Below are 57671 nucleotides of genomic sequence, written 5' to 3' on the forward strand. Positions count from 1 at the left end.
AACGATGCCGTTGGCGCCCAGGTTGCCCTTGTCCACGTCGGCGATGTGCATCGAGCCGCCTTTGCCTTTGCAGTAGCCCGTGACCCGGCCGAACAGCTCCGCCATCATCCGGTTCACTTCCGCCCCTTTGGCGATGCAGTGACCGTGTCCGCGGTGGGTGCTGGTGATTTTATCCCGCTCTTCCAGGACGGCAATCGCCCCGGCGGCGGACGCTTCCTGTCCGACGGCCAGGTGGGTCGTCCCGTGGATCAAGCCTTTGGCGAAAAATTCATCCACTTTTTCGTCAAAAAAGCGGATGAGCCACATTTGATGCAGCAGCTCCGGTAGTTTTTCCCGCGTAATCATGGGTGGGTAAGATATTTTGGTTAACACTTCCACTCCTCCTCTTCTATTTAAAAGAACTTCAATTCGTTTTTCCGGGCGGCAAACGCGACTGCGCCCACCATGATGATCCCTTTGGCGATATCCTGGACGTAAAACGGGAGTCCGAGCAGGTTTAACCCGTTGTTGATAATCCCGATCAACAGTACGCCGACGACGGTGCCGAGCACATTGGGCTGGCCTACTTTGATGGTCGTCATTCCCAAAAAGACCGCCGCCAAACCGTCCAGCAGAAAGGATGCCCCGGCAGTCGGTTGGCCGCTGCCCAATCTGGCGGCCAGGACAATGCCGGCTATGGCTGCTCCCGAACCGCTTAAAATCAGTCCCAACGTGCGGTATTTCAAAGTATTGATCCCCGACAATTTGGCCGAAACGGCATTCCCGCCGACCGCGTAGATGTATCGGCCGGTCGTCGTCTTATTCAGCAGGATATAGACGGCTACCCCGATGACAAGCATGATAATGATCGGCGTCGGCAGACCGATGACATTTCCCCGGCCAAGTACGGTAAACGCATCCGGAAGCCCGCCGTATACCGCCCTGCCCTCGGTGTACATGAAGATGATTCCCGTCGCTACCGACGAGGTCCCGAGCGTTACTATGATAGAAGGAATACCGACTCTGGTCGTGATGACTCCGTTGAGCAGCCCGAAGACCACGCCAACAGCCAGGCTCGCCACCAAAGCGATGGCCAGCGAGTACCCATTTGTCAGCATTCCGGTGATGATGACTCCGGCAAGTCCGGCAACACTGCCCACCGAGAGGTCGAAGTCGCCTGATGCCATGGCGATCGTCATGCCAAATGCGACGATGGCCAAGGTAGACACCTGGCGGACGACGTTGAGTAAATTGGTCGTGTCCAGAAACCGGTCCGCTACCGCGGAAAAAATCAGAAAGACCAAGAGCAGCGCCCCGATCGTCGCATACTGTGACAGATAGTACCCGACATCGGCTCGCTTTGTGAGATCATTGGTATGTGTTGCTGCGTTAGACATTGGCTACACCCTCCTTGCCCTTTTTAGACTCCTAGTGAGGACTCGATCAAGCGCTCGTGAGTACGCTCATCCCGGCTTACTTCATCGACGATTTGGCCGCATCGCATGACGTAAATTCGATCAGACAATCCCAGTATCTCGGAAATATCGGAAGAGATCAGCAGAATGCCTGCACCTTGTTCGGCCAGGGAAACCATGATGCTGTACATCTCGGCCCGCGCACCGATGTCCACACCCTCCGTCGGCTCGTCGAAGATAAACACGCGGGGTTTATGCTGGTCAGACATGGTTCGCTTTCCGAATGACACCTTTTGCTTGTTGCCGCCGCTAAGCGTGCTGATTTTCGTGGACAGCTCCGGCGTTTTGATGTTAAGGCGCCGAACGGCTTGTTCTGCCTTGTCCCTTTCCTTTTTATTAAGCAGCCAGCCAAACACCGACATTTCTTTCAGTACGGATAAGGTTAAATTGTTTTTGACCGAATCGTTTAAAATGAGCGCCTTTCGCAACCGGTCATCTGGAATTAACGCCAAACCGTTCTTCATCGCCTGTGCCACGCTGTTGATTTTGACTTCTTTTCCGTCGATGGAGATCGTGCCGCTTTTTTTGCGGGACGCCCCGAAAATCAGTTCTGCCAGTTCGGTTCTTCCGGCACCCACCGTTCCAAAGATGCCTACGATTTCCCCACGCCTGATTGTCAAATCGGCGGAAATCACCTTTTCCCCGTCGGACAGGCCCTTTACTTCCAACAGCGTCTCGCCGGGTTGGTGATGCTTCACCGGATATTCCTCATGGTGATCCTTATCGATCATTAATTTGATGATTTCGTCTTGTGTTGACTCATGCGTCACTCGCGTCCCCACATTCATGCCATTGCGAAATACCGTGATGCGATCAGACATGGAAAAGACTTCGTCGAGGTAATGGGTGATAAAAATAATCCCGATTCCGTCAACCTTCAGCTTGTTCATGACCATGAACAACAGCTTTCTTTCTTTATCGGACAAAGCTGCGGTCGGCTCGTCCAAGATGAGCACTTTGGGTTGAAGCTGCAGGACCTTCATGATCTCCACCAGCTTTCGCTGAGCCGGATTCAACGCTTTTACCTGTTTATGCAGGTCGAGCGACACGCCAAGCTCGTTCATCAATTCCTTGGCCTTTTCCTCCAGAACCCTCGTCTGGATCAGCCCCATCCGCTTTTGTTCATTACCCAGAAAAATATTTTCGATTGCATTGAAGTTTGGGATCAGGCTCCCCTCTTGCGTGACAATCCCGATGCCTCGTGTGATCGCATCCCGTTCACTTCTCAGCGTGATTTGTTCCTGTTCCAAAAAAATCCGCCCTGATTCCGGTATATACGTCCCTGTGATGACTTTCACAAAGGTGGACTTTCCTGCCCCATTATGTCCGACCAAGGCGTGAATCTCTCCGCGCCGCAGCTGAAACCAGACGTTTTGCAGGGCCAATACGCCGGGAAAACTCTTCTCTACTTCCTGAACTTCCAAAAGCCAATCCATTTCCTGCAACCTCCTTCGGAGATAGAAGGGTGTTGCCCCATTTGCACAACACCCTTCCTGGTTCCGATTAGTTACTGCTGTAAAAGTCAGAAGCCTTGTAAGCCGGAGTGCCTTCGGCGGGCAGGTTCTTTTCGGTGATCAGCGGCGTATCAACGTACACGGTGGTGGAAGGAATCACTTCATCCTTCGGTTTTCCATTGAAGATGATGTCGTTGATGTACTTGGCGATGTTTTCGCCCATGACTTCAAACCCCTGGGCCACCGTTGCCACCAGCGGCGAACCTTTTTGCATTTCCTCAACGGCAGGCGGATGGCCGTCGATCCCTACGACAAAAATGTCATCCTTGCTAAACCCTGCTGCCTGGATCGCGGCGGCTGCAGCCATCGCCGGTTCGTCCCAGCCGGCCCATACCGCTTTGATCTCCTTGCCGTAGCGCTGCAAATAGTCTTCCATCGTCTGCAAGGTATCCTGATAAAAATTGGTGTAGTCGATGTTATGGGACTCCAATATTTGGATGCCCGGGTTTTCCTTGACGATCAAATCCAGCACTTCGCCTCTCTTGCGCACCCCGTGGTGCTCCGCCATCTTAAACGCGACGATTTTCCCTTCCCCGCCCAGGCGGTCGACCAGATAGCTGGAGACTTTGGAAGACATGACGAAGTTGTTGCTGGTGATGTCGACGACGATGCCCGGCGTCCAGCCGGAATCGATCGAGTAGACGGGGATTCCCGCCTTGTTGGCGTCTTCCAAGGCAGCCTTCGCAGCCCGCAGGTCGGCCATGGAAACGATGATGGCGTCCACTTTGCGCTGGACCGCATCTTCCAAATTGGAAGCCAGAGCTTGTCCGGAGCCTTTGCTGTCAAAGACGCTCAATTCCCACGGATACCCTTGTGCCTTGATGAAGTCCTCAAAGCCTTTTTTCGCCCGCTGCTCGGAATTGGTAGCGGCATTCATGTGCACCCAGGCAATTTTCAGATCCTTTTTGCCGACGGCAGCACCTGCGGCTTGTTGGGCGCCAGCGTCGGAACCGGAGCCGTTTGATTGTGGCTCGGCTGAATTTGTGTTAGAATTGGAAGTATCTGTACCCCCGGCGGAAGAGGTTGACGGACTTTCCTGGTTGGAGCATCCGACAGCGAGAGCAAAGATGATGCACAGGAAAAAATAGAGCCATTTCCTTGCCATTCAAATCATCTCCTTTGTCGTTTTGGTCATGCAGAATAACCCTTTGGTTTTCTCAACGTTTTCCTTGATGTTGTCGTTTACGAAAAGCATGGTGCCGATGATCAGGTTGTGCCCTCCATTTCGCAGGATGTCTGGAATATTCTGGATGTTAACTCCGCCATCCACGGCGACGATGGTATGTAACTTCTCGCTTGCGATTATTTCACTGGCTAACTTGATCTTGGGCAGGACATCTTTGCGAAACGGCTGACCGCCAAACCCCGGCTCAACGGTCATGATATTGACCTGGTCGACATCGCGGATCAGGGATCCGATTTGATCAAAACTGGTTGTCGGGGCAAAAGCCATGGAAACTTGGCAGTTCCGCGCTTTTACCTGCTCGATGGTGCGAATCGGGTGTGTACAGCTCTCGAACTGGATGGTTATCATGTCGGCGCCTGCACTGATAAAACTGTCGATGACGAGTTCGGGCCGATACATTTCCAGGTGAACGTCAATGGGCAATGACGTTACCTTGCGAAGGTCTTCGACGGTTTTTGGGCCAAAGGTCAGGTTATTGACATAATGACCATCCATAATATCTACGTGAATCCAGTCAGCCCCGCCTTGCTCAAGTTCGATGACATCTGCTGCGAGATTTGCATGGTTACCTGCTAAGATGGATGCTGAAATCGTGGGCAATTTACTCACCTCCTTTCAAGGGAACCCCGGCACCTGGACGAATACCGGGCAGCCCTACGAAATTTTGGTCGTCTCCCGCATCCAGTCGCCAAATTGCGGGTATGCCTTGCGATACTGCTGGGCGTAATACTGATATTTTTCGTGATGATCCGGATTGGGTTCGATGCGGGTTTGATAGCGAACCATATTCTCCGCTGCTTCCTGGATGTTGTTGTAGACACCGGCTGCCACGCTGGCCAGGATCGCCGAACCCAGGCAAGGGGCCTGTGCGACTGCCGGGATGTTGATGGCGATGTTGCTGACGTCGGCATGAATCTGCATGTACAATTTGCTGTTGGAAGCGCCGCCTGCCAGGTACAGTTCGTCGGCTTGGAAGCCGTTCGACTTGAACGTCTGCAAAATGTGGTCGGTTCCGTAAGCGATGCCCTCCATGATCGCCCGGAAGATGTGTTCCCGGCTGTGCTTGAGCGTAAGCCCGTAGATCATGCCTCTCACGACCGGATCAACGTAGGGCGTGCGATTTCCCTGCCAGTAGTCAAGCACCAGCAGTCCGTCCGAGCCGGGAGGAACCTCTGCCGCTCCTGGAGTCAGCAAATCGTAAACGCTTACACCTCGGGCCTTTGCAATCTCTTCTAAATCTTTACAAAAATTCGAACGGAACCACTTGATGATCGAGCCTGTCGAAACCTGTCCGCCTTCGACCAATTGCAATCCTGGAACGACGGCGTCCGGAAACGAACCAAATACGCCTTTTGCATGCAATCCCACATCTGTCAGACCCAGCAGCAGGTGGGAAGAGCCTGTAATCAGGCCAAGCCGGCCGGGTTTTACGACACCCAAACCGATTAACCCGACAAACGCATCCACTCCCCCCTGTCCGATCGGTGTTCCTTCAGCCAAGCCCAGCTCTTCTGCTGCCTGCCTGGTGAGGCCGCCGACAGGCACGCCCAGGTCGAAGACATCCTGCGGAAATTTGGCGATCAAATCTTCCAGCCCGATTTTTTCATAGAATCGGTGCGGCCATCCCCCCTCTTCCCTGTTGTAGTACCACCGCGTCGTCGTGTTGCAGATATTGGCTGTCCACCTTCCAGTCAGCTTGAACATGTACCAGTCGGCGAATTCCGCTACTTTTTCCGCCCGATGGTAATGCTCCGGCTCATGCTTCTTCAGCCAGAGCGCTTTGCACGGCATCCATTCCGGCGATACGTTGCCATGCCCGTTGTACTTGAGCGCAGCTTCGTTGCTCCCGGCGATCAACGCGGCCTCCTCCCCCGCTCTTACATCCATCCAGATGAGCGAGTTGCGAAGCGGCGTCCCGTCTTCCAGGCACAAGACGACGCTGCAAGCGGTTGCATCCAGGCTGATGCCAACGACCTGGTCTTTCGTTGCCTGCGCCAGGCTCATCGCTTGTTTGGTGCTGGCGACCAGCGCAGACCACCACTCCTCAGGATTCTGCTCCGCCCAGCCCGGCTTTGGGTGATACGTCCTGTACTCGGTAACGCCAAAAGCCACTTCCCTGCCAAGCAGATCAAACAGACCTACGCGCACGCTCTCTGTCCCGGCATCAATGCCCATCACCAATTCCTGTCTCATACAAGTCCTCCTTCAATGGCTTCTTTCTATGGCAGCTCAAGCAAGTACTTGGCAACGCCTTCATCCGTAATGAGGGTATCGGCCAGCTTGCCTCGCAATGCCGCCGCGATTACATCCCGCTTAAAATCAGTCCCGGCGATCAGCACCACTTTTGACTTGCTGCGAATCTCGTGAAAATCGGGACCCACTACCCGCTTGTGAATCTCCAAATCGAGAATCTCGCCGTTTGCGTTAAAAAACCAGGAGGCGATGTCCCCGACGACGCCGTGATTTTGCAGTTGAACCGCTTCCTGCTCAGAAATGCTCCCGATCTCAATAAAGGTAGAGGTCGCGACATGCCCAACGCTGACGACGATAATGTCGGCACTAACTGCCTCGTCGAACACTTTTTGAATCATCGGGTCCTGGATGATGGCTTCCTTCAACTGCGCGTTGGACACGATCGCCGGCGCATACAGCGGAAAAGCGGTGCCGCCAAAGCCTTCCGCCACCCGGCGGCAAATGTCGTTGGCATGCAGCTCTGGATTGACTTGACCCAGTCCTCCCGTTATGGGGATGACGTTGCAGGGAACTTTCTCTTTCACGCTGACCGAATGGGCGACCTCGCTCAGGGTGCGTCCCATGGAAAATCCCAGCGTCATCCCCTCTTTTAGATTGCGGGCCAAAAATTCCGCACCCGCTTTCCCCAGCGATTTTAAAATATTGTGATCGTTGGCGGAAAATCGCGGAATGACGATCACTTCAGCCAACCCGTACTTCTCTTTTAGCAATCGTTCCAATTCAAAACACCTGGTGTTGGTCGGATTGATTTTGATCTCCACGATTCCCCGGTCCTTCGCTTCCTGAATCATCCGGGATACTTTGGCTCTGGACAACCCCAGCGCGGTTGCGATCTCCTGTTGCGAAAGGTTATCTATGTAGTACATGTACGAAATCTTTGTCAGATAATGATCGCGGTCTTGCAATTATGTTCACCTCAATGTTTCTCTGCTGAGAATTTGTTCACTTTTGTGATCATTTGCGCAACATCATGGTCTTATAGTAAATCCTCCGCTCGAATTTGTCTATACTATTTTTACTATTTCAAATGGATGCTCATTTCAAAATTGACTATTGACAAAAAAGCGAAGAATTATTATAAATAGTTTCAGTTGTTGCCATTTTCGCACCAATCAGTATTTTATCCGGATGTACAATTCATGCAAAGGTGGGTTCCACATGAGGACATGCATTATAACAGGGGCCGGGACGGGGATCGGACGGGAGACGGCTATACGGTTGAGCCAAAGAGAGGATATCGAAAACCTGGTCTTGATGTCCTTGGGAGAAGAGGAATTGGCTGAAACGAAACGGCGGATGAACCAGGAGAAAAACATTGCGCTGTACGATCTGGACCTTACCAGGTATGACGAGGTTGAACGGGCGATTGACGAAATCCATGCCAAATACGGGCGGATTGACATCCTGCTGAACTTCGCCGGATACGCAAAAGCGGCCAGCCTGGTGGAATGCGACCTGCACACATGGCAAAAGACCTTTGACATCAACGTTACCTCCATGTTCTGGATCTGCAAGCAAAGCGTACGCTACATGCAAAAACAGGGTGGAATCATCCTCAACGTCTCCTCTACCTCGGGAAATACGCCGCGTCCAGGCTGGCTCGCCTACGCTTCCTCCAAGTCGGCCGTGATCGGATTTTCCAGGTCGCTCAGCGAAGAACTGCGGCCGTACAAGATCAGAGTCTACTCTTTGCTCCCGGGCAGATGTGCGACCAACATGCGTAAGGGCCTCGTCCCGGATGAGGACCAATCTGTCCTGATGCAGCCCGAAGATGTTGCCCATGTGGTCAATTTTCTTGTGTCTCCGGAAGACAATTGTCTTGACGGGCACGATATCGTCATCCGAAAACAAGCCTGGTAAAAACGAAAAAAAACGGGAATCCGCCGCCCGAAGCCCGCGGGATTCCCGTGTCGCATTTTCCTTGCTTGCAGGTAAATTGCTGCTTACTTCACGTATTCCAATGTCGTCGCCAGCAGCACTTCCGTCCCGGCTGTAATGTCTTCCTGGCTGGCGTATTCCTTCGGGTTATGGCTGATCCCGTCCAGGCAGCGGACAAAGATCATCCCCATGTCGGCGATCTCGGCCAAGCACATGGCGTCATGTCCCGCCCCGCTGACCAGTTTCGGCGGGGTAAGGCCCAGCGCCCCGGCGGCCCGTTCCATCGCTGCCATCACTTGTTCAGAGCAAAGCGTAGGCTTGGCTCGCTCGTTTACCTTCACTTCGGCGGTCAGCCCCCGGCGCTTGCACACCTCGTCGACAGCAGCCTGGATTTGGGAAATCGCAGCGTCGCGCCGGCCCTCGTCGGTATCGCGAATATCCACGCTGAATTCGACCGTTCCGGGGATGACATTTTGTCCGCCCGGATAGGCCGCAATCTTTCCGACTGTCCCGACCGTGGGCGCGGACGGGTCGCTGCCGCAGATCTTTTCGATCGCCAGGATCACTTCGGCCGCCCCTGACATCGGGTCTCGGCGCATGTTCATCGGAACGGTTCCGGCGTGTCCGGCCATGCCGTGCAGCTTGATATTCAGCCAGGCAGGTCCGGCAATCCCCGTGACAATGCCCACGGGAGCATTCATCGCCTGCAGGTACGGGCCCTGTTCGATGTGCATCTCCAGGTAGACTTTGATCTCTCCCGGCTTGCGCACCGAATCCTGCTGGTTGTCCGGATCGAGGCCCATCGAACGCAATTCGTCATAGCGGCTGATCCCCTCGTCATCGGGCATGTGCAGCTTTTCCTGCGTCATCTTGCCGATCATGCCGGTGCTGCCGAACAGACCGCTGTAGAACCGCGGCCCCTCCTCGTCGCAAAAAGCAACGACCTCGATCGGATGGGTATGGGTGATATTCGCTTCGCAAATGGTCTGCACGACCTCGATGCCGCCGATCACGCCGATCGTGCCGTCATAGCGGCCGCCATTTGGCACGGAATCGATATGGGAGCCGAGCATGACGACGGGCGCCTGGGGATCGGTCCCTTCTTTGCGGCCGATCAGGTTGCCGAAGTGATCTTGCCGGACCATCATCCCGGCTTCCTTCATCCAGCCGGCGACGAGTTTCTGGGCCTGTTTGTCTTCTGCTGACAGGGCGAGCCGATGGACGCCGTTTTCCGGTGTTTTCCCGATCTCCCCCAACTCGGCAAGGCGTGCTTCCATTCGCTTACCGTTCACTTTGCAAACTTGGTTCATGGTGACCCTCCATTGTCTGTCTGTTATGGCTTGTTCCACTTTACAGTCAAGTTAAAGCCAAGCGGCTGGATTTGTCAAATAGAAAATCCCCGATTTCGATGATCGCCGCTCACTTTGAATGATACCATGTGGTTTCGTAAAGGCTGCCGACTTTATCGACAGCCTGATAACAAAGAAGCGGACATGAGCTTCCCCACGAATGTCCGCTGCTTTCTATTCGCCCGGCATATATCCGTATTTCCTGTTTGCTGCCCGCTCCGATCAGCTTGCGCATTACATCCAGAAACAGGATTTTTACAAAAGGCTAATATAAGTGGCAAGCAACCAGATGATTGGGTGCCAGCTCTTTTAATGGAGGCCGTTCCGATTTGCAAATCTCCATGCATGATGCACAGCGGGTGTGGAACGCACAGCCTTGCGGCGGATTTTTCGGATTAGGGACGTCGCCTGATAAAATGATCCTCTCTTTCTTGTAATCGGGGTCCAATACGGGAACGGCTGAAAGAAGCGATTCGGTATAAGGATGTTTCGGGGAATTGTACAAGCTCTTTTTGTCCGCCAATTCCACGATTCTTCCCAGATACATCACACCAACCCTTGTGCTGAAATGCTTTACCACGCTTAAATCATGGGCAATAAAGAGATACGTCAGTCCAAATTTTTCCTGCAGATCCTGCATCAAATTTAGCACCTGGGCCTGGATCGATACATCCAACGCGGAAACCGGTTCGTCGGCGATGATCAGTTTGGGCTGTAGGGTAAGCGCCCTTGCAATGCCAATCCGCTGTCTCTGCCCTCCGCTAAATTCGTGCGGATACCGGTCGGCATGTTCACGTCTCAAACCGACCATCTCGAGCAAATCCTTCACTCTCTCTTCGCGTTCCTTGGGGGTGTATAATCCATGGATGCGCATTGGCTCCAACAAAATATTGCGGATCGTCATGCGTACATTAAGCGAAGAATAAGGGTCTTGAAAAATCATTTGCAAATCCCGGCGAACTTCCCGCATTTCGCGGAAGTTCTTTTTCATCAGATCCTGTCCTTGATAGATGATTTCTCCGGCAGTAGGTTTGACCAGTTGGAGGATACTGCGCCCTGTGGTTGATTTTCCGCATCCGCTTTCCCCGACAAGACCAAGAGTTTCCCCTTCTTTCAGGTAAAAGCTGACATCATCGACTGCTTTTACATACTCCTCTTTTTTGCCGAGTACCCCTTTTTTTATTGGAAAGTATGTTTTTAATCCCTTTACTTCTAACAGCTTTTCCATTTGATATTTCCTCCCTTTTTAGGCATGGAGCCAGCAACTGGTGTAATGCCCGGCTGACACTTCCTTGGAGGGCGGCGCTTTATGAAAACAGTCCTTCCGTGCTTCGCAGCATCGGGGAGCAAAACGACAGCCAATGGGCATTTCCTCAGGCATGGGAACAGAACCTGGAATAGCGTAGAGCCGTTCCGCATCCTCCGTCAAAGTCGGGACAGCCTTCATCAGCCCGATCGTGTACGGATGCTTGGGATTTTTAAACACCTCCCGTACTGTCCCTTCTTCCACCACTTTTCCTGCGTACATCACTAAAACCCTGTCACAAACTTCGGCGACTACGCCCAAGTCATGCGTGATCATGATGATGGAAGTTTGAAATTCTTCTTTCAGTTGTCTCATCAGGTCCAAAATTTGCGCTTGAATGGTAACATCCAAAGCGGTGGTCGGTTCATCAGCAATCAGCAATTTCGGATTGCAGGACATCGCCATCGCAATCATAACCCGCTGCCTCATTCCCCCTGACAATTGGTGCGGATACTCTCCCATGATATCTTCCGCCCGGGGAATGCCCACCTTCTTCAGCATCTCTACGGCATGGGCGAAGGCCTCTTTCTTGGTGATTTTTTGATGCTCCAGAATCGCCTCCATCATCTGATTCCCGATGGTAAACACAGGATTTAACGAGGTCATCGGCTCCTGAAAAATCATCGCCAGTTCTTTTCCGCGAATTTCCGCGTATTCCAGCGGTGTCAATTCGGTCAGCTCTCTGTCTTGAAAGGTAATCGATCCTTCAATCATGCTGTCCCCGGCTGGCAGAAGTCCCATAATGGATAGGGAAGTAACGCTTTTGCCGCAGCCGGATTCGCCAACCAGACCTAGGGTCTCTCCCTTTTTTACGGAAAAGGAGACGCCGTCCACCGTTTTTACGTAGCGCTTATCCTTGCGAAAAGAAATCCCCAGATTTTCTACCTGCAAAACAGATAACATGCCGCCTCACACCCTTTTTGCCGCCAACTGATCCATAAAGGCAACGACGTGTTTGTCCACTTTCCCTGCTTCTTGAATTCTCTCGTCAAAGTTTTCTATCAGCTGGAATTCTTTCAACTTTTCATAAAAAACGGCATCGTCCGTTGCGTTTTCTATGGTTAGATAACCTAAAGCGATCAGGTTGGATGCAAGTTTCGCCCGCAACGCTTCGTCCACTTCCAGGATATCTTCCGCTTTCGGTTTCAGAAAGTACAGCTGGTGCAAGCCGAACAGTCGGAAGAGTTCGCGCACTGGCTCCTGATGATCGTCTACCCGCAAATCAATATATTTGTCGATTTTTCCTCCGTAGCCGCCGCCTTCCTTGACAATCAGCAAAGCGGCAGACTGTTTGCCCCTGCTGTCGCCGCCGGCTTCTTCCCCGGCCAACAGCGCTTTCAGCAGCCGTTCCGCCAGCGAGCCTTTGGTAGATTGAAAGGTTTCGGCCATGGCTTTCACCGTATTTTCATCCACCAAGATATTTCCTTGCGCCGAAAAGTTGGGACCTGCAATCCCGCCTGCCCAAGCATGGCACTCCTCCCCGGTATGCGTAGCGCTGTTACCTCGGGCATCGACAATCCCGACCTGACGAACCGAACGGCCCTCATCCTCAGCCACCAGTTGATCCAATACTTCCTGCGCGGATTTCCCCTGGGCAAGCAGTTCCAAACCCTTTGTCCCATAATCCGTATTGGCCCAAGATTGCGTAGCGACGGCACCCACTCCCGCTTTTGCCCATGGTACGATCGAGCCTACCGATAAAAACTTGGAAGCAACGGCAACTCCTAATTCTTTCGTTTCCGGATCAAACCCGACAATGGAAAACGTGTTGATCGCATCTCTGTTCTTCATAAAACAGTCTCCCCTCTATACTTTCGTTTTTGGATCCAGCGCGTCACGCAACCCGTCACCAATTAAGTTCATGGCCAAAACGACACAAAATAAGGCCAGTCCCGGAAGCAAGCTGACGTGTGGTGCCATGCGGATAAACTTTCTTCCTTCGCTTAGCATCACGCCCCATTCCGCCAGCGGCGGTTGAGCTCCCAACCCGAGAAAACTCATCCCTGAAGCGGCCAAAATCATCCATCCTACGTCCAAACTGACGGCAACGATCAACGGCGGCAGACAGTTTGGCAAAATGTGCCAAAAAATAATGTGAAAATGACTAGCGCCGATCGCCCGCTCCGCCATGACAAATTCCATCTCTCGAAACGTCAGTGTGCTTCCGCGTACAATCCGTGCATAGTACGGTATCCCCACAACGCTGACCGCAATCATCGTATTGATAAGCCCCGGCCCCAGAGCTGCGATAATGGAAATGGCAAGCAGGACGTAAGGAAAAGCCATCAAAATATCCATAAACCGCATGATTACGGTATCAAAAAACTTTTGGAAATAGCCTGCGATCAATCCGAGAATGGTACCGAATACCACTGCGATTCCCACCGCGAAAAAACCGATGGAAACCGAGATCCGTCCGCCCCAGATAAGACGGCTCAGCATGTCTCGTCCCAATTCGTCGGTACCGAGAAGATGACCGTCCGTTCCCGGCGGTTGCAAACGTTTGGCCAGATTTACGGCGTTTGGATCATCCAGCGGCAGGAAGGGAGCCAGAACCGCCAGCAAGATGACAATTCCCAGCAGAACGGCGCCGACAAGCGCTGCCTTATCTCTGCTAAATCGCCGCCAAGTCTGCGCCCATGGCCCAGCTTTTTTCTTAGGCACTGTATGTTGGGTTACTTGTATATTCATATCGGCCATGAAGTCCCCTCCTACTTATACTTGATGCGCGGATCGAGATAGGCATAAATCAGATCCACCAGCAAGTTGATTACCACGTAAGAAGTGGCTACGAACAGGATGATCCCCTGCACCAACGGAAAGTCCCGGGCTTGAATCCCTTTCACCATCAGTGTGCCAATTCCCGGCCAGGAAAAGACCATTTCAACAAGCACCGCACCCGCCAATAGAAAGCCAACCTGCATGCCAATTACCGTCAAAATGGGGATAAAGGCATTTTTCAAAGCGTGCTTGTAAATTACTTTTTGTTCCTTCATCCCCTTTGCTCTGGCCGTGCGGATATAATCCTGCCCCAGGACTTCGAGCATGCTGGATCGCGTCATCCGGGCGATCACCGCTCCCGTTCCCGCAGAAAGACTGACGGCAGGGAGGATCAAATAGGGAAGCATGTCAACAAATCCCGTTTTCCCCGGCGAATGCATCCCCGAAATGGGCAGCCAGTCCAACTTGAGTCCAAACTGGATCTGCAGCAAAATGCCAAACCAGAAAACCGGCATACAAAAGCCAACCAGTACCAGAAACATCAAAAATCGATCCCAAAAGCTGTACTTTTTCGCAGCTGCGATGATCCCGAAAAGAACACCGCCAACAATGGAGATCAACGCGCTGGCCAATGTGAGTATGAAAGTGGCGCCAAATCTGTCTAATACCAGAGGAAGCACTTCCATTTTCATTTGAATCGAACGGCCCCAATCCCCCGCCAGAACGTTTGTGATCCAGCGAAAGTATTGTTGGTAAACCGGTAAATCCAAGCCCAGCTCGTGCCTCAGCTGTTTCACGGATTCCGCCGTTGCTTTTGGTCCGAGAATAATCTGGGCAGGGTCACCCGGAGAGAGATGCATGATCGAAAAGACAAGAATTGTCACGCCGATCAGGACCGGAATTAAGGCAAGCAAACGTTTGCCTACATAGGAAACCACCTTATTCCCCCCTTGTACTTATTTGGGCAGAGTGAAAATAACCCAGCCGACTTAAGCTTACGCTGGTGTCGGCTGGGGTCCCAAGCGGGGCTCCCCCCCTCTTACTCCACATCTACATTGGCAAACCGGAATACGCCAGTGGGATGCAGTTTAAAATTCTTGATCTTTTGGTTTGCCGCCACAATTTGTTTTTCGTGGTCAAGCACGATCCAAGGCGCTTCCTCCATGATGATTTGTTGTGCTTCTTCGTACATCTGCGTGCGTTTTTGCTTGTCTAACGTCGTTCTTGCCTCTTTTAGCAATTTATCCACTGTTTCGTTTTTGTAGAACGAGTCGTTAAATCCGGCCGTCGGCCATTGTTCGCTGGAGAACATGGCATATAGGAAGTTGTCAGGGTCTCCGTTATCCCCTACCCATGACATCTGGTGCATATCCATATCCATCTTCTCTTTCGGCTGGAACACCTTGTCCAGATAAGTACCCCACTCCAGTGTCTGAATGTTTACTTTTATACCAACCGCGGCCAAATCGGCTTGAATCGCTGCGGCCATTGTTGCCGGTTGCTGCATACCCGAACCGGACTCCGGAACCCAGTAAGTCACCTCAAAACCATTGGGATATCCGGCTTCAGCCAGCAGTTGTTTCGCTTTTTCCGGATTGTATTCATAATTTTTCAAAGTGGCGTTATGTCCCCATACCGTCGGCGGCACCGGTGAATTGGCAAGCTCCCCTGTTCCGTGGAGGATATTATTCACAATCGATTCTTTATTGATCGCATAGTTGATTGCCTGACGGACTTTTACATCGTTAAACGGTTTCTTCTGCGTGTTGAAAGCTGTCCACCATACATGCATACCCGGCTGTTCCAACACCTGCAGATTGGCATCCGCTCTCAGCCGTTCCAGATCGTCCGGTGGAATATTCACAATCATATCAATGGAGCCGGATTCCAACTCCGTCAGTCTCGTTTGATCTTCGGTAATCGGCTTGAAGATCAGTTTGTCCACCTTAGGAGCTCCTTTGAAGTAATCCGGATTTTTTACCAGAACCGCTTCAACACCTGGCGTCCAGCTTTCGAATTTGAACGGACCTGTTCCAACTGGATGCTTGCTGAAGTCTTTTCCGTATTTCTTCACCGCTTCCGGGCTGACAATGCTGGCCGCATGCATTGCCAGATTGCTTAAGAAAGGAGCAAACGGCTCTTTCAACACAATTTTCACCGTATACGGGTCTACCACTTCCACATGGTCAACCATGCCGAAAGTAAAATCCGCATAAGCAAACGTTCCGGTTTCATGGTATGGATGCTTGGGATCAATTTGACGGTCGATGCTAAATTTCACCGCTTCAGCGTTTAGTGGTGTTCCATCGTGGAACTTCACATCTTTTTTCAAATAAAAGGTGTACTCCAGACCGTTGTCGGACACATCCCATTTTTCCGCCAGGTCAGGTTCCAATTCCGTGCTTTCATCCTTAAACTGCACCAACTGGTCGTAAATTTCCATGGCCGCACGGCTGGTGTTGTAGTCGGAAATTTGGTGAGCGTCAAAAGAAGTAGGCTCCGCCTGCAGCCCCACGACAATCACTTTTTCGCCGGATGACGTCTGTTCAGTTTGAGCAGGTTGTTTTTCTGGTTCTGCAGGCTCGTTTGAACAGCCCGCCATAAAGGCTGCTACGGTTAAGCTGACCGCAAGCAGAGCTTTTGGAATACGCTTCATGTTTCATAAACCCCCTTTTTTTCTGTAAATTGAAAGAACTCTATTACGCTTTATTGTAATAGAGTGTCGGAAATATTTTGTGCACTTTTATCCTCTCTTTTACCACAATCTTTACTATTTCTCCATTTCTCCGTTAATTGGAAACATCCCAGAAACGCACATGTAACGGCACTGGAGAAAACGACCCCGACTTGATTGCCAAAAAAATAAGCCACGGGTAAAGCACCCAGTCCCCCCAGAAGCGGAAAAAACCATGCGTTTGAACGAAACATGACCATGACGCTGTACGGCCCGAGAATCATCCCAAACCAGAGAATGATATCAAGTAGATTCTGATTCGTTCGAACAAAGCTGAAGCATAAAACACCCTGCCACCCCAAAAGGAGTATCCAGAGAAAGCCACGTTGCCAGGTGCGTTGACACACACGCAAGGAACCGGTTGATTTTACCAGCATTCGCAAAGATTGTTGATACCCGATTGCCAGTACCAACAGCAGTACCAAGCTAAACAACAGATAAATCGGCAATGACGATAATGCCTTAATAACCTGGAGGAGCGATCCCTCCAAATATTGCTGAGGCAGCCGCTCCGCTTTTGCCACAACAGCCATCGTGGAAAACGCCATAATCGTGGTTGCCCAGCAGATCGCTGCCCACACCGTTTCGGAGCGACTCGTGTGGTTCTGCACCATTTTTCCCAACAGGGCGAGCGAACAGGCCAAGAGAAACAAGAAGATTCCGCTCTGATCCAAATGAAGGACCGACGGTTTATAATGAAGAAGATTGTGATAAACCGTTTCCAGTCCCTTTTGTAAATAGATATAGATCGGCATGAAAATCGCCATGATGAACAACAAGGCGACTTTGAAGATCGCCAGCCATTGCGGTGAGTCTTGCCCCAGAAACCAGGCGTACAACATATGAATTGCGATAAACCAAAAGAGGGCTGTAAGAACAGAGACTCCCAAAAAGGAGGAGAGCACGTATCCCGCCGCTACCGCTTGCAGAATCAGCGGTTCACTCATCGCCGCAGCGGAAAAAACAATGGCTGCCGGCGAGGATGGCATCTCCGGCTTTCGGTGCGGAGAGACAGTAGTCAGGACGACGGCGGCTAGCAGAATGGCCGAAGCGAGTACCATTCCGCCAAACGCCCCGTAGCGAAAAATGCTCTCCCCGGAAGCGATCACGTAGCCTCCCGACACCCAGCAGGCGACCAAGCTGACGAAACTAATTGACTTTTGATCCATATGCCCTGCGAAACTCCTTCGGTGTTAAATGGGTTATTTTTTTGAACATCTTGCTGAAATAATGGGAAGTATTAAACCCAGCTTCTGCAGATACGCGCGAAATACTCCAGTCACGCTTGACCAACATGAAATGTTTCGCCATTTGAATACGGTATTGAATGAGATAATCGGAGAAAGACATTCCCACCTCTTCGCTGAACCTTCTGCTCAGATAGGAGGCATTGATATGAAACTCCTGCGCCAGATCCGACAAATTTAACTTCTCCGTGTAATGTTCGTGAATGTGATTTAACACTTTTTGAATTAAATCAGTTTTCGCAAAAAATTCGGGATGATTCTCAATGTAGCGAGCCAGCAATTTATTCAGTTCATCTTCCAGAACAGGTTTGACCAGATATTCCATTACCCCCAGGTGGATGGACTCCTTGGCATATTGGAAATCCTGATAGGCGGAAACAATCACGATATCGATGCTTTCCTTCTTCTCCCGAATCTCTCGGGCAAGATCCAAGCCTGAGCTTCCACGCAGTTTGATATCAAGAAAAGCCAATTGAAAATGAATCTCTTCCATTAAAGCAAGGGCTTTTTTCAAACTCTCAGCGGTATGGATTTGCCAGTTGGGAAACTGCTTTCCGATTAAATATTCAAGCTGTTCCAATTCCAGCGGTTCGTCATCCAGTAACAGCACGTTCATAGAACTTCCTCCTCCGGCATGATCTTAATCTTCGGCCAAACGGCAATCACTTGCCCCCCTTGATCCCTGACGACTTTCAACTGCCCATTCTCGCCGAACAACAATTGCAACCTTCTTTTCATATTTTGCAGACCAATTCCGGCAGCGTTTCCTGCAAAAGGATCAACCAAAAAACCTGGCCCATTGTCGCTGACCTGCAGCCAGACTCGACTCTCCCCACTTCTCAACCGGATAGACAAAACAGGGTCTTCCTCCGTTTGTTCCAATCCGTGTTTAAACGCGTTTTCCACCAGCGTTTGCAGCAAATAAGGCGGAATCAACACCTGGGTCAAATCGGGATCGATCTCCCACCGTACCTGCAAGCGATTGCCGAACCGGAGCTTTTGAATCTCCAAATACTGCCGGGTATGATCCAATTCCGCCGCCAATGGGGAGAGCTGTTCTTTTATGGAATACTTGTACCGCAAAAACTGGACGAGACTCTCAAAGGCAGGCTGTACTTGCTCCATCTTTCGCAGCCGCACCAAACCGAGCAGGGAATTGAGCGCATTAAACAAAAAATGAGGCTCTATCTGTTGTGTCAGCTGCAGGTATTCGCTTTCTCGCAGTTCTTTTTCCAAATGGATTTGACGATTCTTCATCTCCAGAAAGTGTATCTTTTTCTCCAAATGACTTTGAAAGATCATCACAAAGACACCAACAACGGGACCTAATATGCTTACCAGAATGATCAGGAAGAAACCTTCATAGGATAGCATCCGCACCCCTCGCCCAAAGTTTTACATTTTCGTAAAGGACAAATAATAGCAGCAAGTTCTGCTTCAATGAATCTGTCACACTATTCTGGTCATACAGATAGCAAAAAAGCAGGGTATCCTCGGAATTGATGAGATTCCATACAAGAGGAGAAACCCTATCTATGTTTATCTAGTATAACGAATACCAAATTCGCTGATCAACTGGATAATATGTTATGTCACTTTGTGAAAGAGCAGCTTGAGTTTCTCTTACAAGAAGTGATCAAACTCCATCGAAGTCGAAACCGAGATGCCCAACTCCACTCCAAAAAGGGATCTTGCCATCTTTCTCTTGACACTCATCACGGACGGTTTGAGTCATTTATTATGGTTTTCTGATAGAAAAAAGCTGGCCCTTTTTCAGAGCCAACTTGTCCAAGACCGATCGGCCTTTTACCTTGTCCCTTCCCCTTTATCGGGTGACGGGGATGCCGCTACGCGTCTGACGAACAAGGCGAGAACCAACGCGATCAACGAGAGTGCAAAGCCAAATGTTAACGAATGCTCCACGCCTGCAGCCAAGGCGGCTGTCTGGTCAGCTTGACTTGGTTGAGCGATCCCTGCCAAATACTTTTGTTCGCCCATCGTCATGATGGTGATAAACAGCGCAGTTCCAATCGCTCCAGACACTTGCATCAGCGTATTGGCAATCGCTGCGCCGTGCGGGTACAAATGCGGCGGCAGCTGATTGAGGCCGTTCGTTTGCGCCGGCATCATCACCATCGCGACAGAGACCATAAGCAGCGAATGCAAGATGATGATCGTCACCGGTGTCGCCCCCGAGTCGAGCGAGCGGAACAAGAAAACAGTCAGCGTCATCATGACGATTCCGGGAAGCAGCAGCCAGCGGGGGCCGAATTTGTCAAACAAATACCCCATGACCGGCGAGATCGCTCCGTTGATCAGCCCGCCCGGCAGCATCACCAACCCGACGGTAACCGCGCTAAAGGCGAGAACATTCAACAGGTATATCGGCATGACGATCATCGTGGCAAACATCGTCATCATCACGATCATCATCAAGACGATGGCCAAGCGAAACATCGGAAAAGCGAAGACACGCATATCAAGCATTGGCGTTTCCAAATTGCGCTGGCGAATGACAAACCACACGAGCGCGACAAATCCGACGGCGATCGTCGTGAATACCATCGGGTCGGTCCAGCCTCCCGGGCCTTCGCCCGCCGAACTGAATCCGAAAACGATTCCGCCAAATCCCAAGGTGGACAGCACCATCGAGAGCAGATCGATTTTGGGATTCGTCACTTCTGTGACATTTTTTAGCGAGACAATTCCATACCAAATAGAGATGATCGCAATCGGAATCACAAATATGAACAGCCACCGCCACGATAGATAGTCAATAATCAGACCGGAGACGGTCGGCCCGATCGCCGGCGCGAACATGATGACCAGGCCTAGCACTCCCATTACCCGTCCTCTGCGCTCAGGCGGGATGACCGCTAATATCACGTTCATCAGCAGCGGGATCAGGATCCCGGTGCCTGCTGCCTGGATAAAACAACTGTCGGGTCGTAAAGCGCTGAATGAGAAAGGCGCTCACTGGCACCAGCACCGCGACGACAAGTAAATAACCTGTCGTAAGCCACTGTGCCGTGCTTGCCTCTACTCCAAAAGCGTCCATAATGGGTGAAATCGCAACGTTCAGCAGCGTCTCGTTTAAGATCGCCATAAAGGCTCCAGAAAGCAGGACAGCAAGCAGCGGCACGACTCTTATCTTTTGTATTTGGTCTTTCGCTATCGTCTGATCCTGTTCTTGCCGCATATGGTATCCTCCTCTCTATCGTCTCCTGCAAAATAGATGCCGTTCTACGAAAACTCTCCCAATGTAAAAACTCCTGGCCGAAGGGACAGGAGTAGCGTCTCTATCACAAAAAACAGGATACATCTCGTCGAGACGACATATCGATTTTTTGGGAATGGAAAATGTCACACTAATCCTGTCCCGAGACAAACATTCGGTTTCGTAGTATACAGGAGTAGAGGATCATCTTATCTACACCCTTCCCTTAATCGATAGTTAATAAGGTAACAAAAGAAGATATCCGTGTCAACGGCAAAGGAAAGAAACATCCTTCAGCCATGCCGTTTCCAGTCGAATGCCATTTTATCCAAAAATAGAAAAATTCCTTCCCTCGCCTGGCGATCCTCAAGGTGGGCCAAGTCCTGCGTCTGGATGGCCAACTTCGTCCCTTCTTCCGTCAAAAAGATCTGTTTGGACCGTACGTCAGCGGGGGGGGGGGGGCCGGCGAATAGCCTGTCGGTGCTCGTCACGCTGGGACGTTCATGAAAGTGTGATCCCGGGAAAATAGCGGATGATCCACAGGGGCACTCCACTGTGTATGGTAATTCCCATCGGTCTGCATTGGGCCTCAACCTCGCGGCGCAGCGTAACATAGGCCGCCTTCACGATCCGGCCGATGTACCAAGGGACGTCTGCACCCTGTCGAGGAAACAGAAAGTGCACCCCTGAAGTGCAGCGGATGAGCCGAAAGTCCGCAAACCCGATGCACTGATTTCAGGAGTGCACCCCATCACAGCCAGAATCGGCGCTTATTCTCCGACTGAATATTCAAATGCCGCTAGCGCCAGCTTGTATTCGCGGTCGGCTGCCAGTTCGTCTGCCTTGGCTTTGAACCACGCTTCTTCTGCCTGCTCTCGTTCAAGAGGCGTCACGATCCCTTCTTTATCCTGTTCCATTGCGGCTTGATAGCTTTCCTCAGCCCTCTTCAGTCCTTCGTTCCTTTGCGTTCGATTCTCGATAGCCGCTTTCAGTGTATTGTATTTTAGCGTCATGTCCTTTTTCGCTGCCGCTTTTAATTTTAACAGATCCAGTTCCGCTTTTCTTGCCTCGCTCCTGGCCACCTGCCCCTTGTACGTCAGGAGGGAAGAATACTGGTACACCAGGTTCACTTTTACTTCCGCCCATTTCAATTCCGCCTGCTTCTTGAGAATTTCGGTCCGCTGTCGGTACCCTTTTTCAATCACATCCTCCAGAGGAGGGAGTTCATACGGTTTCCCTGTACGATCCTCGATCAGACGCCACCCTCTGATCTCACCCTCGCCCTCCCCCATCACTTCATGTAATTTTTGCAGCGCTTTCTGCAGATTGCCCCGGGCTTCCGCCAATGCCTTCAGCCCTTCCTCCGTTTGCTTTTTGCCGGCTTGACTCTGCTTCAGTTCCACATCTTTCTGCAGGTATAGCGCTTCGTAAAAAGCCGCTCTCGCCTCCAGCTTCAGCTTATTTTCCTGCTCGCGAACAGAAAAGCGCTTCAACTCTTTATCTTTCTCCGCTTTGGCTACCGTTTCATATTTTTTATTTGCCTGGTCCAAAGAAGTTACCGTCTCAAATTTGATCTTGCCGGCATCCGCCCGCGCTGACATCCAGTTCGCCTCTTCTTTGTCCAGATCAACGCGCATAATTTCCAAATCAAGGTTATTTTGCAGCGCCTTGCTGACGACCCCCTCCACTGTTAATTCTGCATGCTGCGCCGACTCATTGGACACAGCCGCGGCATTCATCGTCGTTGGCGACGCGGTCAGCACCACCGGCGTTATGGCTGCTGCCATCAGGAAATTTCCGAATCTCACCCAACTCACACCTCTTGTCTGATTCATGTCAAATACAATCAATCTGAATGATAGCCAGATCTTTCAATAGCTCTCGTCAATATGCCGCTCCTCATCCGACGAACTGCCTGTTCCACCCAATTTGCCGCAAAATTCCGATTGCAGCAGAACCATCCGTGAAGTTTCCCCCTTCCTCTCGTATTATCAAGTTGAAAATCGTGCTCACCTATACGGATAGCAGCCCCTTCGCCTTCGCTGGCCGCTGCAATGTGACTGATAATGATTCTCAACAACATAAATGATAAAGATTATCATTATCAATGTCAACTGTTTACGGGAAAATACCTTCCTCTGATTCGTTCCTTGCCTCAAAATTCAAAAAGTGAATGTAATAATCAAGCCTGAGCGACTGATTGTCCGCCCGCGCACGATCGCCGATCTGGAAGCGTGCCTCTGGCCTGCGGGATAAGGGGATCCAGCAGCACGGCGGAAAGCGTGTTCGCAGCTGCTTCCTGACCAGGCTTGCGTACACAGCGGCGAACCAAACATGAGAGGACAACACGGAATAAGTTCATGGCAGCTTGCTGCGGCGGACTTCAAAGAAAAAGAGCGCAGCGACGTCATACATGCAATAATCGCTCCTCTATGACTGACGAAAAAGGCCCTTAAAAATCGATCAGATCTTTAAGGGCCCAGCTATTTGGTGATATATTCCCGTACTGCTAGCGACTCAATCGATACTGTTCCAAAACCATTTCGGCAATCCCTGCCCGCTCCAGCCGGTCGATGGGCGCCAGGAAGGTGACGGTGACCACACCCGGATGGCGGCCGATCTGGATGGCACCCGTAATCGTCGCCCGGTTCATCACTTCCGGAACGGTCATGCCCAACAGTTTTGCCGCCCGCTCCATCCCGTTGGTCGTGGCCTCATTCAGATTGGCACCTGTTCCGACGAAGGAGACCGGCGCGGTGTCTTCCAGTTGTTCAAGGCCCCACTTGCGGGCGATTTGCAGGGCTCTGGCCTTTTCTTCTTGCGAATAGGGACGAGCCAGATACGGCAGATCCTCTTCTACCGGTAACAGAATCGGCCCTTCCAGATGCAGCCCTTTGATTACGTGGACCTGAAGCGTCACGATCCCGGAGACATCCGTGGTATGTCCGGCAATCTCGCCGTCGCCCTGCATCGCGTGCATATCGCCCAGGTAGACTCCCCCTCCGGGCACTTTCACGGGACAGATCAGCACGGCATTTTCGCGGACGCGGTTAATATCCATGTGCCCGTCTGTCCGCTCTTCCAGTTGTTCTGCTGTAAGGGCGTACTCGTGCGGGGCGCCGAGCAAAAAGGAACCAAAATCGCCGGCGTTGTGGGAATCGGGGATCGGGCGGGACGGAGTCGTACCCAACTGTCCCAGGAAAGGTCTGATCCTGGCGATGGCGCCGACGATATCGTGGGGCGCGAAGGTAACGATCGGATTTTGGCAGGATCCGGCCGGCGTTGCCATATACCGCCGGCCGTCGCGGGCGATCCGCTCAGCCGCCTCCTGATGCAGGGTAACGCCAAAGTCATGCTGCTCGTCAAACCCCATCGTATAGGCATTGGTGAAGACAAAGGGAGTCACGTCAGCCCCGCATGTTGTGCAGCGGATGGCCTCTGGCCCGATCCCTTCAATCCGGGTCTCGGGATGCATCGTACCGCAGTTCGGACATTTCGCCGCGACGAACGGATCACCCAGGAACCGCCCTTCGATCGTCCGGTCATTACCGGAGGCCGTAGCCATCGAGGTGACGCGAATTGACTTGATCCGGATGGCGATCGCATCGCCCACTTCGGCGCCTTCAACGTAAACAGGCTGGGTGACTTCATGACCGCCGCGAAGGCGTGGCGTGATCATCGGCCCCCAGCAGCCGGGGGTCGTATTGGCCACGATGTGCCCCCCATTCCGCACCGGCCCCAGCATCGGCTGGGACGGATCCAATACGCCATTGGTAAAGGTGTTGACGTAGACTGTTTCCTGTGCTGCTTGCTGTTCCATTGTACTTCCCTCCTGCCTGTATTTTCATGACTCTTCCCTGTCAGTATAGCGTTTGGCATAGCTTTCCGCCAACCCGTCCGCCACTTGTTTTTCCGGACTCCGGGCAGTTTGACGTGATCGGCCGGGAATCAGGAAGATCAACCTATCGACATTCCCTATACTAATTCTGTCATGACAGAATTTTACCTTCTTGTCATCGGAACATGGTAAAAAATCCGAAAGGAAAATTTCCTTCCGGGACATGAAAGATCAAACTGCAGTTAACATTTTCTTCCATTCCTCCGTCAACAGGGGAATGACTTCAAACAGATCTCCGACGATGCCGTAGTCGGCGATTTGGAAAATCGGCGCTTCCGGGTCCTTGTTGATCGCTACGATGATGCGGGAGTTGGACATTCCGGCGACGTGCTGGATGGCTCCCGAAATGCCCGCAGCGATGTACAGTTCGGGGGTGACGACTTTGCCGGTTTGGCCGATCTGCAGCGAGTAATCACAATAGCCGGCATCACAGGCACCGCGGGACGCTCCGACGGCACCCCCGAGCAAATCGGCCAATTCCTTTAGAGGAGCAAAGCCTTCCGCCGACTTTACGCCGCGTCCGCCGGAGACAATCACTTTTGCTTCCGTCAAGTCGACGCGACCCGCCATTTTTTGGACGACGTCTTTCACGACGGTGCGCAGGTCTTTGCATTCCGCAGTAAACGGCACGACCTCGACAGACGTGGAGCCGCCCACTTCTACCGGCAGGTTATTGGGGCGAATCGTGGCAAATATCATGCCTGCGGTTACCGTCCTTTGTTCAAATGCCTTCCCGGCGTAGATCGGACGCGTGAAGACGACCTGACCGTCCTGAACCTCCACATCGACAACATCGGAGATCAGACCCACCCCCAGGCGAGCGGCAATTCGCGGTGCCAGATCCTTCCCGATCGCGGTATGCGGCATGAACACCGCATCGGGATTTACTTCCAAAATCACTTGATAGAGTGCCTGAAAATAGACATCCGTGGTGTACGTGTCCAACTCTGGATTGGTAACGGTGTACACCCGGGCTGCTCCGTGTGCTCCCAGGCCTTCCGCGTAACCAGGCGAGTCACTGCCCAGGACGACAGCGGTGATCACGCCGCCGTCCGCCACCCGTTTGGCCGCAGTCAGCACTTCATACGAAACATTCCGCAAACTGCCGCCTCTCGATTCTGCAACAACCAGTATATTTCTGCTCATCTTCCCAGCCCCTTACATTCCTTTTACTTCGCTTTCCAGGATGTTCACCAGTTCTTTCACCTGCTCGGCGGCACCGCCTTCGATCATCCGGCAAGCTGCCTTTTTCTGCGGCAAATAGCGGTTGGTCACGGTCGATTTGCTTTGCACTTCATCCTCCTGCAAGGACAGATCAGCGATCGTCAATCGTTCCAGCGGTTTTTTCTTGGCTTTCATAATGTTGGGCAATGACGGATAACGCGGTTCGTTCAACCCCTGCTGCGCGGTGACCAAGAGCGGCAATGGCGCCTCGATCACTTCAATATTCCCTTCGACGTCGCGCTCAGCCACCGCCTTGCCGTTCTGTATATCCAGCTTGGTGATCGTCGTGATCTGCGGAATTTGCAGCAGCTCGGCTACGCGGGGGCCGATCTGGCCGGAGCCGTTGTCGATGGACATGTTGCCGGCGAGGATCAGGTCGTACTCGCGCCCCTGGATCGCGGCCGCGATGATTTTGGCCGTCCCGTACTCGTCGCCGGCCAAGCCCTCGTCGTCGATCAGCACCGCTTTATCGGCCCCCATCGCCAGCGCCGTCCGCAGCGCGCTTTCCGAGCGGTCGGGCCCTACCGTGATGACGGTGACTTCGCCGCCCTGCTCTTCCCGAATCTTCAGGGCTTCTTCGATGGCGTATTCGTCGTACGGATTAATGATGAATTCAACCCCGTCTTCGCGAATGTCATTGTTTTCCAGAGCGATTTTTTCTTCGGTGTCAAAGGTCTGCTTCATGAGCACGATCATATTCATCGGCTTCACCCGTCTCCTTCCCGATTTAACCCAGTTTTTTCTTTAGCGTGTCGCAGATGCAGCTGCCAACCTCTTCAGTAGTTGCCCGGCCGCCCAGGTCAGGAGTGACCACCTGGCCTTCCTCCAGGACATCCTGCATCGCTTCCATAATCGCCGCGGCCGCTTTTTCCTCGCCAAAGTGTTCCAGCATCATGCTGGCGCACCAGATGGCCGCGATCGGATTGGCGATGCCCTTTCCGGCGATGTCCGGTGCCGAACCGTGCACCGGCTCGAACATGGAGGGGAAATTCTTTTCCGGATTGATGTTTGCCGAAGGAGCAATCCCCATGCCGCCGACGATGGCAGCGCCCAGGTCGGTCAAGATGTCGCCGAACAGGTTGGAAGCGACGACGACATCAAAGACATCCGGCTTGGAGACGAAAAAGGCGCAAAGGGCATCGATATGGACGATGTTGGTCTCGATCTCCGGGAATTCCTGATGGATCTTGTGGACGTATTCATCCCAAAACGGCATGGTGTGGTTGATGCCGTTTGATTTGGTCGCCGCCGTCAGCCGCTTCCGCTTTCCCTTCTCCTGGGCCAGCTTGAAGGCGTAACGCAGCACCCTCTCCACCCCGGTGCGGGTAAACACGCTGTTCTGAATGGCCATATCCTGGCTGGTGCCTTCGTAGATGCGGCCGCCCATGTTGGAGTATTCTCCCTCGTTGTTTTCGCGAATGACGATAAAATCGAGGTCGCTGGCATCGCGGTTGGCCAGCGGTGACTTGATCCCTCTCAGCAGTTTGACCGGACGGATGTTGATGTACTGCTGGAAGGAACGGCGGATCGGCAGGAGCAGCCCCCACAGTGACACGTGGTCCGGGACGCCGGGATAGCCGACCGCCCCCAAATAGATGGAATCGAAGCCTTTCAGCAGCTCCAGACCGTTGTCCGGCATCATTTTTCCGTGTTTGGCGTAGTACTCGCAGCTCCAGTCAAAGCTCTCGTAGGTCAGCGAAAAACCGCCGTCCAGCTCGCAGACCGTATCCAGCACTTTTTTGCCTTCCCGAATGACATCGACACCGATCCCGTCTCCGGGAATTAAAGCGATTGAGTAATGTTTCATCTCTTTCTTCTCCTGTCTTTAGAATCAAGCTTCCAGTACTTCGGGATTGGCGATGTGCTGCGGACGTTCGCCGGCCAACACCCGCAGCACATTCGTGGCTACCGTCGTCGCACTGATGTAATTGCACTCCACCGTTGTGCCGCCGACATGCGGAGTCACGATCACATTGGGCAGGGACAAGAGCGGCAGATCGGCTGCAGGCGGCTCCGGATCGAAGACGTCCAGACCGGCGCCGGCGATCGCTCCGGTTTTCAGCGCCTCGTACAGGTCATCCTGGTTGACCACTCCGCCGCGTGCCGTGTTGACGAGGTAGGCCGTCGGCTTCATCAGTGAAAAATGGTGGCGGTTGATGCTCCCCCTGGTCTCTTGATTGAGCGGGATGTGCAGGGAGACGAAGTCTGACTCCGCAAAGAGATGATCCAGGTCGGTAGTGACTTTCAGCCCCAGTTCTTCCGCCAGCCCGTGCTTGGCCTTGTCGTACGATCGAACCCAGACCGTCACCTCCATCTCGAGGCCCAGCTTGAGCCGTTTCGCCACTTCCTTGGCGATGGCCCCAAAACCAACGATCCCGACACGCTTTCCCTTCAGTTCGTATGTTTTCAGAACAGTGCGGGAGGCGTAGTTGCCCTGGCTCATTTCATGGTGAAACCCGATAAGCGATTTGGCGAGCGCCATGATCAGCGTCACTGCGTGTTCTGCCGTGGAAACCCCGTTGACGGACGGAGCGTGCAGCACCGGGATGTTTTTTTCAGTCGCGTACCCAACATCAATATTGTCCAGTCCGACTCCAGCTCCAGAGATCACTTTCAGCGAAGGGGCAGCGTCAATGATTTCTCTGGTGATTTTTGCCGGGGCGCGCAGGACAATCCCGTCCACATCGCGAGCCAGCGCGCAAAGATGGTCCGAATCGTACACGTCGGTGCGGATTACCTCGGCCCCCTCTTGCAGAATCGCCTCACCGGCTTCATGGTACATGGACAAGATTTGCAGGATTTTTGGTTTGTTCATAGCAGACTCCTTTTTTACAAGCGCAGATTTTCTACGATGGTCGTCAGCCCCTGGCCGCCGCCGATGCACAGGGTGACCAATCCGTACCGGCTGCCGCGCCGCTCCATTTCATGCATCAGCTTGGTCATCAGGATCGCTCCCGTACCGCCGAGCGGGTGGCCGAGCGCGATCGCCCCGCCGTTGACATTCAGCTTCTGCTGATCGATGTTCAGCTCTTTCACCACGGCCAGGGTTTGGGCCGCGAACGCTTCATTCAGCTCGATCAGATCGATGTCGGCAAGCGTCAGGCCGGCCTGTTTCAACGCTTTGATCGTCGACGGAACCGGCCCGATTCCCATGATTTCGGGGGATACCCCGGATGCCGCCTGGGCGATGATGCGCAGGCGCGGTTTGATGCCCCGTTTTTCCGCTTCTTCCTCCGCCATCACGATGACGGCAGAGGCCCCGTCGTTGCGGCCGCTGGAATTGCCTGCCGTAACGGTGCCGCCCTGTTTGAACACCGGCTTGAGCGCTGCCAGCTTTTCCAGCGAGGTAGGGCGGGGATGCTCATCCGTGTCGAACAGAATCGTCTCTTTCCGCTTCTTGATTTCATACGGGACGATCTCGCCGGCAAATTTGCCGTCCCTGATCGCGGCTGCGGCCTTCTCCTGGCTGCCGAGAGCAAATTCGTCTTGTTCCTCCCGGCTGATGTTGTACTTTTCCGCCAGGTTCTCCGCTGTCAAGCCCATGGTCAAGTGGCCGTAAACTTCAATCGGCTGGGCCCGCGGCTGGCTTTCCGTGTTGGGGTCGACGAGCTCGGCGTTGCCGGCTTCATACCCGTAGCGGGCCTTGCGCAGATAGTACGGTGCGGTGCTCATGCTCTCCGCTCCCCCCGCAAGTACGATGTCGGCATACCCGCACATGATTTGCTGGGCTGCGTTGTTGATCGCCTGCAGACCGGAGGCGCACTGCCGATGCACCGTGTAGCCGGGAACCTCGATCGGCAGACCGGCGCGTAGGGCGGCGAGCCGGGCCAGGTTGGGCGCGTCGGAGCTCTGCTTGGCATGGCCCCAGATCACTTCGCCCACATCTTTGCCTTCGATCGCGTTTCTCTGCAAAACTTCACTCATGACCCGTGCAGACAGATAATCCACCTCGACGTCTTTGAGCGTCCCGCCCATCCGGCCGATCGCCGTCCTGACTCCATCCACAATCACGACATTTCTCAATGGAACTCACCTCACCGTTTTTTTTACCCGATGCAACGAAGCTTTTTATTTGGAAAACTCCCGTTTCAGTTCAGCGGCGATGATATTTTTCTGGATCTGCGACGTGCCTTCGTAAATCTTGGTAATCCGCGCATCCCGGTAATAGCGTTCGATCGGATAGTCCCGCATGTACCCGATACCGCCGTGAATCTGCACCGCGAGATCGGCGACCCGATTGTACACTTCCGAGCCGTACAGTTTGGCGATCGCCGCCTCTTTTACGACGCGCATGCCTTGGTCGGTCATCCACGCCGTCCGGTACGTCATCGCTCTCAGCACTTCGATCTCCATGGAGATCTCCGCCAGCATGTGCTGGACCGCCTGCTGCTCGAAGATCGGCTTGCCGAACTGGACCCGCTGCAACGCATAATCCATGCAGTGCTCCAGCAGCTTTTCGCAAGAACCCAGGTTTCTCGCGGCAAGTCCGGCCCGCCCGTTGGCGAGGATTTTGAGCGCATTCACATAACCGTTGCCTTCCTCGCCCAAGACGTTCTCGACCGGCACTTCCATGTCGTCGAAGAACAGCTCGGCGGAATGCGAGCCGCGCAGACCCATTTTCCGTTCGACGGCTCCCACTTTAAAGCCGGGGAAGTCCTTTTCGACGATGAAGGAAGTGATGCCTTTCGCCCCTTTGCTCGGGTCGGTGACCGCCATCACCGTGAAGATTTGCCCGCAAACGGCATTGGTGATGTAATGCTTGGAGCCGTTGATGATGTACCGGTCTCCCTTTTTGACCGCCGTCGTTTTCAGATTGGCCGCATTCGAGCCTGCACTCGGCTCCGTCAAGGCAAACGCGCCGATCCATTCGCCCGTCGCCATTTTCGGCAGGTACTTTCGCTTCTGTTCCTCCGTCCCCAGTTCCACGATCCCGACGCTGCCGATGCCGGTATGTGCGCCGATCAATGTGGTAAAGCCGTTGTGCGTCTTGCCCAGTTCCTCATAGATCGCGCATTTTCCCACCATATCCAGGCCCAGCCCGCCGTACTCTTCGGGAATGCTGAGGCCGAACAAGCCCATCTCCTTGGACATCTCGACGATGTGTTCCGGGATTTCGTCGTTCTCTTCGATTTCCATGGCCACCTTTTCCACTTCGGTCTGGACGAATTCCCGCACTGCTTTTCGCAAGATTTCAATGTCTTCTGAAAAACGAAAATCCATGTCAACCACTCCTTCGTCTGAATGTGCGTTTATTTTCCTTTAAATTGCGGTGAGCGTTTCTCCAAAAAGGCCAGCGTCCCTTCCAGTTTGTCCTCCGAACCGATGAGGATGGTTTGGGCCAGCTTTTCCAGGAAGAGCGCCGTCTCCATCTCCGTATCGGCGCCGTGGTTGACCACCGCTTTGGCCAATCTTACTGCCAACGGGCCTTTGGATGCGATCTTCGTGGCGTATTCTTTCGCTGTCGGCAGCAGTTCCGCCAGGGGGACGACTCTGTTTACCAGACCGATTCGCTCCGCCTTCTCGGCCGTGATGATATCGCCGGTCAAGATCATCTCCATCGCCCGGCCCTTCCCGACGATTCTGGAGAGCCGCTGCGTGCCGCCCGCCCCCGGCATGATCCCCAGATTCACTTCCGGCAGCCCTACCTTTGCGTGCTCCGCCGCAATGCGAATGTCGCAGGAGAGCGCCAGCTCCAGTCCGCCCCCGAGGGCATAGCCGTTGATGGCAGCGATGGTCGGTATCTCGTATGCTTCGATCTTGCGGTAGACGGCCGTCATATTCGGCTGCAGCGCTTCGATCATCGTCCTTTTATGCAGCTGCGAGATGTCCGCCCCTGCAGCAAATGATTTTTCCCCTGATCCTGTAAAGATCAGCACCCGTACCTCTTGGTTCTCTCTTATCTCCTCCAAAGCCTGGACGATCTCGCGCAGCGTCTCCGCACTCAAGGCATTTCTCACTTCGGGCCGGTTGATCGTGATGATTCCGATTCCCTCTGCGACTTCGACAAGCAGGTTATTGTACACCGCATCGGCACTCCTTCCCGTAATCATGAATACGTCGGCATCCGCTTCAAATCTTCCGCTACCTCATAGCGGGCCGCGGTCAGTTCCCGCACTTCTTCCAGGCTGGTATCCTCGGCGATCTCGCGCAGCGTCATTCTGCCATTTTCGACTGTAAATACGGCTTTCTCCGTGACGATCATCTCCACCTGGCGGATGCCGCTTGTCGGATAGGTAAGCTCACGGACCAGCTTGGGCTTCCCTTCCTTGGTTACATGGGTAATGGCGACGATGATTTTTTTGGCGCCGGGAACCAGGTCCATCGCCCCGCCAACACCGAGGATGTCTTCTCCGGGCACCGCCCAATTGGCGATCTCCCCTGTTTCGCTCACCTGCAGGGCCCCCAGGACAGCGACGTCAACATGTCCGCCGCGGATCATCACAAAAGAGTCGGCACTGGAGAACAGCGAGGCTCCTCGACCCAGGGTGACCGGATGTTTGCTGGCGCTGATCAGATCCATATCGATCTCGTCTGGCGGCGGGGTAGGTCCCATGCCGAGCAGGCCGTTTTCCGACTGGAGAAAAACCTCCTGATCCGGCTCCAGATAGTCGGGAATCAGGGTGGGAATGCCCACGCCGAGATTGACGACAGACCCTTTTTTCAATTCTTTGGCAATACGCTTGGCGATGCGAATGCGGTACGGGTCACTGTTTTTCAACGTAGACACCTCCTCTCTTTTCGTACCGGTTCAACACCACGACATCGACGTAGATGTGCGGAGTGACGATGCTTTCCGCATCCAGCTCTCCGACTTCGACGATTTCGTCTACTTCGGCGATCACCAGGTCGGCCGCCGTGGCCATCATCGGATTGAAATTGCGGGCGGTACGCGAGTAGACGAGATTCCCCAGAGTGTCTGCTTTCAGCGCTTTGATCAAGGCGACCCTGGCGCGGATTGCTTCCACCAGGATGTAGCGCTCGCCGTTGAACACTCTTTCTTCTTTCCCCTCTGCCAACTTGGTCCCGACAGCTGTCTTGATGTAAAACCCGGCAATTCCCGCACCGCCGGCCCGGACCGCCTCAGCGATCGTTCCCTGCGGAATCAGCTCGATTTCCAACTCGCCGTTTTTCCAGGCTTTGACCGCATCGCGGTTGGTCGTAAAGTAGGATCCCACTGCCTTTTTCAAATGCCCCGTAAGCAGCAGCTTGCCCAAGCCCTTGCCGGGTTCGCCGAGGTTGTTGCTGATCACCGTGAGATTGCGGGCTTCATCTTGCGCGGCGATCGCGTCGATCATCGTAAACGGCGTGCCGCAAAGGCCGAAGCCGCCAACCAGGATCGAATCCCCGTCCTTGATCAGCGAGACCGCTTCTTCCGGCGTGCGCAATTTCGGCATATCCAGTACATGGTCCATCCGTATTCCCCCTTTCACAACCCTACATCATTTCAATTATTGAAATGACATTTCACTAATAGAACTAATTTGTAATCCTATCTGCATGAAATAGGATCATGGTACATAGCCGCAGCGGCGTGAGATTTCTTCTGCAGTTTCTTTCAGCCTGACGATTAACAGCTGGATCCGCTCTTCGGGAAAGTGATCACCCGGCACAGCGATCGTCAGCGAGGCGATCACGCTTCCGGTGTGGTCGCGTATCGGGGTGGATACGCCCAGTGTCCCGGCGACGTGTTCCCCAAAGCTGATCGCGTAACCTCTCTCGCGGATTTCCGCTAAAACGCGCTGCAATTTGTCGATCTCGGTAATCGTGTCATCTGTAAACCTCTCCAGCTTGATCTGCTGCAGCAGCGCCTCTCTCTCCGGCTCCGGAGTGTACGCAAGCAGCAAGCGCGGGGCTGACCCTGCGTGCAGCGGCGTTCTCAGACCGATTCGCGTAAACAGCCGCATCGGCCGGTCCGTTTCCACCCGTTCCACGTAGACGGCTTCGCTGCGTTCGCGAATGACCAGATGAACGACTTCATTCAGTTCGTCGCGCAGCCGCTCCATGTACGGCAAGGCTATTTTTCTTACCTCCAGCTGTTCAGCGACCAGGTTGCCCAGCTCCAGCAATCTCAATCCGAGCTGGTACTGTTTGTCGCCGTGGTCAACTTGGTTGCGGACCAAAAAACCCTCCTCCTCAAGCGCCTTCAGCAAACGGTATGCCGTAGGCTTTGACAAACCGGAACTTCTTGCGATATCTGCCAGGGAAAGCCTGGAGCGTTCCGCCGTGAATAATCCCAATAACTTTAACGCCTTCCCTACGCTTTGATTCATCATATTCTCCTCAATCCCGCTTCTGAACAGCAGCCGATCCGCTCCTATCAGTCCTGTTGATACTCGTAAAATCCACTTCCCGATTTGCGGCCCAGGCGACCTGCTTTCACGTACTTGATCAGCAGCGGACACGGACGATACTTCTCCCCTAGTGTCTGATAGAGGTATTCCATATTTCGCAGCCGAGAGTCCAAACCGACCAGGTCAGCCAGTTCCAACGGGCCCATCGGATGATTCAAGCCGAGCTTCATCGCTTTGTCGATATCGGCGGCAGACGCGACGCCCTCCATCAGCATGTTCATCGCTTCGTTTCCGATCAGACAGTTCATGCGGCTGGTGACGAACCCGGGAAACTCGTTTACTTCCACTGTCTCTTTTCCCAAGCGGGCGCCCACATGTTTTGCGATTTCCACCGTCTCATCGCTGGTGTCCAGGCCGCGCACGATTTCGATCAGCTTCATCTTGTGGACCGGATTGAAAAAGTGCATGGCCAGACATTTGTCGGGGCGGCTCGTTTGCGCTGCGATTTCTGTCGGACTCATCGTCGATGTGTTGGTCGCCAATACGGTATGCGGCGGGCAGATCGCGTCCAGCGATTTGAACACGCTGATCTTCAATTCCATCTGTTCAAACACGGCTTCGATCACGATATCGGCATTCTTTGCCGCCTCCTCGATGTTCGTCGTATAGGTGAGGTTGGCAAGCGCCCGATCTACCGCGCCGGGGTCTACGTACCCTCGTTCCGCACTCCTGCGCATCTCCTTCTCAATATAGTCTTTCGCTTTGTCCAGAGCTGCGGCCTGTACATCTTGCACGCAGACCTGAAAATCGGCCAGGGCTGCCGTATAGGCGATGCCTCTTCCCATCGTTCCCGAACCGATAACCGTTAGAAATTTCACAACTGTCACTCCTTTCTGCATGTATCCTTATCATATTATGCCTTTCAGATAATTTCAAATTACATATGCAAATCTGACAAAAAAATTGTCGATTCACCCGTAAAAATCTGGGCATTTTCCCCATACCTCTTCCACATAAAGAGGCAACCCCCGGTTGTCGGGAACCCGGCCGAGGGCTGCCGTCAAAACAGAAGGGGCTTACAGGTTCTTCTCGATCGGAGAGATCTGCCCTTTTTTCCTGCCGAACTTCACGTAGTAATACAGGTAACACAGCGCCATAAAGCCAAAACCGTAGTAAAGCGAGCTGCGCTGGGTCGGGTCGATGGCGAGGAAGGCGAACATAAAGAGGCAGATCGCCATACACAGAATCGGCACCAGCGGGAAGAGCGGAACGGCATAGGGCAAATCCGCGGCATTGCCGCCATCCCGGACAAACTTCCTGCGGAATCGATACTGAGCCAACGCGATGACAAACCAGGTGATGGTGCCCGACATCCCGCTGACGGAGATGAGGATGACGAACAGCGTGTCGGCGGCGACAATACTGGTCAGCAGCGAGAGCAGCGCAAAAATCAGCGTAATGATCAAGGAGTAAAGCGGAACGCCGCGAGAGCTCAATTTGCTCAGAATTTTGGGAGCCATGCCGGATTCGGACAGCGACCAAAGAATCCGGGTGCTGGCGTAAAGCCCGGAATTTCCTACGGAGAGAATCGCCGTCAAGATGACAAAGTTCATAATATCTGCGGCGTAAGGAATTCCTACCATGTCAAAGACGGTGACAAACGGACTTTCCAGCAAACCTGCTTCCTTGTAGGGAACAATCGCAGATAAAACAATGATGGCAAGCACGTAGAACAGCAGGACGCGAAAGACGATATTGCGAATCGCTCTCGGAATGTTCTTCTGCGGGTTCTCTGTCTCGCCCGCGGCCACTCCCATGATTTCCGAACCTTGAAAAGCGTAAACCACTGTCATCATCGTGACAAAGACGGCGGAAAACCCATTTGGGAACAGGCCGTCTCCGGCAAAATTGGAAAAGAAGGGAGCCGGCTTTCCTCCAAGGCTGACCAGGTCAAAAATCGCCGCTCCTCCGACAAGGATAAACAAGATGACGGCAAATACTTTGATCCCGGCAAACCAGTACTCTGTCTCCGCAAAACCGCGCGCTGAAAGCGCATTCAAAGAAAACAGCAAGACGACGAAGATGCAGCACCAAATCCAGATGGGCGTGTCGGGGAACCACCTTTGCATGAGAATCCCCGATGCGGTAAACTCCAAGCCAACCGTCGAGGCCCAGCTCATCCAGTACACCCAGCCAATCATAAATCCGGTTCCCGGTCCGATGAACTTGGCGGCATGCGCCTGAAATGAACCCGACACCGGCATGATGACGGACAATTCACCGAGACATACCATCACCAGGTACATCAACAGACCTCCGACCAGATAGGCGAGAACTGCCCCGCCCGGACCCGCTTCGCCAATCGTGAAGCCTGCCCCCATAAACAGGCCGGTCCCAATCACTCCGCCCAATGACAACATAAACAAGTGGCGGCTCTTCATCGACCGCTTTAATTCGGTCCCCAATTCCTGCTCTGTAATCATTCTATCCACCTACTTTCCCTGCTTGATGCGTCCCCATTTTCAGTCAATAGAGGGACCGTTTCCCGTTCGCGGCACTACCTTTTTCATGCAGTTGATGCCATTCCCCCCCTCTCCCATCAGATGGATTGATTTTTTGGGACAGATTCCTCATAATTATGAGTACGATTTGATTGTATAGTGGGAATTGCGCGAAAACATATGTCTATATTCAACAAAAATTCGGAATAATCTTTCGGTGATTTTGTTCTGTTTAACCAGTCTGTTTTCACGTACATCATGGACCTGGAGGGAGATCCGTCATGAAAATTCTCGATCACATTGCACAGGAAATAGCCGAAAAAACCACAGCGATCCTGGGATACCCGATCAGCATTACCGACAAGGAAGGGTATATCATCGGCTCCACTGACCGAAGCCGCTTGGGGATTTTTCACAGACCTTCTCTCGAAGTGCTGCATAAAAACAGCATGGTCAATTGCGAAATGGAAGAGGAAAACAAAATTCTGCCCGGTGTATCTGTTCCGCTCATGTTCAACAACAAGGCAATCGGGGTGCTCGGGATCGTCGGCGAGCCGTCCGAAGTGGAAACGTATGTACAGCTGGTCAAAAGCCAGGTAGAGATGATGTGCCAGGAGGCCTTCCGCAAAGAAATGCTGGATCTGGAATCGAAAATGATCGAGGTGTTCGTCCAGCAGATGATTTTGGAGAGCAGCAATAATCCAGAGAGGATCCTGCAGTTCGCCAAGACGCTGGGGTACAACCTCGACCTCTACCGCGCCTGCATTCTGATTGATGTCAACGTTCCTTCGATGGATCTGCTCGACCAGAAATCAAGCGAAGAGCAATACGATAAATTTTCCCTGTCGTTTTTCCAGCGCGAGGTGCTGGACTACCTCTCGCTGATTTTTCGCGAGTCGAAAGATGACATCATCTCCGCTGTCAGCATGGAACGCTTCATCGTGATCAAATCGATGAAGTCCGAGAAAGAAAGCGGCATTCTCATCTCCGGGCTGGAATCAAAATGGAACAAGCTAAACAAATTCCTTCAATCCAAGTATCAAATGTCTGCCTGGATTTCCGTGGGCAACACAAAAAAAGGCGTTGACGGTATCGCCGAATCGTACCGCAACGCCGCAAAAGCGATGGCTGTAGGCAAAGGAACCGTCAGGGACGCCCATATCATCCACTACAACGACTGGCTCATTACCCTGGAGCTGCTTCCCAAGGAATTGTCTCCTGACTTGCAGAAAAAGCTGATGTCCATTATCCAGCCGCTGATCGAGCAAGACAACTATGACATTTTGTCGTCAACCTTTCTGACGTACTGCAAGTACAACATGAACCTGAGTGAAACAGCCCGCAACATGTACATCCACCGCAATACGATCATCTACCGATTGGAAAAAATCAGCGAATGCACCGGTTTGCAGACCAGCAATTTTGAGCACTGCATGCTGCTCTACATGGCCATTCGCCATTACGGAAAAAGGTGATCCTCTCCCTTTAGCTCACGCGCTCATCGACCTGCCGGTTCGAGCGCAGATGCCGGTCGTAGAGGTAGTAACAGATCGCGGAAAACAACGAAAAACCGCACATGCACAGAAACATCAACTGCGGCGACAAATGCTCGAACAAAATGCCGCCAAGCAGCGGCCCGAGCATTTTTCCCGTCGTCGCAGCCCCGGAGATAATCCCCTGAAATTGACCTTCCCGCCCCGCCGGCGACATCTCGGCCACGATCACCGGAATGGCCGGCCAGACGATCATCTCGGCGACAGTCATGATCAGCATCGCCGCAATAAATCCGGCGTAACTGCCGGAAAACGCCACGATCAGGAAACTGAGGAAGAAAATCATGCTGCCGATGATGATCTGCCGTTTAAACGTCGGCGCTACCCTCTGCGTAAACCATTTGACCAGAGGCTGTCCGAGTACGATCATTCCGCCGTTTACCGTCCACAAGATACTGTAAAAAGCAAGCGGGATCCCGAGTGACTGCAGGTGAACGGGGATCGTCGAAGCCCACTGCGAATAGGGCAGCCAATTGATCAGGAAGCCGGCGCTTAAGATCCCGAGCGAAACCACCAGCCTGCCGTCAGGGACGGTCACGCGGGTGTTCGTCCGTCCCGCCGCGGCAGCAGAGCTCCCCTCCTCGTGCGCAACGGGAACGTCCGGCAGATATTCTTGTTCGCGTACGAACGCAATCAGGATGAGAAAGACAACATAGGCGATGGCGTTGCTGAAAAATGCCCATTGAAACGAGATGGCTGCCACGAATCCGACGGCCATGGAGCCAAGTGCGATTCCCAGGTTTTGCGCGACGTAAATGACATTGATCGCCTTTCTTCCCCCCTGCGGCCACAAGACGTAGGCCATGGCATTCATCGCCGGATAGATCAGGCCGTTGCAAAATCCAAGAAAGCCCAAGAGTGAAGCGTAGACGTAAAAATCCTGGAAGCAGCCCATGGCAACCACCGCCGCAAACGAGAGCCAAATCCCTGCCACGATCGTCTTTTTCCCATCCCAACGATCGAAGATCAACCCCCCGACGAAGTTGCCGATCAATGCCGCCGCCTGATGGCAGACCAGGACGAGGCCCGCAACCGTTAGCGTTTGGCCCAGAACCTGGGTAATGTAGATCGTCGTGACCGACCAGACAAAAGTGGTGCCCAGCAGAAACACGATGGCAGACAAGGATAAGATCTTTAGGGGAAACGGAGCCTGCTTCCAATCAGTAATCATATGTTAATACTTCCTTTATTTAGAATACAGCTGCAAAACCCTTCCTCAGCTTCTTCTCCTACCACAAATGTACCTGTTCCATTTACCCCGATTGTATGTGAAATTTCAACAAAAATCGATTCGTAAATTCAGCAATGTTTGTAATGTTTGTACATTTATCGACACCCCTTTTTTCTATATCTTAATGGTGAGGAGCACTTTTTACTCAACCGGCGGGGAAATACTTGCCATCGAGTGGGACAACCCTTCTGCGGGCAAGCGGAATACGTCCGGGCAACAACAACCTGCACAATAAACGCGATATGAGGAGGCGGAACAAATGAGACGTATGGTTAAGCCGTTGTTGGTGAGTCTGGTTGCACTCTTGCTGCTGGCTGGCTGCGGAACAAAACAAGCGGCTAACACAGATCAGCCGGGCAATGGCAGTGCCAGCACCCAGGCGCTGGCGACTGAAGCGCCAAAGGAAGGTGACAAGTCGGAGGCAGGAGAAGTGCTCGCCAGAGTAAAACAAAGCGGGGTCCTGCGGGTCGGCTTTGAAGGGACCTATTCTCCCTTCAATTTTCTGAATGATCAAAATCAATTTGCCGGATTCGATGTCGATATTTCCAATGATCTGGCCAAGCGGCTGGGAGTAAAAACGGAGTTTGTCGCGACGAAGTGGGACGGGTTGATCGGCGGTCTCAATTCGGACAAGTTCGACATCATCATCGCCCAGATGAGCATCACCGAGGAGCGGAAAAAAAGCGTCGATTTCACCGACCCCTACGTCATCACCGGCGGAGTGCTCGCTACCCGGACAGAGACCGAAGGCATCACCAAATTGGAGGACCTGAAAGGCAAGAAGGTCGGCGTCGGTGCCGGGACGACTTTTGAAGAAGTGGTCAGCAAAGTGGAAGGCGCGCAAATTCAGCGGTACAAAGCCATGAACGACTACGTCCAAGACCTGGCGAACAAAAGGCTGGACGCGATCATGAACGACCAACTGGTTCTGGGCTACAACATCAAGGAGAAAAACCTTCCGATCAAAATTGTCAGCGACATCATCAACGAAGACCGGATCGGCATGGAAATCAAGAAAGGAAATCCTGATTTTGTGGAAGCCGTCAACAAGGCCCTGGCCGAAATGAAGCAGGACGGCACGTACGAAACGATCTACAGAAAGTGGTTTGGCGTAAGCCCAAAACTCTGATTTTCAGGGGGGGGATTGAGATGGCACTCGTCTTATCATCATTGCCCGTCCTTTTATGGGCTGCCCTTGTCACACTTGCATTGGCCGTCGGCTCCATGATCATCGGTCTGGTTATCGGCGTATTCACAGCGCTCGCCCGAATCTCGAAAAACCGGGTCTTGCAAAAAACCGCCGCGTTTTACATTTCCGTAATCCGCGGCACTCCCCTGCTCGTCCAAATCTACGTCGTCTACTACGGCCTGCCGCAGGTCGGCATCGCCTTGGACCCGGTGACTTCCGGGATCATCGCGCTGAGCCTCAATGTCGGCGCCTATTTGTCTGAAAGTTTTCGCGCCGCCATCCAATCGGTCGACAAGGGCCAGATGGAAGCGGCCGCATCACTCGGGATGACGTACGGCCAGGCGATGCGCCGGATCATCATTCCGCAAAGCATTCGCACTGCCATCCCCACAATTGGAAACACTTACATCGGTCTGTTGAAAGATACCTCGCTCGTCTCGGTCATCACGGTCACCGAGCTGTTGCAAATGACTTCCTTGCTGATCGCCAAAACGTTCGAGCCGTTGACACTCTATCTGACTGCCGGTGCCATCTACTGGGCGCTAAGCGCGCTTTTTACCGCCCTGCAGGCCCGCGTGGAAGTCAGAGTCGCCCGCCATGTGCGGCAGTAAATGAGGGGAGCAAATGGACATGATCACATTACAGGGAATTGCCAAGCGATTCGGCGACAATCACGTGCTGAAAGGCGTCAATTTGACGGTGAATAAAAGCGAAGTGGTCGTCATCATGGGGCCCAGCGGCTCCGGTAAATCCACGCTGCTGCGCTGCACCACCTACCTCGAAGAGCCAGACGAGGGCATCGTGCGAATCGGCGATTACGAAGTGAAGGCGGGAGCGCCTACCCGCCAGCGCCAAGCCGAGATCAGGCAGCTCCGCCAGCATACCGGCTTTGTCTTTCAGCAGTTCAACCTCTTTCCGCACAAGACCGCCCTGCAGAACGTGATGGAGGGACCGGTCGTCACCAAAAAGATGCCGCTTGATCAGGCGAAGGCAATCGCCACCGAGCTGCTGACAAAGGTCGGCTTGGCCGACAAATGCGACCACTACCCCTCCCGCCTCTCCGGCGGACAGCAGCAGCGGGTCGCGATCGCCCGCGCACTGGCGATGGAACCGATGGTGATGCTCTACGATGAGCCGACTTCCGCACTCGACCCCGAATTGGTCAGGGAGGTCCTGCAGGTCATGAAGAACCTGGCAAAAGAGGGAATGACGATGGTCGTCGTCACCCACGAAATGGGCTTTGCCCGCGATGTGGCTGACCGGGTGATCTTCATGGACGGCGGTGTCATCGTCGAAGAAGGAACAGCCGAGGAGATCTTTCACAACCCGCAGGAAGAGCGGACACGCCGTTTTCTGGCCAATGTCCGTCACTGATCTGCCCCGTGCGAAAATAAGTCAGGAGGAATGAACATGCATGCAGTCGTTTTGGGAACGGGAATGATCGGGAACATGGTCGTCGGGGAACTGGCGAAGAGTCCCGTGATCGATGAAGTCGTAGCCGTAGATGGATTGGCCGCCAGCCTGGACCGCTGCCTGTCCCAGGTGAAAAGCACAAAGGTAACAGGCAAGGCAGCGGCCCTGCATGATCCGAACGTCATGCTTGAAGTCTTGCAGGGGGCGGACATTGCCGTCGCCTGTCTCCCCCACTCCCTTAGTTTGCCGGCGATCGAGGCGGCCATTCAGGCAAAATGCCACCTCGTCGACTTGGTCGGCTCAAAGTACGAAGAAAAAGCCCAGCTGAACGAAGCGGCCAAGGAGGCCGGCGTGCTGATCGTTCCGGGAGCCGGCGTGGCTCCGGGGATAACCAACTTTTTGGCTGCGCGGGGAATCGAACTGCTGGATGAGGCAGATGAAGCCGTGATGATCTGCGGGGGCATCCCCCGTCATCCCCTCCCCCCGCTCTGGTACCAGGTGGTATTCCGTCTGGAGAGTGTGCTCGGACTTTACACGCGTCCGGCATTGGCCGCTGAAGGCGGCCAATTGGTCCAGCTCCCTCCTCTGTCTGGCTTGGAAGAACTTCACTTTCCGGAGCCTGTCGGTGAATGCGAAGCAGTGATCACGGATGCCCACAGCGTTGCGTACACGTTGAAAGATAAGGTGAAGCGCCTGTATGAGAAGACGGTCCGCTATAAAGGGCATTGGGCAAAAATGGGCACATTGGCAGAACTGGGATTTTTGGACGAGACACCGGTCGAGGTAGACGGAACGCCGGTAAGCCCGCGCAAACTGGCCATGGTTCTGCTGGAGTCCAAGATGAAAGGCGGGTCCAATGAAGACGTCACCGTCGTACGGGTAACCGTCACGGGTACCAAAGGCGGAAAACCGACCAAGATGCAGTGGGACATGGTCGACCTCTACGACCGCGACCGCTCGCTTACCTCCATGGCCAAGACAACCGGCACGCCGGCTGCCATTCTCGCGGAATGGCTGGCTTCCGGAAAAGTAGCGGCACGCGGTGTGACTGCAATCGAGCAGATCATCATCGGCGACCTGTTCGATCCTTTTGTCCAGGAACTGGACCGACGGGGCGTCCACATCAGCTTTACAGAAGAATAGTTTGGCCTGTCATGACGAAGCCACACCCTGTCTCACAACGGGTGCGGCTTTGGTTTTTCGTGCAGCCTCGCCGGACTACAAATTTGCGCTTGCCAGGTTTTCCGTTTCCTTGAAAGAAATGTGGATGCCCTCTTTCGCCAGATCGTCGAGAAATCTGTAGAAGCGCTCGCCGGTGACGACTTCTTCCACCGCCAGGATCCCTCGTTCAGGCAGCCTTCCCTGGGCGATCCACTCAGCCAGTATCACGGCGGGAAACCCGGTCGTTCTGGCCATCGAAGTAATGTTTCTCCCGCTGTCGTACATATCGATCATTTCCCATTCCAAACGCTTGTTGTGCCCGTCTTTGACGCCGTTTACGTAGACCCGCACCACTGTGACGTCTTCCTCGGTTGCCCCGACCATTTTCGGCCGTAAGATAGCGGCTGACAGGCTTCTGGGACTGACGCGAACTCCATCCACTTCTACAGGCGTATCGCTGAGGAATCCAAGCTCGGCCAATGTGGCGATTTTAGTCCAGTGTCCCTTGTAGCGGACCGTTTTCTCGTAAATCCGCTTTACTTTGTGCTTTAAGGTGTAGGGAACCGTCGACGCATCGGTGATCACCGCTTCACACTCGCCGATCGGCTCCGGGAAGGTCAGCTCCTCAAAGCCTGAGAACGGAGGAATATGCACCACTTCGCCATTTTCGGCAGCGAGTGAAGATTTTTGGTACATGTCGAGCAGGCCCTCCATGCTGAAAACCAATTGGTACCAGAGCGGCGGCAGCGGATGTCTGGGAATCCCGCCGCAGATCATGACGGCCTCTTCCGCTTCGTCCATCAGGTCGATCCCGCGCGAGGCCAGGATATTGACGATCCCGGGAGCCACCCCGCAGCCTGGCAGCACCAACACTCCCGCCTCCTTCGCCGCTTCGTTCAGCGCCCGTTTTTGCAGGTAATCCGTATGAACGAGGTCCACCAGATGGCAGCCTGCTGCAATCGCCGCTTTGGTCGCCTGCAAGCTCAAGAAGTGCGGCAAACATTGGATGGCGATGTCTGCATCTCGCAGCACCTCGGTCATGGTCTGTTGATCCCCAAGCACGGCCGCCATTGCGGCTACTTTCGGGTGATTCACGTAAGCCAGGCACCTGTCCAACCTCTCCTGAGATGCGTCAACCGCGATCACTTCATCGATCACGTGACTTTTGGCCAGCTGTGCCACCACGGTATTTCCAATCATTCCCGTTCCTAAAACGATCACTTTCATGTTTTATACCTCCTTTTGTCAACCGATTTATTGGAAGTACTTAGGATCCGGTTCGATGCCGAACCACTTTTTGTAGATTTTGGCGTGGGTGCCGTCTTGTCTCATATCCTTCAGCGCTTGATTCATCGCTTCCAGAAAGTCTTGATTCTCTTTCTTGACTGCCATCCCCATCACGTCTATATACAGCACATCGCCAACCATTTTGACCGGGATTTTCTGCGTTGTCTGGTTATAGCCGATCCACAGTTGATCTTGGATGACGGCGTCGAGCCGTTGGTTCACCAGGTCGGTAATGACGGCATCGGTCGTGCTGTACACCTTCACCTTAGCGTTTTCGATCGTATTGGCGAGGTCCAAAAACGTCGTTCCCGCTCCGGCACCGACGGTCTTTCCTTTCAAGTCGTCAAGGGAGCGGATCTCGCTCTCGCTCTCGCGAACGACGATGACAGCTCCGTTCGTGACGTAAGGCTCAGTAAAATCGACACTCTTTTTGCGCTCGTCGGTGATGGACATCTGTGCGATGATCGCGTCAAACTTATCCGCTTTCAACCCGCCGATCAAGCCGTCAAATTTGGTCGCGACGAACTCGGCCTTCACTCCAAGCCGTTTGGCAACTTCATTGGAAATGTCGACGTCAAACCCATCAAATTCGTTCTTGTCGTTGACCATATTGTACGGAGGATACGTACCTTCAAAACCTACTTTGAGCACCCCTGTCTGTTTCACCCGGGCCAATACCTCGCCTGCCTTTGTTCCCGCGTCTTTGCTTGCTGCAGGCTTGTCCCCGCTGGCTGCCTGGGGATGACCCGGGTTCGTCGTTGCCGTCGTCGATACAGTCCCACAGCCTGCCACAGCAAGAGCAGCGAACAGAATGAAAAGAATCGGCTTGTACACAACCTTCATCCGGCCACCACCTTTTATTATTCCTAATTTTGTGAAAATTCATGTAATAAATCGTATCGCTTTCCCCTTTCTTGTGCTATGTGAAGTTTCAACAAAAATCTACCGTCCACAAAGAGAGAAATTTGGTGAATGTGTATAATGCGGCCCTGGCGATGACAAAACAAGGCCCCGCCCGATCGACGGACGGAGCCGAATTTTTCCTATTCCGCTTTGCCTATAAACACCTGCTGGCCGTTTTCGAATTTGTACATGAAGATGCTGGCGTATTTGTTGTCCCCTTTCTCGTCAAACGAGACCTTCGTAAACATCCCTTGGAAATCGGTGGTGTGGTGAACCGCCTCCAGAACCTGTTCACGGCTGGGCTTTTTGCCTCCGTTTTTGTCGATCGCTTCTTTTAAGCCGTGGAGGACGACCAGCATCGCATCGTAGCCGTAAATCGAGAAGCTCTCCGGTTCTTTGCCGAATTTCTCCTTGTATTTGGCAGCCCACTTCTTGCCCTCATCTGACTGTGTGACGTCCCCGGCAACCGAAGAAAAGACGACTCCCTCCGCTGCTGCCCCGGCGATCTTGGGGAGCTCGGATGACGCCAGACCGGCACTGCCCATAAAGTACCCCTTGAAGTTTTTCTCGCGAGCCTGCTTGACGAGGATGCCGCCTTCCGGATACAGCCCGCCAAAGAAAATCATGTCCGGGTTTTTCGACACGACCAGGTTGATCACGGAGCTGTAATCCTTTTCCCCTGGTGTAATTCCCTCGTAGCCGAGAATCTGTACGCCGTCTTTTTCGAACTGGGCTTTTACCTCGTCCGCCACTCCTTGCCCGTACGCCGTTTTATCATGGATGATAAAGGCCGATTTCACGCCGAGTTGATTTTTTGCGTACAGTGCGCCCTTCGGTCCTTCCAGATCGTCCCGGGCGCAGATGCGGTGCACGGTTTTCTTGCCTTCTTCGGTCAGCTGCACACCGGTGTTCGCCGGACCGACAACGACCAGATTGCCCTGTTCGTACTTGACTGAGGCCGGGATGGCCACACCTGTGTTGTAATGGCCCACGACCGCAAGCACGTCCGGGTTGGACACCAGCTGCTCGGCGTTTGCCACTCCTTGTTTCGGATCCCCTTGGTCGTCCTGCGGGAAGAGCTGCAAATCAAAGCCCAATTTGTTGAAATCTTCTTTCTGCTCCATCAATGCCAGCTCCGCGCCCAATTTGATCGCTTCCCCAACATTGGACTGCGGACCGGAGAGAGGTGTCTGGGTCGCGATCAAAATTTTCCCGCCGCCAGCCCCCTGGCCGCCTCCTGCACCAGCCTCCGCACTACCGCCGCTGCCAGCATTGCCGGTTTGCTCCGCAGGCTGCCCGCCGCCTCCTGCCGCCCCTCCCCCGCCGCCGCATCCGGCGGCTATCATGCACACCGCAACGACGGCAGCCAGCAGACTCGTTCGCTTCTTCCTCTTCAAATCGTACTCCCCCTTTTTCTGCTTTCCTATGTCATGTTCATAGAACGGACATGGCATGGATGACGCTACACGATCGCATCCTCGATGACCAAATCATTCTCGGCAAACCGTTCGACACGCAGAGGCGACAAATCAAGCGTCTGGTACTTTCCGGTACGAATCAGCTCGGACAAGCCTTTTCCTACCGCCGGCGCTTGCTGCATGCCGTGGCCGCTGAACCCGAACGCCACGTAATAGCCTTTTTTCCCCGGATGCTTACCCAGAATCGCGTTATGATCCGCGGTGTTGAAGTCGTATAATCCGCTCCAGCCCCGCTCGATTTTTGCCTGCTCAAAATTGCTGATCCGATGGGCCAGCACTGGCCAGATTTGCTCAACGAAGAAGGAGCGTTTCCAATTGAAGTCAAAGCCCGGCTCCCTGTCGTCCGAATAGCCGGCGATCAGCTTTTCGCCTTCGTGGCGGAAGTAGACGCCTGTCGGGTCAATCGTCAGCGGCAGGTATTGTTTCAACGGCTCTTCGATATCAAATTGAAACACCTGCCTGGGCAGCGGGACCACCGGCAGGGCCAGTCCCATTTTTTCGCTGAGGTCAGAGCCCCAGGCCCCCGCGCAGTTCAACACGATCGGGGCGTAGTATTCACTGCCGTCCGACAAGCGAACTCCTTTTACCTCCTCCTGGTCGCAGAGAATCGCCTCAACCTCCTGGTAGATATACTCGGCTCCCAGCCTTTTGGCATTGCGAATATAGCCCTGCATGACCGAATACGGGTCGAGATACCCGTCCTCCGCACAGTAAAGCCCGCCGGCAAGATCGTCGATATTAAGTTCCGGGATGATATCCAGGAGTTCGCGCTTTTGCAGCAGCTGCGATGGCACGCCATGCTTGTGCTGGAGCTCGACATGCCGATCCAATCGCGGCATCATCTCTTCAGTGGCCAGGAACAAGTAACCGCGCTGCTTAAAATCGATCTTGGCGGGTTCCCCGTCCAAAGCCATCGCCTCAGGAAAATGTTTGTACACCTGCAAGCTGAATCTGCTTAGCTGTATGTTGATGTCTGTCGTATACAGTTGACGGATTCCCCCTGCACTTCTCGGAGTAGAAGAGAATTCGTAGATTTTGTCCTTTTCGAATACGAGGATCTTTCCGGTGTATCCGTCATGCAGGAGATTGTATGCTACACTCGAACCGATGACGCCGCCACCGATGATAATGAGGTCTGCTGTGTTGTTCATCTGGATTACCCCTTTTCGCAGGATATAAAGGAATACATCTTAAATGTAACGTCTTGAAACGCTCGCATACTATGGCAAGATTCTACAAAAATAGCCAGCTTATCGCGATCGATATTTGTATATTGTGTATAATCAGAATAATTGATCGGTAAAAAAGATCCGAACCAACTGTCCGGTATGCAGTCGATTCGGATTTTCTCTCTTGGCAGGCGCGGCTAGGCTTACTTGTTGTCGATTTGCGCTCTTTGCAACTTGCCGCTGTAATCCACGTAGATGGATCTCCACTCGGTGAATACGTCAAGCGCCGCAACACCGGAATCGCGATGCCCGTTCCCGGTGCCCTTGGTTCCGCCGAACGGCAGATGGATCTCGGCACCAGTCGTCCCCGCGTTGACGTAGACAATTCCCGTATCCAGATCCCGCATCGCCCGGAATGCGCGGTTGATGTCCTGGGTGAAGATCGAGCTGGAGAGTCCAAACTCGACGCTGTTGTTTACTTCAATCGCTTCCTCGATGCTCTTCACCGGGATGATCGAAGCAACCGGGCCAAAAATCTCTTCCCGGGCGATCCGCATGTCCGGTTTTACGTCCGTAAACAATGTGGGCATGTAGAAGTTGCCCTTGACCAATTCTCCTTCTGTGGCAATCTCGCCGCCGCAAAGCAGCTTCGCTCCTTCTTCTACGCCGATTTTGACGTATTGGTCAATTTTCTCCAGGGAAGCGCGATTGATCACCGGTCCGACGTCAACGGACGGATCCAACCCGTTGCCCAGCCGCAATTTTGCGATTCGCTCCAGCAATTTGCTCTCCAGTTCTTCCTTGACCGCTTCATGGACGATGATCCGGCTGCAGGCCGTGCAGCGCTGGCCGCTTGTACCGTAGGCGCTCCAGATAATCCCGTCCACGGCGAGATCAATATCGGCATCGTCCAGTACGGTAACGGCATTTTTGCCGCCCATTTCCAGGGAGGTGCGTTTTAGCATGCCGCCGGCGCGGGCGTTGATTTCTCTGCCCACTTCGTTGGAGCCGGTGAAGGAGATCAGATCGATCTGGGGATGGTCTACCATCGCATTTCCGACGACGCTGCCCGATCCGTAGACGAGGTTGATCAGGCCTTTGGGCAGCCCTGCTTCCTCGTAGATCTTGACGAATTCCGCCGCGATCATCGGCGTCTCAGAGGCCGGTTTCCAGACGATGGCGTTCCCCGCGACGAGTGCCGGCAGCGACTTCCACGAGATGATGGCGATCGGGAAGTTCCACGGCGTGATCAAACCGGCAATCCCGACCGGGACGCGCACACTCATGGCAAACTTGTCGCGCAGCTCTGACGGGACCGTATCGCCGAACAGTCTGCGCCCTTCGCCGGCCATGTAGAAGGCCATATCGATCGCTTCCTGTACTTCTCCTTTGGCTTCCTCAATCACTTTCCCCATTTCACTGGTAAGAATTTGCGCCAACTGTTCTTTTCTCTCTTTCAGCAGCAGGCCGACCTTGTAGAGCACTTCCGCGCGCTCCGGTGCGGGGACCAATCGCCACGCCTTTTGCGCCTGCCGCGCCGCTTGCACGGCCCGGTCGACATCTTCTGCGGTCGATTGGGTTACTTCTGCCAGGACTTCGCCGGTAGCCGGATTCGTATTCGGCAGGAATTTGCCGGATGCGGATGCGATCCACTCGCCATTAATGTAATTTACATACTGTTTCATCGTTCCCTCTCCTTTAGCGGTTTTCTTGTTCAATTCGCAATTTTGCCTTTATTCTTTCTACAGCTTCGTTCAGGCGGTCGCTCGGCACAGACAGCGAGATGCGGAAATACCCTTCGCCGGATGGGCCAAATGCACTCCCGGGCGTCACGATTACGCCGGTCTGCTCCAATACGCTTGCAGCAAATTCACTGGAAGTATAGCCCACGGGCACAGGTGCCCAAATAAAGAAACTGCCTTTGGGCGGCTCTACCTGTATCCCAATGGAGGCAAGCCCTTCGAGCATGGTCTTCATCCGCTCATAGTAAATCTGGTTGTGCCGTGCGATACAGCTCTGGTCGCTGTTCAACGCAAAAGCGGCCGCTTTCTGAATCGGAGTAAACTGGCCTGTATCCGTATTGCTCTTGTAGACGGAAAGCGCTTTAATCATGTCTCTGTTGCCAACAACGTAGCCAATTCGCCAGCCCGTCATGTTGTACGTCTTGGAGAGTGAGCCGAATTCGACGGCGATCTCCTTCGCTCCTTCCACCTGCAGGATGCTCGGCGCCTGGTAGCCGCCAAACGTAACCATATTGTAGGCGGAGTCGTGGGCGATGGGGATTTGATGAGCCGCTCCAAAAGCGACCGCCCGCTGGAAAAAGCCAAGGTCCACGGTGGCGGTCGTCGGGTTGCCCGGGTAGTTTAAAAACATCAATTTGGCTTGCCGGATGACGCTTTCAGGAATGTCCGAAAAGACGGGCTCAAAGTTGTTCTCCTGCTTGAGCGGCATGTCGTAGTACTTGCCGTTCGCCAGGTAGGTTGCCATCCGATAGACGGGATAGCATGGATCCGGCAGCAGTACGCAATCGTCGGGATCAATCATGGTAGGAATCAAGTGGGCGATCCCTTCTTTTGTTCCAATCAGTGTCAGAACCTCGGTTTCCGGATCGAGTTCGACGTCAAACTGACGCCTGTAAAAATCGGCAACGGCCTGCCGAAATTCCAAACACCCGACAAAGCTGGGGTACTTCATGTTTTCCGGACGTCTGACTTCCTCTATGAGCTTTTCTACGATGTGCTCCGGGGTAGGCAGATCGGGATCTCCGATTCCCAAGTCAATGACATCGATCCCCGCCTTCTGCATCGCCGCTTTCTTTTTATTCAGTTCCGCAAACATATACGGCGGGATTTGCCCGATCCGTCTGGATTGGAAATTCACGTCTGATTTCACCCTCTTTCTGAATGAGTTCCCGTTTGGCGACAGGCAAAGCCGCAAACGGTTCAAGGATGGCACAAATTAAATGTATATCGTTTCAAAAGCAGAAACCATGTCTCTTTTACACAAAAATCGGGCTGCTGTTTCATGAATAATCAGTATAATTTCAACAAAATGACTAAAACCTGGGACAATTGCCCCAGGTTTTTTGCCGCGGTGCCGTGGTTCGATTATCCCCCGATATGGGACATCTCCACCTTTTTCCGCTTTGTCAATTCCGGCGTATGCTTGAGCCGCTCCTCTGAGTACCGGTCGCTTCTGCGGCTCCAGATGCCGCCAATCAACTGCCGCAGACCTTCATCCGTGTAACCGCTTCTCAGCGGTTCGCGAAGGTCTTCCCCGTCAGAGGCAAACAGGCACGTGTAGAGTTTCCCTTCCGCCGATAGTCTCGCCCTTGTACAAGTCGAACAAAAGGCCTGGGTGACAGACGAGATGAAGCCGATTTCCTGCTCTGTACCCCGGTAGCGATAACGCGAGGCGACTTCTCCATAGTAATTGGGCCGAGCCGGCTCCAGGGGCATTTCTGCATGAATCAGTTCGGCAATCTCCCTGCTGGGGACGACCAGGTCAAGCCGCCAGCCGTTGCTGTTTCCGACATCCATGTATTCGATAAAACGCAGGATATGCCCCTTTTCCCGAAAGTACCTGGCCATGGGCAGGATGTCTTCTTCATTCATCCCGCGCTGTACCACCATGTTGATCTTTACCTGCAATCCCGCTTCCGCTGCTGCCTCGATCCCCGAGAGGATCGTCTCTACCCGGCAGCCTCTGCCGTTGATTTGCCCAAACCGGTCGTCATCCAGACTGTCCAAGCTGACAGTAACCCGTTTCAACCCCGCCGCTTTTAACGCTCTGGCATGCTTGGCGAGCAGCGAACCGTTGGTCGTCATGGCGATATCGCGTATACCCTCCACCTCGCTGATCATCTGAATCAGTGCCGGCAGATCCTTGCGCATTAAAGGCTCGCCGCCGGTGATCCGGATCTTCTCCGTCCCCATGGAGGCGAAGATCCGCGTCAGGCGGGTGATTTCCTCGAAGCTCAGGAGCTTGTCTTGAGGGAGAAAAGCGTAGTCAGGACCGAATATCTCCGCCGGCATACAGTAGGTGCAGCGAAAATTGCATTTATCGGTAACGGAAATTCGTAAGTCACGGAGAGGACGCTTTAATGAATCCAAGAAACGTTCTGACATATTAGATCACTCTCCTGTTCGTTCTACTCTCTACCGCGATTTCTCTCATGAATACTCCCACCACTTAACCAACGCTGAGGATCCGGTTGAAGTGGGGGTTTCTGGTGTATCAATCAGGAAAACTACCGAATGCTTAACACCAGTGGAGTTGACACGTTGACGGATTGACTACCGTCCAACCCCTCTATCCCATTAGCGCAAGCTGTTGGGACTACTTTTCGCAGGAATTTGCTGCACCGTTAACACAAACATATGTTCTAATCTAATTTAACAAATTTTGTGTGAAAGTGGTAGACTTTTTTTGTCCTGCCAACCCTAAGGTCTTGGTGAAGCCAGGATTTCAAAAGTATGCACCTTAACTTCTTGGTGCTTGAAGGGGAGAACCTTCTCGATGTGCATGATAAATAATATTACCTGAATCCCGGCAGCTGTATCCACCCAAAGATTCTACCTGCTCTCGGAATCGCGGAGAGCGGATCAGCTCAAGCAGGGTCTGGCCTTGCTCGCTCTGATAAAACTTCCGGCTCATCAAGAGGTCATAGCGCTCTTCCGCGACCGGGATAAAATCGAGGTTCATGGCGGCGGCGGCCGAAGAGATGCCAAGCCCGGCATCAGCCGTACCGCCTGCGACTGCCGCAGCCACGCTCAGGTGGGAGACGGCCTCGCGCGAATACCCGTAAATCTGCTCGCGGCTGATGCCCTCCTGTTTCAACAGGTAGTCAAACAACAGCCTGGTTCCCGCTCCGCGCTGCCTGTTCATGTAGGTCAATCGCTTGTGGGCGATGTCGGCGGCCGACTGCAGCTGGTGGGGATTGCCCTTCTGGACGATCCACCCCTGCTGGCGGTAAACAAGCTGCAAGAGAACGACGTCCTGCCCCGGCAAATACTTCTCGATGAATGGCACGTTATAGGTCCCGCTCGCCTCGTCAAACAGGTGTACGCCCGCGACATGGGCTTCTCCCTTTTGGATCGCCAAAATTCCTCCCATACTCCCTATATGTGAGGAGATGAGGAACTGTTCCGGGTGAATCTCCCGCAGCAGAGAATGCAGGATATCGATCGACAGATCGTGGCTGCCGGAAGCGACAATCGTCTGGCGGATGTGCTCGATTGGCCGGTACAATTCGATCTCTGCCTCTTCCCCATGCTCGTACCCCAGGTGACCGGCTGGAATGCGGAGCAGTCCATCGGCCCGCACCATCGACATGGTCACGCCTGCCGCTCGCGTCAAGGGATTGGCGATATACTGGCCGTCGATGCAGCCGATATTCATCCGCACGAAGTCCTCCGCCCCCATGACCGAGACGACCCGACGGCCCATTTTCGCTGTGATTTTGGGCCGCTGCAATTCGATCTGGCCCAGGTACTGGTGGACGAGCGGGCGGACGAACCACTCCAGCGCCAGATAGGCGGAGACCGGGTACCCTGGGAGGCCGATGACCGGCTTGTCCTCGACCAGTCCGATGACGACGGGTTTGCCCGGTCTGGTTGCCACGCCGTGTGTCAGCACCTCTCCGAGTTCATCGATGACATGAACGGTATAATCCTCGGTGCCGGCTGACGATCCCGCATTCAGGAGAACGATGTCCGCTTCCCGAACGGCCTGCTGCAGCGCTTCCCTGATCAGGTTGTAGTCGTCTTTGACGATCCCCAGATGCAGCGCCTCTGCTCCCCACTCCTGGAGAAAGGCGGAAAAAACCGTTCCGTTAAACTCGATAATCTCCCCTTCCGCCACTTCTTCCGCCGGCGGGATCAACTCCGTGCCGGTGGGAATAATCGCCACCTTGGGCTTGCGCAAGACCGGGACCTGCAGAATTCCTCCCGCCAAGAGTGCTCCCAGATCGACCGCTCGGAGTTTGTGCCGGGCGGGAACGATCATGTCTCCGACCACGACGTCTTCGCCGATCGGCCGGATGTGCTGCCAGGGGGCGACTGCTTCCATGATTTCGACCGTCTGTTCATCGATTTGGTGAATGTGCTCGATCATGATCACTGCGTCGAACCCGCTCGGTATGGGGTCGCCGGTATCGACGACGACGTAATCCTCTCCCAACTTCAGCCGAACCGGACGCAGTTCGTCCGCTCCGTACGTTTTCTCTGCTCTGACCGCGATCCCATCCATCGCCGAAGCGTTGTAATTCGGCATCGATACTTTGGCCAAGACGGCCTCTGCGGTTACCCGGCCGAGTGCGGCTCCTGTCGGGATCAACTCTGTTTCAGCCGTAAACAGAACCCTTTGCAGAAGGTTGTGCTGGGCTTCCTGCAGCGGTGTATCTTCCAAGTAGATTTTGCGCATATCCATCCTCCCAGTGGGTGTCTCCCTTGCGACGAACTTCATCATTTATCGGAAAAGCTGCACCTTGACGATCTCGCCTTCCCGTATCCCTTCTTGGTTGGCGGGAATTTCTACCATCCCGTCGCTGGCCACCAGCGTGGAGATCAATCCCGACTTGCCGAATACGGGCTCCGCCCATAAGCCGTCCGGACGCTGTTCGATTTTGACTCGAATGTAATCCGAACGCCCGACCGCGGAAGCGACATTGCGGGTTATCCGCGCTTCCAGCCGCAAGTCGGTCTTCACAGTGCGTTCGCCGCTCAATTTTTCCAGAATCGGGATGCCAAACAAATGAAAGACGATCAGGGCCGATGCCGGATGTCCGGGAAGCCCCATCACCGGCTTTGCTCCCGCCTTGGCGATGATTGTCGGTTTTCCCGGCTTGATCGAAACGCCGTGAACCAGCACCCCCGGTTCCCCCAAAGCCTCCAGCACCTGGACGGTAAAGTCGCGCGTTCCCACTGAACTGCCGCCCGACAGCAGCAAGAAATCTGCCTCCTGGTACAGCTGGCTGGCTTTCTTGTAGAAGGAGTCGTAGTCATCCTTCACCACCCCGCCGTACATGACTTCTGCGCCAAACTGTCTGGCTGCTGCGGCTATCGTGATGCTGTTGATATCTCTCACTTCGCCCGGGGCCAGCTGCTGCACTTCCGCCGGGACGATCTCATCGCCCGTTGACAATACGGCGACAACCGGTTTTCCATACACGCTGATTTCGGTTTTGCCGACCGAAGCCAGGACACCGAGATCTTGCGGACGCAGCCTGTGACCGGCGGCGATCACCAGTTCTCCTCGGTTGACGTCATCTCCGGCGCGGATGACATTCTCGCCTGGGGCTATCTGGCGGAACACATTCAACAGCTCGCCTACTTCCTCGACGTGCTCGATCATCACGACGCTGTCGGCCCCCGGGGGCATCATCCCGCCAGTCGGAATGTACTGGGCGTGTCCCTCATCCAGGTAGAGCTCCGCGGCCTTGCCCATTTCGATCGTGCCGGTAATCTCCAGAAACGCCGGCAGCGATTCTGTGGCGCCAAATGTATCCGTCGCCCGCACCGCGTAGCCGTCAACGGTAGAGCGTGAGAACGGCGGCACCTGTTCGGCGGAGATGACGTCTTCAGCCAGCACCATGCCGACCGCGTCTGCTGCGGGAATACGGCATGTCTTGCCGACCGGACCAAAATGCTCCTCGATAATTGACAATGTCTCCTGTACTGTTTTTACATTGAAGAACTTCATAATGATCCTCCAGCATGGCGACTTTGAATATTCGTGCTACATGCCCAATTGTCAGGGTAATGGGAATATTGTATTTTATCTCACATGAAATCTTACTATAATAGAAAGAAAAAAGGAGAACGAATAGATGATGAAGGTGAAAGTGTTTGCCAACTTTCGCGAAATATGCCAATCAAAGGAAGTAACCGTACCCTATCAGGAAGAAAACAACCGTGTTATCGATATACTGGAATCGCTGATTCAGATGTTCCCCCCGCTCGAAGACGAGGTCTTCACCCCGGACCGAACCCTGAAGCCGTTCGTTCACGTGTTTATTAACGGGCGCAACATCATCCACGAGGACGGGCTTCACACCAGGGTAAAAGCTGACGATCAATTCGCCCTGTTTCCGCCCGTGGCAGGAGGCTGACATGCACCACAAAAACCTGGAAATTCGCGGCATCCCGCTCTCGCAGCTGATCATCTATTTGCGTGAGTTGGGCGGGGAGCAGCTGACCGACCCGTTTCCCGTGTTGATCAAAGGAGATAAGTGGCAGGCCGAGCTGTTGCGGCAAGAGGAAGCAGCCATCACCTCCCGCTTTCGGGTGAACGCTGTATTCCTTGTGTTCAAGGCACCCTGTGAAGAGGTTCTCGACGATGTTGTCGCCCGGTTTCGCAAAAAAACCATACGTGTCGGTGGATGAACGAAAATGGAAGAAAAAGGTGGAGGTTTCGCTCCACCTTTTTCTCGTCCGCTCAGACGATTTCCAGTTCCTTCAGTTTGCCCTCCGGCACGACTCCGTCTATCCAGCCGCGTACCTGGTAGTACTCGTCGAGCATGATGTCCAGCTGGCTGACATGTCCGGCACTGTTGCCGGTCCCCGCTTCTTCCGTAAAGCGCTTGGGCAAGAAGTCGTCCTCGCGTTTGTTGAAGCCGGCGAGGTTGTTGTAGTGACGTTCCAGATTATAAATTCTTTCGCCAATTTTCAGAACGTCGTCTGCTGTGATCTGCACGCCGGTCATCGCTGAATACTGTTCCGCGTAATTTTCCGCATTCTCGGAGAACGAGGAGAATTTGCAGATGTCCAGCGAGTCGGAGAAGGCAAACAAGTCTTGGAAGATTTTCAGCAGCTCGCCTTTTCCTTCGGGCTTCAAGCGGTCAGTCGGCTCCGGTATCCCGGCGATTTCGCTGGCGACCGTGTACCCGCGCAGATGGCAGGCCCCCCGGTTGCTCGTCGCGTAGCCCAATCCGATGCCCTGTATGCCGCGGGGGTCGTAAGCCGGAATCGCCTGCCCTTTGACCACCATCGCCAGATCGGCGTTGCCAAACTTCTTGGCTGCTCTCGCCGTGCCTTCCGCCAGTACATCTCCAATGCCCCTGCGGAATACCAGCATCTCGGTAAGTTCGATCATGCGGTCGGCATCTCCCCAGGCAAACGGCTCATCGACGAGACCTTGTTCGACCGCTTCCATCATGCAAGACAGCGTGTTTCCGAGTTCGATCGTATCGATGCCGTATTCATTGCACATGTTGATCAGATAGGAGATCGCCGCCGCATCGCTCAGGCCGCAGTTGGCGCCGAGCGCCCAGCCCGACTCGTATTCAAAGCTCTCTACCCGAGTCTTGTACTTGCCATCCTTCACTTCCACTTCTTTCTTGCAAGCGACCGGGCAGGCGTGGCAGGTATTGTCTGCGACCAGCAGCGTGGCGTTGACGGTTTCCCCGCTGTGCCCTTCGGCCCCTTCCCAGTGGGTATACTTGGAGTTCATCGTCGGAAGAGCGCCCACTTCGTTGATGATGCTCGTCAGGACGTTCGTCCCGTAGACGGAGAGG

At 53.7% G+C, this 57671-nt stretch carries 50 protein-coding genes and 1 pseudogene (1 of these 51 running past the window's edge); 8 read left to right on the forward strand and 43 right to left on the reverse strand.

Annotated features, from left to right (window positions below):
• From HGBM_RS16780 to HGBM_RS16810, 7 genes are all read right to left on the reverse strand, one after another.
• A partial coding sequence (locus HGBM_RS16780) for a thiamine pyrophosphate-dependent enzyme (RefSeq protein WP_019122247.1) occupies positions 1–345 on the reverse strand: 345 nt, incomplete at its 3' end.
• A 47-nt stretch (positions 346–392) separates the two neighbouring features.
• Complete coding sequence (locus tag HGBM_RS27765) at positions 393–1376, reverse strand: ABC transporter permease (protein WP_019122248.1); 984 nt, start codon at positions 1374–1376, stop codon at positions 393–395.
• A 23-nt stretch (positions 1377–1399) separates the two neighbouring features.
• A complete protein-coding gene (locus HGBM_RS16790) occupies positions 1400–2890 on the reverse strand; it encodes a sugar ABC transporter ATP-binding protein (RefSeq protein WP_019122249.1) in 1491 nt (496 codons plus the stop codon).
• Between the two features lie 67 nt (positions 2891–2957).
• Positions 2958–4073, reverse strand: a complete 1116-nt coding sequence (locus HGBM_RS27770) for a sugar ABC transporter substrate-binding protein (RefSeq protein ID WP_019122250.1) — start codon at positions 4071–4073, stop codon at positions 2958–2960.
• A complete protein-coding gene (gene rpe, locus HGBM_RS16800) occupies positions 4074–4754 on the reverse strand; it encodes a ribulose-phosphate 3-epimerase (RefSeq protein WP_019122251.1) in 681 nt (226 codons plus the stop codon).
• Between the two features lie 54 nt (positions 4755–4808).
• Positions 4809–6347 carry an FGGY-family carbohydrate kinase gene (locus HGBM_RS16805; protein WP_019122252.1) on the reverse strand — a complete coding sequence of 513 codons (1539 nt, stop codon included), beginning with the start codon at positions 6345–6347 and terminating at the stop codon, positions 4809–4811.
• Between the two features lie 26 nt (positions 6348–6373).
• Positions 6374–7312, reverse strand: a complete 939-nt coding sequence (locus HGBM_RS16810; RefSeq protein ID WP_019122253.1) for a sugar-binding transcriptional regulator — start codon at positions 7310–7312, stop codon at positions 6374–6376.
• A 253-nt stretch (positions 7313–7565) separates the two neighbouring features.
• Here HGBM_RS16810 and HGBM_RS16815 point away from each other — a divergent pair, with 253 nt between their 5' ends.
• Positions 7566–8267 carry an SDR family oxidoreductase gene (locus HGBM_RS16815; protein WP_019122254.1) on the forward strand — a complete coding sequence of 234 codons (702 nt, stop codon included), beginning with the start codon at positions 7566–7568 and terminating at the stop codon, positions 8265–8267.
• A gap of 83 nt (positions 8268–8350) precedes the next feature.
• On the opposite strand, the gene HGBM_RS16820 is transcribed toward HGBM_RS16815, so the two are convergent.
• The 25 genes and pseudogenes from HGBM_RS16820 to HGBM_RS16950 form a co-directional block, all read right to left on the reverse strand.
• Entirely contained in the window at positions 8351–9595 is a 1245-nt protein-coding gene (locus HGBM_RS16820) for a M20 family metallo-hydrolase (RefSeq protein WP_019122255.1), read from the reverse strand.
• A gap of 304 nt (positions 9596–9899) precedes the next feature.
• Positions 9900–10862 (reverse strand): ABC transporter ATP-binding protein, encoded by a 963-nt coding sequence (locus HGBM_RS16825; RefSeq protein WP_019122256.1) that lies wholly within the window; start codon positions 10860–10862, stop codon positions 9900–9902.
• Between the two features lie 18 nt (positions 10863–10880).
• On the reverse strand, positions 10881–11843 hold the full coding sequence (locus tag HGBM_RS16830; RefSeq protein ID WP_019122257.1) for an ABC transporter ATP-binding protein: 963 nt from the start codon (positions 11841–11843) through the stop codon (positions 10881–10883).
• A gap of 6 nt (positions 11844–11849) precedes the next feature.
• A complete protein-coding gene (locus HGBM_RS16835) occupies positions 11850–12731 on the reverse strand; it encodes a DUF1028 domain-containing protein (protein WP_019122258.1) in 882 nt (293 codons plus the stop codon).
• 15 nt (positions 12732–12746) lie between these two features.
• Entirely contained in the window at positions 12747–13640 is an 894-nt protein-coding gene (locus tag HGBM_RS16840) for an ABC transporter permease (protein ID WP_019122259.1), read from the reverse strand.
• 11 nt (positions 13641–13651) lie between these two features.
• Entirely contained in the window at positions 13652–14599 is a 948-nt protein-coding gene (locus tag HGBM_RS16845; protein ID WP_019122260.1) for an ABC transporter permease, read from the reverse strand.
• A gap of 101 nt (positions 14600–14700) precedes the next feature.
• A complete protein-coding gene (locus HGBM_RS16850) occupies positions 14701–16317 on the reverse strand; it encodes an ABC transporter substrate-binding protein (RefSeq protein WP_019122261.1) in 1617 nt (538 codons plus the stop codon).
• 50 nt (positions 16318–16367) lie between these two features.
• The gene (locus HGBM_RS16855) at positions 16368–17456 is read right to left on the reverse strand and encodes a hypothetical protein (RefSeq protein WP_147512912.1); all 1089 of its coding nucleotides are present in this window, start codon (positions 17454–17456) and stop codon (positions 16368–16370) included.
• A gap of 88 nt (positions 17457–17544) precedes the next feature.
• Positions 17545–18258, reverse strand: coding sequence for a response regulator transcription factor (locus HGBM_RS16860; RefSeq protein WP_019122263.1), 714 nt, complete (start codon positions 18256–18258; stop codon positions 17545–17547).
• On the reverse strand, positions 18255–19016 hold the full coding sequence (locus tag HGBM_RS16865; RefSeq protein WP_019122264.1) for a sensor histidine kinase: 762 nt from the start codon (positions 19014–19016) through the stop codon (positions 18255–18257). The genes HGBM_RS16860 and HGBM_RS16865 overlap by 4 nt, the downstream gene beginning before the upstream one ends.
• A 432-nt stretch (positions 19017–19448) precedes the next feature.
• Positions 19449–20841, reverse strand: a pseudogene (locus HGBM_RS27775) (DHA2 family efflux MFS transporter permease subunit).
• Between the two features lie 788 nt (positions 20842–21629).
• The gene (locus HGBM_RS16880) at positions 21630–22667 is read right to left on the reverse strand and encodes a TolC family protein (protein ID WP_019122267.1); all 1038 of its coding nucleotides are present in this window, start codon (positions 22665–22667) and stop codon (positions 21630–21632) included.
• Positions 22668–23368: 701 nt separating this feature from the next.
• Positions 23369–24679, reverse strand: coding sequence for an acetamidase/formamidase family protein (locus HGBM_RS16890; RefSeq protein WP_019122269.1), 1311 nt, complete (start codon positions 24677–24679; stop codon positions 23369–23371).
• A 249-nt stretch (positions 24680–24928) separates the two neighbouring features.
• On the reverse strand, positions 24929–25903 hold the full coding sequence (locus HGBM_RS16895) for an electron transfer flavoprotein subunit alpha/FixB family protein (RefSeq protein WP_019122270.1): 975 nt from the start codon (positions 25901–25903) through the stop codon (positions 24929–24931).
• Between the two features lie 12 nt (positions 25904–25915).
• A complete protein-coding gene (locus HGBM_RS16900) occupies positions 25916–26683 on the reverse strand; it encodes an electron transfer flavoprotein subunit beta/FixA family protein (protein WP_019122271.1) in 768 nt (255 codons plus the stop codon).
• A gap of 25 nt (positions 26684–26708) precedes the next feature.
• The gene (locus HGBM_RS16905; RefSeq protein WP_019122272.1) at positions 26709–27788 is read right to left on the reverse strand and encodes a tartrate dehydrogenase; all 1080 of its coding nucleotides are present in this window, start codon (positions 27786–27788) and stop codon (positions 26709–26711) included.
• Between the two features lie 24 nt (positions 27789–27812).
• Positions 27813–28796 carry an NAD(P)-dependent oxidoreductase gene (locus tag HGBM_RS16910; RefSeq protein ID WP_019122273.1) on the reverse strand — a complete coding sequence of 328 codons (984 nt, stop codon included), beginning with the start codon at positions 28794–28796 and terminating at the stop codon, positions 27813–27815.
• A gap of 14 nt (positions 28797–28810) precedes the next feature.
• A complete protein-coding gene (locus tag HGBM_RS16915; protein ID WP_019122274.1) occupies positions 28811–30004 on the reverse strand; it encodes a thiolase family protein in 1194 nt (397 codons plus the stop codon).
• A gap of 45 nt (positions 30005–30049) precedes the next feature.
• Positions 30050–31201: an acyl-CoA dehydrogenase family protein gene (locus HGBM_RS16920; protein ID WP_019122275.1), complete on the reverse strand. Its 1152-nt coding sequence runs from the start codon at positions 31199–31201 to the stop codon at positions 30050–30052.
• Positions 31202–31230: 29 nt separating this feature from the next.
• Positions 31231–32004 carry an enoyl-CoA hydratase/isomerase family protein gene (locus HGBM_RS16925; RefSeq protein ID WP_019122276.1) on the reverse strand — a complete coding sequence of 258 codons (774 nt, stop codon included), beginning with the start codon at positions 32002–32004 and terminating at the stop codon, positions 31231–31233.
• Between the two features lie 23 nt (positions 32005–32027).
• A complete protein-coding gene (locus HGBM_RS16930) occupies positions 32028–32699 on the reverse strand; it encodes a 3-oxoacid CoA-transferase subunit B (protein ID WP_019122277.1) in 672 nt (223 codons plus the stop codon).
• Positions 32686–33375 (reverse strand): CoA transferase subunit A, encoded by a 690-nt coding sequence (locus HGBM_RS16935; RefSeq protein ID WP_035287404.1) that lies wholly within the window; start codon positions 33373–33375, stop codon positions 32686–32688. The genes HGBM_RS16930 and HGBM_RS16935 overlap by 14 nt, the downstream gene beginning before the upstream one ends.
• A 114-nt stretch (positions 33376–33489) precedes the next feature.
• The gene (locus HGBM_RS16940; RefSeq protein ID WP_019122279.1) at positions 33490–34251 is read right to left on the reverse strand and encodes an IclR family transcriptional regulator; all 762 of its coding nucleotides are present in this window, start codon (positions 34249–34251) and stop codon (positions 33490–33492) included.
• A gap of 47 nt (positions 34252–34298) precedes the next feature.
• Entirely contained in the window at positions 34299–35150 is an 852-nt protein-coding gene (locus HGBM_RS16945) for a 3-hydroxyacyl-CoA dehydrogenase family protein (RefSeq protein ID WP_019122280.1), read from the reverse strand.
• A 198-nt stretch (positions 35151–35348) separates the two neighbouring features.
• A complete protein-coding gene (locus HGBM_RS16950) occupies positions 35349–36755 on the reverse strand; it encodes an amino acid permease (protein WP_019122281.1) in 1407 nt (468 codons plus the stop codon).
• 299 nt (positions 36756–37054) lie between these two features.
• Between HGBM_RS16950 and HGBM_RS16955 the strand changes: the two genes are divergently transcribed.
• A complete protein-coding gene (locus HGBM_RS16955; RefSeq protein WP_019122282.1) occupies positions 37055–38248 on the forward strand; it encodes a CdaR family transcriptional regulator in 1194 nt (397 codons plus the stop codon).
• Positions 38249–38258: 10 nt separating this feature from the next.
• On the opposite strand, the gene HGBM_RS16960 is transcribed toward HGBM_RS16955, so the two are convergent.
• Positions 38259–39497 carry an MDR family MFS transporter gene (locus HGBM_RS16960; RefSeq protein ID WP_019122283.1) on the reverse strand — a complete coding sequence of 413 codons (1239 nt, stop codon included), beginning with the start codon at positions 39495–39497 and terminating at the stop codon, positions 38259–38261.
• 319 nt (positions 39498–39816) lie between these two features.
• On the opposite strand from HGBM_RS16960, the gene HGBM_RS16965 reads away from it, so the two are divergent.
• The 4 genes from HGBM_RS16965 to HGBM_RS16980 are packed head-to-tail and all read left to right on the forward strand — an operon-like array spanning position 39817 to position 43302.
• The gene (locus HGBM_RS16965) at positions 39817–40686 is read left to right on the forward strand and encodes an ABC transporter substrate-binding protein (RefSeq protein WP_019122284.1); all 870 of its coding nucleotides are present in this window, start codon (positions 39817–39819) and stop codon (positions 40684–40686) included.
• Between the two features lie 20 nt (positions 40687–40706).
• Positions 40707–41357 carry an amino acid ABC transporter permease gene (locus HGBM_RS16970; RefSeq protein ID WP_019122285.1) on the forward strand — a complete coding sequence of 217 codons (651 nt, stop codon included), beginning with the start codon at positions 40707–40709 and terminating at the stop codon, positions 41355–41357.
• 19 nt (positions 41358–41376) lie between these two features.
• On the forward strand, positions 41377–42120 hold the full coding sequence (locus HGBM_RS16975; RefSeq protein ID WP_035287407.1) for an amino acid ABC transporter ATP-binding protein: 744 nt from the start codon (positions 41377–41379) through the stop codon (positions 42118–42120).
• Between the two features lie 36 nt (positions 42121–42156).
• Positions 42157–43302, forward strand: a complete 1146-nt coding sequence (locus HGBM_RS16980) for a saccharopine dehydrogenase family protein (protein WP_019122287.1) — start codon at positions 42157–42159, stop codon at positions 43300–43302.
• Positions 43303–43377: 75 nt separating this feature from the next.
• Here HGBM_RS16980 and HGBM_RS16985 read toward each other — a convergent pair whose 3' ends face one another.
• The 9 genes from HGBM_RS16985 to HGBM_RS17025 form a co-directional block, all read right to left on the reverse strand.
• Positions 43378–44547, reverse strand: coding sequence for a saccharopine dehydrogenase family protein (locus tag HGBM_RS16985; RefSeq protein WP_019122288.1), 1170 nt, complete (start codon positions 44545–44547; stop codon positions 43378–43380).
• A gap of 27 nt (positions 44548–44574) precedes the next feature.
• The gene (locus HGBM_RS16990; RefSeq protein WP_019122289.1) at positions 44575–45450 is read right to left on the reverse strand and encodes a transporter substrate-binding domain-containing protein; all 876 of its coding nucleotides are present in this window, start codon (positions 45448–45450) and stop codon (positions 44575–44577) included.
• 200 nt (positions 45451–45650) lie between these two features.
• Positions 45651–46907: a branched-chain amino acid ABC transporter substrate-binding protein gene (locus tag HGBM_RS16995; RefSeq protein ID WP_019122290.1), complete on the reverse strand. Its 1257-nt coding sequence runs from the start codon at positions 46905–46907 to the stop codon at positions 45651–45653.
• Positions 46908–46972: 65 nt separating this feature from the next.
• Positions 46973–48139, reverse strand: coding sequence for an NAD(P)/FAD-dependent oxidoreductase (locus tag HGBM_RS17000; RefSeq protein ID WP_019122291.1), 1167 nt, complete (start codon positions 48137–48139; stop codon positions 46973–46975).
• Positions 48140–48360: 221 nt separating this feature from the next.
• Positions 48361–49842: an aldehyde dehydrogenase family protein gene (locus tag HGBM_RS17005; RefSeq protein ID WP_019122292.1), complete on the reverse strand. Its 1482-nt coding sequence runs from the start codon at positions 49840–49842 to the stop codon at positions 48361–48363.
• A 13-nt stretch (positions 49843–49855) separates the two neighbouring features.
• Positions 49856–51037: an LL-diaminopimelate aminotransferase gene (locus HGBM_RS17010; RefSeq protein WP_019122293.1), complete on the reverse strand. Its 1182-nt coding sequence runs from the start codon at positions 51035–51037 to the stop codon at positions 49856–49858.
• A gap of 227 nt (positions 51038–51264) precedes the next feature.
• Complete coding sequence (gene moaA, locus HGBM_RS17015; protein WP_019122294.1) at positions 51265–52284, reverse strand: GTP 3',8-cyclase MoaA; 1020 nt, start codon at positions 52282–52284, stop codon at positions 51265–51267.
• 355 nt (positions 52285–52639) lie between these two features.
• On the reverse strand, positions 52640–54580 hold the full coding sequence (locus tag HGBM_RS17020) for a molybdopterin biosynthesis protein (RefSeq protein ID WP_019122295.1): 1941 nt from the start codon (positions 54578–54580) through the stop codon (positions 52640–52642).
• A gap of 45 nt (positions 54581–54625) precedes the next feature.
• A complete protein-coding gene (locus HGBM_RS17025) occupies positions 54626–55858 on the reverse strand; it encodes a molybdopterin molybdotransferase MoeA (protein WP_019122296.1) in 1233 nt (410 codons plus the stop codon).
• A gap of 130 nt (positions 55859–55988) precedes the next feature.
• Between HGBM_RS17025 and HGBM_RS17030 the strand changes: the two genes are divergently transcribed.
• Together HGBM_RS17030 and HGBM_RS17035 are read left to right on the forward strand one after the other, a co-directional pair.
• Entirely contained in the window at positions 55989–56267 is a 279-nt protein-coding gene (locus HGBM_RS17030; RefSeq protein WP_026074487.1) for a ubiquitin-like small modifier protein 1, read from the forward strand.
• A 1-nt stretch (position 56268) separates the two neighbouring features.
• Entirely contained in the window at positions 56269–56541 is a 273-nt protein-coding gene (locus HGBM_RS17035; RefSeq protein WP_019122298.1) for a MoaD-like domain-containing protein, read from the forward strand.
• Positions 56542–56593: 52 nt separating this feature from the next.
• Here the strand turns inward: HGBM_RS17035 and HGBM_RS17040 are convergent, their stop codons facing one another.
• On the reverse strand, positions 56594–57671 hold the 3' portion of the coding sequence (locus HGBM_RS17040) for an aldehyde ferredoxin oxidoreductase family protein (RefSeq protein ID WP_019122299.1). The gene runs 731 nt beyond the window's last position; 1078 of the gene's 1809 nt are visible here — the last part of the coding sequence; the start codon falls outside the window, past its right edge — the gene reads right to left on this strand; the stop codon is at positions 56594–56596.

This window comes from Brevibacillus massiliensis, from assembly GCF_000311785.1.
Taxonomy (GTDB): Bacteria; Bacillota; Bacilli; order Brevibacillales; family Brevibacillaceae; genus Brevibacillus_C; species Brevibacillus_C massiliensis.

Excerpts from the sequence above, each read along its gene's own strand:
- HGBM_RS27765 (WP_019122248.1), bottom strand. The coding sequence starts at position 1,376 with ATGTCTAACGCAGCAACACATACCAATGATCTCACAAAGCGAGCCGAT.
- HGBM_RS16790 (WP_019122249.1), bottom strand. The coding sequence starts at position 2,890 with ATGGATTGGCTTTTGGAAGTTCAGGAAGTAGAGAAGAGTTTTCCCGGC.
- HGBM_RS27770 (WP_019122250.1), bottom strand. The coding sequence starts at position 4,073 with ATGGCAAGGAAATGGCTCTATTTTTTCCTGTGCATCATCTTTGCTCTC.
- HGBM_RS16805 (WP_019122252.1), bottom strand. The coding sequence starts at position 6,347 with ATGAGACAGGAATTGGTGATGGGCATTGATGCCGGGACAGAGAGCGTG.
- HGBM_RS16815 (WP_019122254.1), top strand. The coding sequence starts at position 7,566 with ATGAGGACATGCATTATAACAGGGGCCGGGACGGGGATCGGACGGGAG.
- HGBM_RS16820 (WP_019122255.1), bottom strand. The coding sequence starts at position 9,595 with ATGAACCAAGTTTGCAAAGTGAACGGTAAGCGAATGGAAGCACGCCTT.
- HGBM_RS16825 (WP_019122256.1), bottom strand. The coding sequence starts at position 10,862 with ATGGAAAAGCTGTTAGAAGTAAAGGGATTAAAAACATACTTTCCAATA.
- HGBM_RS16830 (WP_019122257.1), bottom strand. The coding sequence starts at position 11,843 with ATGTTATCTGTTTTGCAGGTAGAAAATCTGGGGATTTCTTTTCGCAAG.
- HGBM_RS16835 (WP_019122258.1), bottom strand. The coding sequence starts at position 12,731 with ATGAAGAACAGAGATGCGATCAACACGTTTTCCATTGTCGGGTTTGAT.
- HGBM_RS16840 (WP_019122259.1), bottom strand. The coding sequence starts at position 13,640 with ATGGCCGATATGAATATACAAGTAACCCAACATACAGTGCCTAAGAAA.
- HGBM_RS16850 (WP_019122261.1), bottom strand. The coding sequence starts at position 16,317 with ATGAAGCGTATTCCAAAAGCTCTGCTTGCGGTCAGCTTAACCGTAGCA.
- HGBM_RS16855 (WP_147512912.1), bottom strand. The coding sequence starts at position 17,456 with ATGGTACTCGCTTCGGCCATTCTGCTAGCCGCCGTCGTCCTGACTACT.
- HGBM_RS16860 (WP_019122263.1), bottom strand. The coding sequence starts at position 18,258 with ATGAACGTGCTGTTACTGGATGACGAACCGCTGGAATTGGAACAGCTT.
- HGBM_RS16865 (WP_019122264.1), bottom strand. The coding sequence starts at position 19,016 with ATGCTATCCTATGAAGGTTTCTTCCTGATCATTCTGGTAAGCATATTA.
- HGBM_RS16890 (WP_019122269.1), bottom strand. The coding sequence starts at position 24,679 with ATGGAACAGCAAGCAGCACAGGAAACAGTCTACGTCAACACCTTTACC.
- HGBM_RS16895 (WP_019122270.1), bottom strand. The coding sequence starts at position 25,903 with ATGAGCAGAAATATACTGGTTGTTGCAGAATCGAGAGGCGGCAGTTTG.
- HGBM_RS16900 (WP_019122271.1), bottom strand. The coding sequence starts at position 26,683 with ATGAATATGATCGTGCTCATGAAGCAGACCTTTGACACCGAAGAAAAA.
- HGBM_RS16905 (WP_019122272.1), bottom strand. The coding sequence starts at position 27,788 with ATGAAACATTACTCAATCGCTTTAATTCCCGGAGACGGGATCGGTGTC.
- HGBM_RS16910 (WP_019122273.1), bottom strand. The coding sequence starts at position 28,796 with ATGAACAAACCAAAAATCCTGCAAATCTTGTCCATGTACCATGAAGCC.
- HGBM_RS16920 (WP_019122275.1), bottom strand. The coding sequence starts at position 31,201 with ATGGATTTTCGTTTTTCAGAAGACATTGAAATCTTGCGAAAAGCAGTG.
- HGBM_RS16935 (WP_035287404.1), bottom strand. The coding sequence starts at position 33,375 with ATGCCGAAATTGCGCACGCCGGAAGAAGCGGTCTCGCTGATCAAGGAC.
- HGBM_RS16940 (WP_019122279.1), bottom strand. The coding sequence starts at position 34,251 with ATGAATCAAAGCGTAGGGAAGGCGTTAAAGTTATTGGGATTATTCACG.
- HGBM_RS16950 (WP_019122281.1), bottom strand. The coding sequence starts at position 36,755 with ATGATTACAGAGCAGGAATTGGGGACCGAATTAAAGCGGTCGATGAAG.
- HGBM_RS16955 (WP_019122282.1), top strand. The coding sequence starts at position 37,055 with ATGAAAATTCTCGATCACATTGCACAGGAAATAGCCGAAAAAACCACA.
- HGBM_RS16960 (WP_019122283.1), bottom strand. The coding sequence starts at position 39,497 with ATGATTACTGATTGGAAGCAGGCTCCGTTTCCCCTAAAGATCTTATCC.
- HGBM_RS16965 (WP_019122284.1), top strand. The coding sequence starts at position 39,817 with ATGAGACGTATGGTTAAGCCGTTGTTGGTGAGTCTGGTTGCACTCTTG.
- HGBM_RS16970 (WP_019122285.1), top strand. The coding sequence starts at position 40,707 with ATGGCACTCGTCTTATCATCATTGCCCGTCCTTTTATGGGCTGCCCTT.
- HGBM_RS16975 (WP_035287407.1), top strand. The coding sequence starts at position 41,377 with ATGATCACATTACAGGGAATTGCCAAGCGATTCGGCGACAATCACGTG.
- HGBM_RS16980 (WP_019122287.1), top strand. The coding sequence starts at position 42,157 with ATGCATGCAGTCGTTTTGGGAACGGGAATGATCGGGAACATGGTCGTC.
- HGBM_RS16985 (WP_019122288.1), bottom strand. The coding sequence starts at position 44,547 with ATGAAAGTGATCGTTTTAGGAACGGGAATGATTGGAAATACCGTGGTG.
- HGBM_RS16990 (WP_019122289.1), bottom strand. The coding sequence starts at position 45,450 with ATGAAGGTTGTGTACAAGCCGATTCTTTTCATTCTGTTCGCTGCTCTT.
- HGBM_RS17000 (WP_019122291.1), bottom strand. The coding sequence starts at position 48,139 with ATGAACAACACAGCAGACCTCATTATCATCGGTGGCGGCGTCATCGGT.
- HGBM_RS17005 (WP_019122292.1), bottom strand. The coding sequence starts at position 49,842 with ATGAAACAGTATGTAAATTACATTAATGGCGAGTGGATCGCATCCGCA.
- moaA (WP_019122294.1), bottom strand. The coding sequence starts at position 52,284 with ATGTCAGAACGTTTCTTGGATTCATTAAAGCGTCCTCTCCGTGACTTA.
- HGBM_RS17020 (WP_019122295.1), bottom strand. The coding sequence starts at position 54,580 with ATGCGCAAAATCTACTTGGAAGATACACCGCTGCAGGAAGCCCAGCAC.
- HGBM_RS17025 (WP_019122296.1), bottom strand. The coding sequence starts at position 55,858 with ATGAAGTTCTTCAATGTAAAAACAGTACAGGAGACATTGTCAATTATC.
- HGBM_RS17030 (WP_026074487.1), top strand. The coding sequence starts at position 55,989 with ATGAAGGTGAAAGTGTTTGCCAACTTTCGCGAAATATGCCAATCAAAG.
- HGBM_RS17035 (WP_019122298.1), top strand. The coding sequence starts at position 56,269 with ATGCACCACAAAAACCTGGAAATTCGCGGCATCCCGCTCTCGCAGCTG.